The sequence below is a fragment of the Caballeronia sp. RCC_10 genome, from assembly GCF_041360715.1.
GTDB lineage: Bacteria > Pseudomonadota > Gammaproteobacteria > Burkholderiales > Burkholderiaceae > Caballeronia > Caballeronia grimmiae.
The window spans coordinates 204,941-261,872 of the sequence record NZ_JBFUPT010000005.1; the positions used below are offsets into that span (position 1 = coordinate 204,941).

At 64.6% G+C, this 56,932-nt stretch carries 53 protein-coding genes (2 of these 53 cut by a window edge); 29 read left to right on the plus strand and 24 right to left on the minus strand.

Annotated elements, in window-relative coordinates; translation table 11 throughout:
• The 9 genes from alaS to AB6804_RS12560 form a co-directional block, all read left to right on the plus strand.
• Positions 1–708: the 3' portion of an alanine--tRNA ligase gene (gene alaS, locus AB6804_RS12520; RefSeq protein ID WP_244794398.1), read on the plus strand. 1,917 nt of this gene lie to the left of the window's left edge; the window shows 708 of its 2,625 coding nt (coding positions 1,918–2,625); the start codon falls outside the window, past its left edge; it ends in the stop codon at positions 706–708.
• A 132-nt stretch (positions 709–840) separates the two neighbouring features.
• Positions 841–1,077 carry a hypothetical protein gene (locus tag AB6804_RS12525; protein ID WP_035959839.1) on the plus strand — a complete coding sequence of 79 codons (237 nt, stop codon included), beginning with the start codon at positions 841–843 and terminating at the stop codon, positions 1,075–1,077.
• 119 nt (positions 1,078–1,196) lie between these two features.
• Positions 1,197–2,249 carry a low specificity L-threonine aldolase gene (locus AB6804_RS12530; RefSeq protein WP_370886710.1) on the plus strand — a complete coding sequence of 351 codons (1,053 nt, stop codon included), beginning with the start codon at positions 1,197–1,199 and terminating at the stop codon, positions 2,247–2,249.
• Positions 2,250–2,341: 92 nt separating this feature from the next.
• Positions 2,342–3,490 carry an iron-containing alcohol dehydrogenase gene (locus AB6804_RS12535; protein ID WP_370886711.1) on the plus strand — a complete coding sequence of 383 codons (1,149 nt, stop codon included), beginning with the start codon at positions 2,342–2,344 and terminating at the stop codon, positions 3,488–3,490.
• A 3-nt stretch (positions 3,491–3,493) separates the two neighbouring features.
• Entirely contained in the window at positions 3,494–3,931 is a 438-nt protein-coding gene (locus AB6804_RS12540) for a thioesterase family protein (RefSeq protein ID WP_035959516.1), read from the plus strand.
• A 70-nt stretch (positions 3,932–4,001) separates the two neighbouring features.
• Positions 4,002–4,883 (plus strand): branched-chain amino acid ABC transporter permease, encoded by an 882-nt coding sequence (locus AB6804_RS12545; protein WP_370886826.1) that lies wholly within the window; start codon positions 4,002–4,004, stop codon positions 4,881–4,883.
• Complete coding sequence (locus AB6804_RS12550) at positions 4,876–5,955, plus strand: branched-chain amino acid ABC transporter permease (RefSeq protein ID WP_370886712.1); 1,080 nt, start codon at positions 4,876–4,878, stop codon at positions 5,953–5,955. The genes AB6804_RS12545 and AB6804_RS12550 overlap by 8 nt, the downstream gene beginning before the upstream one ends.
• Complete coding sequence (locus AB6804_RS12555; RefSeq protein ID WP_370886713.1) at positions 5,952–6,689, plus strand: ABC transporter ATP-binding protein; 738 nt, start codon at positions 5,952–5,954, stop codon at positions 6,687–6,689. Before AB6804_RS12550 ends, AB6804_RS12555 begins: the two co-directional genes overlap by 4 nt.
• The gene (locus tag AB6804_RS12560; protein WP_370886714.1) at positions 6,686–7,384 is read left to right on the plus strand and encodes an ABC transporter ATP-binding protein; all 699 of its coding nucleotides are present in this window, start codon (positions 6,686–6,688) and stop codon (positions 7,382–7,384) included. Before AB6804_RS12555 ends, AB6804_RS12560 begins: the two co-directional genes overlap by 4 nt.
• A 3-nt stretch (positions 7,385–7,387) precedes the next feature.
• On the opposite strand, the gene iolB is transcribed toward AB6804_RS12560, so the two are convergent.
• The 7 genes from iolB to AB6804_RS12595 form a co-directional block, all read right to left on the minus strand.
• Positions 7,388–8,194, minus strand: a complete 807-nt coding sequence (gene iolB, locus AB6804_RS12565; protein ID WP_370886715.1) for a 5-deoxy-glucuronate isomerase — start codon at positions 8,192–8,194, stop codon at positions 7,388–7,390.
• Positions 8,191–9,105, minus strand: coding sequence for a myo-inosose-2 dehydratase (gene iolE / locus AB6804_RS12570; protein WP_370886716.1), 915 nt, complete (start codon positions 9,103–9,105; stop codon positions 8,191–8,193). The genes iolB and iolE overlap by 4 nt, the downstream gene beginning before the upstream one ends.
• A 15-nt stretch (positions 9,106–9,120) precedes the next feature.
• Entirely contained in the window at positions 9,121–10,977 is a 1,857-nt protein-coding gene (gene iolD, locus AB6804_RS12575; RefSeq protein WP_370886717.1) for a 3D-(3,5/4)-trihydroxycyclohexane-1,2-dione acylhydrolase (decyclizing), read from the minus strand.
• The gene (gene iolC / locus AB6804_RS12580; RefSeq protein ID WP_370886718.1) at positions 10,974–12,965 is read right to left on the minus strand and encodes a 5-dehydro-2-deoxygluconokinase; all 1,992 of its coding nucleotides are present in this window, start codon (positions 12,963–12,965) and stop codon (positions 10,974–10,976) included. Before iolC ends, iolD begins: the two co-directional genes overlap by 4 nt.
• Before the next feature lie 11 nt (positions 12,966–12,976).
• Entirely contained in the window at positions 12,977–13,765 is a 789-nt protein-coding gene (locus tag AB6804_RS12585; RefSeq protein ID WP_370886719.1) for an ATP-binding cassette domain-containing protein, read from the minus strand.
• An 11-nt stretch (positions 13,766–13,776) separates the two neighbouring features.
• Complete coding sequence (locus AB6804_RS12590; RefSeq protein ID WP_370886720.1) at positions 13,777–14,946, minus strand: ABC transporter permease; 1,170 nt, start codon at positions 14,944–14,946, stop codon at positions 13,777–13,779.
• 137 nt (positions 14,947–15,083) lie between these two features.
• On the minus strand, positions 15,084–16,136 hold the full coding sequence (locus AB6804_RS12595) for a sugar ABC transporter substrate-binding protein (RefSeq protein ID WP_035959501.1): 1,053 nt from the start codon (positions 16,134–16,136) through the stop codon (positions 15,084–15,086).
• Between the two features lie 240 nt (positions 16,137–16,376).
• On the opposite strand from AB6804_RS12595, the gene AB6804_RS12600 reads away from it, so the two are divergent.
• The 4 genes from AB6804_RS12600 (at position 16,377) to AB6804_RS12615 (ending at position 19,556) form a co-directional block, all read left to right on the plus strand.
• Positions 16,377–17,255 carry a MurR/RpiR family transcriptional regulator gene (locus tag AB6804_RS12600; protein WP_370886721.1) on the plus strand — a complete coding sequence of 293 codons (879 nt, stop codon included), beginning with the start codon at positions 16,377–16,379 and terminating at the stop codon, positions 17,253–17,255.
• Positions 17,245–18,249 carry an inositol 2-dehydrogenase gene (iolG, locus tag AB6804_RS12605; RefSeq protein WP_370886722.1) on the plus strand — a complete coding sequence of 335 codons (1,005 nt, stop codon included), beginning with the start codon at positions 17,245–17,247 and terminating at the stop codon, positions 18,247–18,249. Before AB6804_RS12600 ends, iolG begins: the two co-directional genes overlap by 11 nt.
• Positions 18,246–19,262, plus strand: a complete 1,017-nt coding sequence (locus AB6804_RS12610; RefSeq protein WP_370886723.1) for a Gfo/Idh/MocA family oxidoreductase — start codon at positions 18,246–18,248, stop codon at positions 19,260–19,262. Before iolG ends, AB6804_RS12610 begins: the two co-directional genes overlap by 4 nt.
• 66 nt (positions 19,263–19,328) lie before the next feature.
• On the plus strand, positions 19,329–19,556 hold the full coding sequence (locus tag AB6804_RS12615; RefSeq protein ID WP_035959497.1) for a sulfurtransferase TusA family protein: 228 nt from the start codon (positions 19,329–19,331) through the stop codon (positions 19,554–19,556).
• Between the two features lie 74 nt (positions 19,557–19,630).
• Here the strand turns inward: AB6804_RS12615 and galU are convergent, their stop codons facing one another.
• The gene (gene galU, locus AB6804_RS12620) at positions 19,631–20,512 is read right to left on the minus strand and encodes a UTP--glucose-1-phosphate uridylyltransferase GalU (protein WP_370886724.1); all 882 of its coding nucleotides are present in this window, start codon (positions 20,510–20,512) and stop codon (positions 19,631–19,633) included.
• Positions 20,513–20,588: 76 nt separating this feature from the next.
• On the minus strand, positions 20,589–23,456 hold the full coding sequence (locus AB6804_RS12625) for a valine--tRNA ligase (RefSeq protein WP_370886725.1): 2,868 nt from the start codon (positions 23,454–23,456) through the stop codon (positions 20,589–20,591).
• 174 nt (positions 23,457–23,630) lie between these two features.
• Between AB6804_RS12625 and AB6804_RS12630 the strand changes: the two genes are divergently transcribed.
• The 5 genes from AB6804_RS12630 to AB6804_RS12650 all read left to right on the plus strand — a co-directional run bounded on the left by AB6804_RS12630 (position 23,631) and on the right by AB6804_RS12650 (position 29,533).
• Positions 23,631–25,985, plus strand: a complete 2,355-nt coding sequence (locus AB6804_RS12630; RefSeq protein ID WP_370886726.1) for a UvrD-helicase domain-containing protein — start codon at positions 23,631–23,633, stop codon at positions 25,983–25,985.
• Positions 25,982–26,734, plus strand: coding sequence for a 5'-methylthioadenosine/adenosylhomocysteine nucleosidase (locus tag AB6804_RS12635; RefSeq protein WP_370886727.1), 753 nt, complete (start codon positions 25,982–25,984; stop codon positions 26,732–26,734). The genes AB6804_RS12630 and AB6804_RS12635 overlap by 4 nt, the downstream gene beginning before the upstream one ends.
• Positions 26,735–26,843: 109 nt before the next feature.
• On the plus strand, positions 26,844–27,086 hold the full coding sequence (locus AB6804_RS12640; protein WP_370886728.1) for a hypothetical protein: 243 nt from the start codon (positions 26,844–26,846) through the stop codon (positions 27,084–27,086).
• On the plus strand, positions 27,083–27,544 hold the full coding sequence (locus AB6804_RS12645) for a hypothetical protein (protein ID WP_370886729.1): 462 nt from the start codon (positions 27,083–27,085) through the stop codon (positions 27,542–27,544). The genes AB6804_RS12640 and AB6804_RS12645 overlap by 4 nt, the downstream gene beginning before the upstream one ends.
• A gap of 93 nt (positions 27,545–27,637) precedes the next feature.
• Positions 27,638–29,533, plus strand: coding sequence for a propionate--CoA ligase (locus AB6804_RS12650; RefSeq protein ID WP_370886730.1), 1,896 nt, complete (start codon positions 27,638–27,640; stop codon positions 29,531–29,533).
• A 206-nt stretch (positions 29,534–29,739) separates the two neighbouring features.
• On the opposite strand, the gene AB6804_RS12655 is transcribed toward AB6804_RS12650, so the two are convergent.
• Positions 29,740–30,972, minus strand: coding sequence for an MFS transporter (locus tag AB6804_RS12655; RefSeq protein ID WP_370886731.1), 1,233 nt, complete (start codon positions 30,970–30,972; stop codon positions 29,740–29,742).
• 337 nt (positions 30,973–31,309) lie between these two features.
• Here AB6804_RS12655 and AB6804_RS12660 point away from each other — a divergent pair, with 337 nt between their 5' ends.
• Entirely contained in the window at positions 31,310–32,932 is a 1,623-nt protein-coding gene (locus tag AB6804_RS12660) for a methyl-accepting chemotaxis protein (RefSeq protein ID WP_370886732.1), read from the plus strand.
• A gap of 1,373 nt (positions 32,933–34,305) precedes the next feature.
• Positions 34,306–34,752 carry a hypothetical protein gene (locus tag AB6804_RS12665; protein WP_370886733.1) on the plus strand — a complete coding sequence of 149 codons (447 nt, stop codon included), beginning with the start codon at positions 34,306–34,308 and terminating at the stop codon, positions 34,750–34,752.
• Between the two features lie 31 nt (positions 34,753–34,783).
• Here AB6804_RS12665 and AB6804_RS12670 read toward each other — a convergent pair whose 3' ends face one another.
• A complete protein-coding gene (locus AB6804_RS12670; RefSeq protein ID WP_370886734.1) occupies positions 34,784–36,256 on the minus strand; it encodes an HDOD domain-containing protein in 1,473 nt (490 codons plus the stop codon).
• A gap of 143 nt (positions 36,257–36,399) precedes the next feature.
• Entirely contained in the window at positions 36,400–38,271 is a 1,872-nt protein-coding gene (locus AB6804_RS12675) for a putative bifunctional diguanylate cyclase/phosphodiesterase (protein WP_370886735.1), read from the minus strand.
• 457 nt (positions 38,272–38,728) lie between these two features.
• Here AB6804_RS12675 and AB6804_RS12680 point away from each other — a divergent pair, with 457 nt between their 5' ends.
• From AB6804_RS12680 to AB6804_RS12690, 3 genes are read left to right on the plus strand one after another with little or no spacing between them, the layout of a single operon-like run.
• The gene (locus tag AB6804_RS12680) at positions 38,729–39,991 is read left to right on the plus strand and encodes an EAL and HDOD domain-containing protein (protein ID WP_370886736.1); all 1,263 of its coding nucleotides are present in this window, start codon (positions 38,729–38,731) and stop codon (positions 39,989–39,991) included.
• Between the two features lie 35 nt (positions 39,992–40,026).
• Positions 40,027–40,584 carry a peroxiredoxin gene (locus AB6804_RS12685; protein WP_370886737.1) on the plus strand — a complete coding sequence of 186 codons (558 nt, stop codon included), beginning with the start codon at positions 40,027–40,029 and terminating at the stop codon, positions 40,582–40,584.
• Positions 40,585–40,621: 37 nt separating this feature from the next.
• Positions 40,622–41,101 carry a hypothetical protein gene (locus AB6804_RS12690; RefSeq protein WP_370886738.1) on the plus strand — a complete coding sequence of 160 codons (480 nt, stop codon included), beginning with the start codon at positions 40,622–40,624 and terminating at the stop codon, positions 41,099–41,101.
• A 13-nt stretch (positions 41,102–41,114) separates the two neighbouring features.
• Here the strand turns inward: AB6804_RS12690 and cydB are convergent, their stop codons facing one another.
• On the minus strand, positions 41,115–42,122 hold the full coding sequence (gene cydB / locus AB6804_RS12695) for a cytochrome d ubiquinol oxidase subunit II (protein WP_244794429.1): 1,008 nt from the start codon (positions 42,120–42,122) through the stop codon (positions 41,115–41,117).
• 41 nt (positions 42,123–42,163) lie between these two features.
• Positions 42,164–43,627 (minus strand): cytochrome ubiquinol oxidase subunit I, encoded by a 1,464-nt coding sequence (locus AB6804_RS12700; protein ID WP_370886739.1) that lies wholly within the window; start codon positions 43,625–43,627, stop codon positions 42,164–42,166.
• A gap of 212 nt (positions 43,628–43,839) precedes the next feature.
• Between AB6804_RS12700 and sugE the strand changes: the two genes are divergently transcribed.
• The 6 genes from sugE (at position 43,840) to AB6804_RS12730 (ending at position 49,961) form a co-directional block, all read left to right on the plus strand.
• Entirely contained in the window at positions 43,840–44,160 is a 321-nt protein-coding gene (gene sugE, locus AB6804_RS12705; RefSeq protein WP_035959833.1) for a quaternary ammonium compound efflux SMR transporter SugE, read from the plus strand.
• Positions 44,161–44,876: 716 nt separating this feature from the next.
• Positions 44,877–45,506, plus strand: coding sequence for a DUF4126 domain-containing protein (locus tag AB6804_RS12710; RefSeq protein ID WP_035959477.1), 630 nt, complete (start codon positions 44,877–44,879; stop codon positions 45,504–45,506).
• A gap of 110 nt (positions 45,507–45,616) precedes the next feature.
• Complete coding sequence (locus tag AB6804_RS12715) at positions 45,617–48,106, plus strand: ABC transporter permease (protein WP_370886827.1); 2,490 nt, start codon at positions 45,617–45,619, stop codon at positions 48,104–48,106.
• 21 nt (positions 48,107–48,127) lie between these two features.
• On the plus strand, positions 48,128–48,562 hold the full coding sequence (locus AB6804_RS12720) for a group II truncated hemoglobin (RefSeq protein ID WP_370886740.1): 435 nt from the start codon (positions 48,128–48,130) through the stop codon (positions 48,560–48,562).
• 86 nt (positions 48,563–48,648) lie between these two features.
• The gene (locus tag AB6804_RS12725; protein WP_370886741.1) at positions 48,649–49,380 is read left to right on the plus strand and encodes an alanyl-tRNA editing protein; all 732 of its coding nucleotides are present in this window, start codon (positions 48,649–48,651) and stop codon (positions 49,378–49,380) included.
• Between the two features lie 2 nt (positions 49,381–49,382).
• Positions 49,383–49,961, plus strand: coding sequence for a DUF924 family protein (locus AB6804_RS12730; protein WP_370886828.1), 579 nt, complete (start codon positions 49,383–49,385; stop codon positions 49,959–49,961).
• Between the two features lie 212 nt (positions 49,962–50,173).
• Here the strand turns inward: AB6804_RS12730 and AB6804_RS12735 are convergent, their stop codons facing one another.
• The 10 genes from AB6804_RS12735 to AB6804_RS12780 form a co-directional block, all read right to left on the minus strand.
• Positions 50,174–50,920: an SDR family oxidoreductase gene (locus tag AB6804_RS12735; RefSeq protein WP_035959469.1), complete on the minus strand. Its 747-nt coding sequence runs from the start codon at positions 50,918–50,920 to the stop codon at positions 50,174–50,176.
• An 11-nt stretch (positions 50,921–50,931) separates the two neighbouring features.
• Positions 50,932–51,516 carry a TIGR00730 family Rossman fold protein gene (locus AB6804_RS12740; protein ID WP_370886742.1) on the minus strand — a complete coding sequence of 195 codons (585 nt, stop codon included), beginning with the start codon at positions 51,514–51,516 and terminating at the stop codon, positions 50,932–50,934.
• Positions 51,516–52,253 carry a TetR/AcrR family transcriptional regulator gene (locus AB6804_RS12745; protein WP_035959467.1) on the minus strand — a complete coding sequence of 246 codons (738 nt, stop codon included), beginning with the start codon at positions 52,251–52,253 and terminating at the stop codon, positions 51,516–51,518. Before AB6804_RS12745 ends, AB6804_RS12740 begins: the two co-directional genes overlap by 1 nt.
• A gap of 170 nt (positions 52,254–52,423) precedes the next feature.
• Positions 52,424–53,014, minus strand: a complete 591-nt coding sequence (locus AB6804_RS12750) for a diacylglycerol kinase (protein WP_370886743.1) — start codon at positions 53,012–53,014, stop codon at positions 52,424–52,426.
• On the minus strand, positions 52,912–53,943 hold the full coding sequence (locus AB6804_RS12755; RefSeq protein ID WP_370886744.1) for a glycosyltransferase family 4 protein: 1,032 nt from the start codon (positions 53,941–53,943) through the stop codon (positions 52,912–52,914). Before AB6804_RS12755 ends, AB6804_RS12750 begins: the two co-directional genes overlap by 103 nt.
• Positions 53,944–53,972: 29 nt before the next feature.
• Positions 53,973–54,884: a UDP-2,3-diacylglucosamine diphosphatase gene (locus tag AB6804_RS12760; RefSeq protein ID WP_370886745.1), complete on the minus strand. Its 912-nt coding sequence runs from the start codon at positions 54,882–54,884 to the stop codon at positions 53,973–53,975.
• A gap of 90 nt (positions 54,885–54,974) precedes the next feature.
• Positions 54,975–55,490 carry an RDD family protein gene (locus AB6804_RS12765; RefSeq protein WP_370886746.1) on the minus strand — a complete coding sequence of 172 codons (516 nt, stop codon included), beginning with the start codon at positions 55,488–55,490 and terminating at the stop codon, positions 54,975–54,977.
• 7 nt (positions 55,491–55,497) lie between these two features.
• Entirely contained in the window at positions 55,498–56,247 is a 750-nt protein-coding gene (locus tag AB6804_RS12770; RefSeq protein ID WP_370886747.1) for a DUF3106 domain-containing protein, read from the minus strand.
• Between the two features lie 42 nt (positions 56,248–56,289).
• Positions 56,290–56,757: a DUF3619 family protein gene (locus AB6804_RS12775; RefSeq protein WP_370886748.1), complete on the minus strand. Its 468-nt coding sequence runs from the start codon at positions 56,755–56,757 to the stop codon at positions 56,290–56,292.
• Positions 56,754–56,932, minus strand: partial view of an RNA polymerase sigma factor gene (locus AB6804_RS12780; RefSeq protein ID WP_035959461.1) — the final stretch only. The gene runs 385 nt beyond the window's last position; 179 of the gene's 564 nt are visible here — the last part of the coding sequence; its start codon lies off the right edge, out of view — the gene reads right to left on this strand; the stop codon is at positions 56,754–56,756. The genes AB6804_RS12775 and AB6804_RS12780 overlap by 4 nt, the downstream gene beginning before the upstream one ends.

A 56,932-nucleotide genomic window follows, 5' to 3' on the forward strand; every position in this document is an offset into this window, starting at 1 on the left:
GGCGCAATGGCGCTCTTCGGCGAGAAATACGGCGACACCGTGCGCGTGCTCGACCTCGGCTTTTCGCGCGAACTGTGCGGCGGCACGCACGTGCAGCGCACCGGCGACATCGGCTTCTTCAAGATCGTGATGGAAGGCGGCGTGGCGGCGGGCATTCGCCGCGTCGAAGCCATCACCGGCGACAACGCCGTGCGCTACGTGCAGGAACTCGACGCGCGCATCAACGCCGCCGCGAACGTGCTGAAGGCGCAGCCCGCCGAACTCACGCAGCGCATCGCGCAGGTTCAGGAGCACGTGAAGTCGCTGGAAAAGGAACTGTCGGCGCTCAAGTCGAAGCTCGCATCGAGCCAGGGCGATGAGCTCGTCTCGCAAGCCGTCGACGTGGCCGGCGTGCAGGTGCTCGCCGCGCAACTGGAAGGCGCCGACGTGAAGACGCTGCGCGAAACCGTCGACAAGCTGAAGGACAAGCTGAAGAGCGCGGCCATCGTGCTTGCTTCGGTCGATGGCGGCAAGGTCAGCCTGATCGCAGGCGTGACGCCGGATGCGTCGAAGAAGGTGAAGGCGGGCGAACTCGTCAACTTCGTCGCGCAGCAAGTGGGCGGCAAGGGCGGCGGACGTCCCGACATGGCGCAAGCGGGCGGCACCGAGCCGTCGAAGCTGCCGGCGGCGCTCGCCGGCGTGACGGGCTGGGTGCAGCAGCAGCTCTGAGCATCGCGGTAAACCAGTAAGCAGGATGAAGCGGCCCGGTCGGCTCACGTCGACCGGGCCGTTTTGCATTACGGTTTGTCAGGCACAGCGCGTGCAAATGGTCGTTCATCCCAACGACGAAGGAGATGAATGATGAATCGCAAGTTCGCATCGATGCTGCTGGCCGCCACGATGATTACCGCGACCGGCGCCGTGCAGGCGAAGGGCTGTCTGGAAGGCGCGGCGGTAGGCGGCGTCGCGGGTCACGTGGCCGGCAAGCACGGCACGGCGGGCGCGGTCGGCGGCTGCGCGATCGGCCATCACGAAGCGAACAAGAAGGAGAAGAAGGCGCAGCAGGCCGCGGCGGCAAGCGCACCGGCAGCAAAGTAAACCACGGCAGGCCGCGCGGACCCATGCAGCGGGACCGCGCGGCCAACCGCTAAAATGGCCGGCAATTCGTGGCGCGAGCCTGTACATGCGCCTGAGTCAACAGCCATCGAAGCGATCCCATGACAGCGCCCACGCATCTCACGCAACACTTCGCCTCCGACAATTACGCCGGCATCTGCCCCGAAGCGCTCGCCGCGCTCGTCGAGGCGAACACGAGCGGACACGAACCCGCTTATGGCGACGATTCGTGGACCGCACGCGTCTGCGACCGCATCCGCGAACTGTTCCAGACCGACTGCGAAGTGTTCTTCGTCTTCAACGGCACGGCCGCCAATTCGCTCGCGCTGGCGTCGCTGTGTCAGTCGTATCACTCGGTCATTTGCCACGAGCTCGCGCATATCGAAACCGACGAATGCGGCGGCCCCGAGTTTTTCTCCGGCGGCTCGAAATTACTCACCGCGAAGGGCGAGAACGGCAAGCTCACGCCGGACGCCATCGAAGAGCTGGTGACGAAGCGCGCCGATATCCACTATCCGAAGCCCAAGGTCGTCGCGCTCACGCAGGCCACCGAAGTCGGCACGGTCTACACCGTCGAGGAAGTGCGCGCGATCGCGGCCATCGCGAAGCGCCGGCATCTGAAAGTCCACATGGACGGCGCGCGTTTCGCGAATGCGGTCGCGACGCTGAACGTGCATCCGTCGGAGATCACGTGGCGCGCGGGCGTCGACGTGCTCTGCTTCGGCGGCACGAAGAACGGCTTGCCGGTGGGCGAGGCGGTCGTGTTCTTCGACAAGGCGCTCGCCGCGGATTTCGCGTATCGCCTGAAGCAGGCGGGGCAGCTCGCTTCGAAGATGCGCTTCATCTCGGCGCCGTGGCTCGGTCTACTCAATAACGACGTCTGGCTGCGCAACGCCCGCCATTCCAACGCGATGGCGCAACTGATGGCCGAGCGTCTCGCCGGTATCCCCGGCGTCAACGTGCTCTTCAAGCCGCAGTCGAACGCGGTGTTCGCTGAACTGCCGCCGCAGGTTTCGGCGGGGCTGCGCGCGAAGGGCTGGCGGTTCTACCAGTTCATCGGCTCGGGCGGCTGCCGCCTGATGTGCGCCTGGGACACGGCGCAAGAGACCGTCGAACGGTTCACCGACGAAGTGCGCGCGCTTGCCGCAAGTTGACCGGCTGCACGCCGATACCCGATTGACACGCGCGCCGCGCGGCTCCTAACATGGCCGCACTATCCACCCTGCGTTAGGAATCGTCGCCCGCCATGGCCTTCATCTTCTATCTGACGCATATCCATCTCGGCTATGACTCGCTCGCGATGCTGCACAGCGAATGCGAGCGCATCGGCATCAAGCGGCCGCTCGTCATCACGGACAAGGGCGTGGCGGCGGCGGGGCTGGCTGCGCGCGTCGTCGAAAGCGCGAAGCTCGGCGCGCTGCCCGTGTTCGACGATACCCCGTCGAATCCGACCGAAGCGATGGTCATGCAAGCCGCCGATCACTACAAACGCGAAGGCTGCGACGGTCTGATCGCAGTGGGCGGCGGATCGTCGATCGATCTGGCGAAGGGCGTCGCCATCGCGGCGACACACGACGAGCCGCTCACCTCGTACGCGACCATCGAAGGCGGCAGCGGCAAGATCACCGAGCGCGCCGCGCCGCTGATCGCGGTGCCGACCACATCGGGCACGGGCAGCGAAGTGGCGCGCGGCGCGATCATCATCCTGAACGACGGGCGCAAGCTCGGCTTTCACTCGTGGCATCTGCTGCCGAAGTCCGCGGTCTGCGATCCCGCGCTGACGCTCGGCCTGCCGCCCGGTCTGACGGCCGCAACCGGCATGGACGCGATCGCGCATTGCATCGAAACTTTTCTGGCGCCCGCGTTCAATCCGCCCGCCGATGGCATCGCGCTCGATGGCCTCGAGCGCGCCTGGGCCAACATCGAGCGCGCGACGCACGACGGTCAGGACCGCGACGCGCGTCTCAACATGATGTCCGCATCCATGCAGGGCGCGATGGCGTTTCAGAAGGGCCTCGGCTGCGTGCATTCGCTGTCGCATCCGCTGGGCGGCCTCCCGGTGAACGGGCGCACGTCGCTGCATCATGGCACGCTGAACGCGGTCGTGCTGCCCGCCGTGCTTCGCTTCAACGAAAGCGCGCCGACGGTGGTGGCCGAGCGGCGCTTCGCCCGCATGCGCCGCGTGATGAATCTCGCCGATGACGCCGATGTCGCGCAAGCCGTGCACGACATGACCGAGCGCCTCGGCCTGCCGACGCGTCTGTCGCAGATGGGCGTCGATGCGTCCATGTTCGACAAGGTCGTGAAGGGCGCGCTGGCGGATCACTGCCACAAGACGAATCCGCGCGAGGCGAGCGCCGAGGACTATCGGCGCATGCTGACGGAGTCGCTCTGAACGATGAACAAGCCGGTACGGACCACGCGCGCGGACTATCCGCACTTCCTGTCGATCAGCACGCGCTGGTCCGATAACGACGTCTACGGGCATGTGAACAACGTCGTCTATTACAGCTACTTCGATACCGTGGTGAACGAGTATTTGCTGCGCGCCGGCGTGCTCGATTTCAGCGAAGGCGAGACGATCGGGCTGGTCGTCGAGACGCGCTGCAACTTCTTCGCATCGGTCGTGTTTCCGCAGCGTATCGATGCAGGCTTGCGCATCGAAAAGCTCGGCAATACGAGCGTGCGCTATGAAGTCGCGATCTTCGCCGAAGACTCGGAAGAGGCGGCGGCGCAAGGGCATTTCGTGCATGTGTACGTGAATCGCGTGACGCGCCGGCCGGTGCCGTTGCCCGCGCCGCTCGTCGCTGCGTTGAAGCCGCTCGTCCACGCTTGAGGGCTTCGTCTTGCTTCAGTGGTTCATCGTCAGCCTGCTCAACGGCGTGAGCGTCGGGCTGCTGCTTTTCATGCTGTCGGCCGGCCTCACGCTGATCTTTTCGATGCTCGGCGTGCTCAACTTCGCGCACGCGAGCGTCTACATGCTCGGCGCCTACGTGGCGCAGGCGCTCGCGGTTCATCTCGGCTACTGGGGCGCGCTCGCGATCGCGCCGGTCGTCGTGGGCGTGCTCGGGGCGGTCTTCGAGCGATACCTTCTCAGGCGCGTGCATCCGCGCGGCGCGCTCGCTGAACTGCTGCTGACTTTCGGCGCGGCGATGGTCATCGGCGAAGGCGTGAAGCTGATCTGGGGACTCGGCCCCGTGCCCGCGGCCGTTCCGCCTCTGCTCGATGGCTCGCTCTTCACGCTCTACGGCGCAGCGTTTCCGCGTTATCGCGTGTTCATGATGACGCTCTCGATTGCGATGCTCGCCGCGCTCGCCATTGCGCTGCGCATCTCGAAGACGGGCCTCATCGTGCGCGCGGCATTGACGCATCCCGCCACCGTCGAAACGCTCGGCCACGACGTGCCGCGCATCTTCACGACGGTCTTCGCCGGCGGCTGCGCGCTGGCGGCGCTCGCGGGCGTGATCGGCGCGCCGCTCGCCGTCGTCGAACCCGCGATGGCCGATGCAATGGGGCCGATCGTGTTCGTCGTCGTCGTGATAGGCGGGATCGGATCGCTGGCGGGGGCGTTGATCGCATCGCTCGTGATCGGCTGCGTGCAGACGTTTTCGGTGGGATCGACGGCATCGGCGGGCAGCATCGCGGCCTCGTTCGGACTGAGCTTGCCCGATGCGTGGGCGGCGCTGACCGTGGCGCAACTCGCGCCGGTGCTGCCCTATGCGCTGCTCGTCGCGATGCTGGCCGCGCGGCCGCATGGCCTGCTTGGCGAACGCGCAAGCGATGCTTAAGTTCATTGCGCTCATCGCGGCGCTCGCGCTGCCGCCGTTGTTCATCGATCAATCGTGGCTGCTCGCGTATCTCGCGCAGACGGCGACGCTCATCGTCTTCGCGCTCTCCTACAACCTCTTGCTCGGCGAAACCGGCCTGTTGTCGTTCGGCCATGCGGTTTATGCCGGACTCGGCGCGTTCGCCGCCGCGCACGCGTTCAATGCGTTCGGCGTGCCGTTGCCGCTGTTGCCTCTCGCCGGTGGATGCGCGGCTGCACTCGTCGCCTTGCCGATCGGCGCGATCTCTACGCCACGGGCCGGCACGCCGTTCGCGATGATCACGCTCGGCATCGGCGAACTCGTCGCGGCAAGCGTGTGGCTCGTGCCGGGCTGGTTCGGCGGCGAAGCAGGCGTGACGATCGATCGCGCGAGCGGCCCTTCGTTGTTTGCGTGGACCTTCGGGCCGCTGCGGCAGGCGTACGCGCTGATCGCGTGCTGGTGCGTGGTGTCGTCGATCGCGATGTTCGCGTTCTCGCGCACGCCGATGTGCCGCCTGGCCAACGCCGTGCGCGACAACCCCGCCCGCGCGGCGGCGATCGGCTTCGCGCCGCGCGGCGTTCGCTTCGGAATGCTCGTCGTATCGGCGTTCTTCGCGGGCGTTGCGGGCGTGTTGTCGCTGATCAATGTCGAGCTGGTGTCGGCGGAAAGCGTCGGCCTCGCGCGTTCAACCGGTGTGCTCGTGGCGACGGTGATTGGCGGGACGGGATCGTTCTTCGGGCCGGTGATCGGCGCGGTTCTGCTGACGTTCGTGAGCGTCGCGGTGGCGAGCGTGTCCGCCGCATGGCCGATGTACCTCGGGCTTCTATTCATGTGGGTGGTCGTGGCGTCGCCGGATGGCGTCGCCGGCTGCTTGGCGGGCGATGCGCGCACGGTCGCGCTTCGGCTGATGAGTGCGCTTGCCTTCAGCGTGGCGGCGGTCGTCGTGATAGAGACGCTGTATGCGCGCGAAAACATGCCGCGCATGATGTGGCTCATCGCGCTGCCGCTTGCGATGCTGGCGATGTGGCTCGCGCGACGGAGAACCGCACGATGACCGCCGCGCTCGACATACGCGGCGTCGTCAAACGCTTCAGCGCGACCGACGTTCTGCGCGGCGTCGATCTCCACGTGGCGCAGGGCGAGCGGCACGCGATCATCGGTCCGAACGGCGCGGGCAAATCGACGCTCTTCGACGTGATCTCCGGACGCACGCGGCCCGACGAAGGACGCATCGTCGCGCTAGGCGTCGATATCACCGGGCGGCCACCGCAACGCGTGAGCCGCATGCTCGCCCGCAGCTTCCAGACGACGAGCGTGTTTGGCGGTCTCTCGGTGCTCGACAACCTGCGTTGCGCGGCGCTGGGCGCGGGTTCGTCACGCGTGCTGGATCGCTGGCTGCATTCCCGGGCAATCGATGATCGCGCTCGCGCGATGCTGGATGCGATCGGCTTGTCTTCTCGCGCCGACGATGCCGCCGCGCGCCTCGCCTATGCGGAGCAGCGCGCGCTGGATCTCGGCATCGCGCTCGCCACCGACGCGCCGCTGATCCTGCTCGACGAGCCGACTGCGGGCATGAATCGCGCGGAGGCTGCCCGCGCACTCGCGTTGATCCGCGCGACGACGGAAGGCCGCACGCTGCTCGTCGTCGAACACGATATGGACGCGGTGTTCGCGCTTGCGGATCGCATTTCGGTGCTGGTGCGAGGCCGCGTGATTGCCTCGGATACGCCCGCCGCGATACGCCTGAACGCCGACGTGCAGGAAGCCTATCTCGGGGCGGCGCCATGAGCGAACTGCTGCGCATCGACGGCTTGCGCGCGTGGTACGGCGCGGCGCAAGTGCTGCATGGCGTGCAACTCGCGATACGCGAGGGCGAAGCGGTCGCGCTCGCCGGACGCAACGGATCCGGGCGTTCGACGCTCGCGAAGGCCATCATGGGCCTCGTGCGATGCGAGGGCGACATGCGGTTTCGCGGCGTGCCGCTCGTCGGCTTGCGTGCGTTTCGCATCGCGCGGCTGGGTATCGGTTATGTGCCGGAAACGCGTGATGTCTTTCCGACGCTGAGCGTGCGCGAGAACCTCTCGCTCGGAGAAAGGAAGGGCGCCCGCTTCACGCTCGACGATGCGTACGGGCTCTTTCCGTCCCTGCTCGAACGCGCGACGGTGAAGGCCGGCGCGCTGTCGGGCGGCGAGCAGCAGATGCTCGCGCTGGCGCGCACGCTGATGGGTGATCCGGCGCTGATCGTCATCGACGAGCCGGGCGAAGGACTCGCGCCGCGTGTGATCGGACAGGTGGCGCAGGCGTTGTTGGCGCTGCGCTCGCGCGGTGTCGCGATGCTCCTGATCGAAGAACGCCTGACGATCGCGCGCATGCTCGATGCGCGCGTCGCCGTGATGGGGCATGGCGCGGTGCAGTTCGATGGGCCGCTTACGGAACTGGCGCGGCGCGACGACGTGGTACGCGAGTGGCTCGCGGTGGGCTGACGCTCACTCCTTGGCATCTCTCTCCACGATCCACTCATGCTTTGGATCGTTCTTGAAATGCCACGTGCGCTTCTCTCCCGCCATCACGTTGAGATAGTAATTGTCGTAGCCATAAGGCACGACGACCGGATGATAGCCGCGCGGCACCATCACCACGTCGCGGTCCTCGACCGACATCGTTTCATCGAGATCGCGTTCATCGGTATAAACGCGCTGGAACGCGAAGCCTTGCGGCGGGTCCAGCCGATGGTAATACGTCTCTTCCAGCGCGCTCTCGGCCGGCACGTTGTCCCGGTCGTGCTTGTGCGGCGGATAACTCGATGCATGCCCGCCCGGCGTTCTCACTTCCACCACGAGCAGCGATTCGGCAGGCTCGGTCTGCGGAAGAATATCGCAGACGTAGCGCGTATTCGCGTGCTTGCCGCGCGTCGAGCGCTGCATCTGCGAAGGCGTGATGAGCCGCGGCGGATACACGCCCTTCGCCGGCGCGCTCGCCACGCCTATCTCCGATTCGCGCTCGGCCCGCACGATCGCGGCGAGCTTCGGCGGCACATAGACCGCATACGGCGCGGCATCTTCGAACACGCTGTCACGCGAGCCGATCGAGGGCCAATGCTCATCGCCGGCTTCGACGCTCACCGTGCCCGTCAACACGACGATGCAGCTTTCGCGGTCCGCGTCGTAGACATGAATGACGTCGCCCGCGTCGAGACGATACGCCGCGAAGCCGACGTGCTTCCAGCCCGCGGAATCCGGTGTGACGCGCGTGATGGTCTGCCCTTCACGCGATGCTTTCACTAGCAGGCTCATGCGGCCTCCTTCGAATTGTGCTGATGCGTTGCGTCGACGAGCCCGCGCAGCGTGCGGTATCCCTTTTCGGCATACGCACGGCTCGGCGCGATTACGGGGTCCTGCTCCGCTTCGACCACGAGCCAGCCGCGATAATCGTGCCTCGCCAGACACGCGACGATGCCCGCGTAGTCCACTGCGCCATCGCCCGGGACCGTGAACGCGCCATTGATGACGGCATCGAGAAAGCTCCAGTTTCGGTTGCGCGCGAGCTTCACGATTTCGGGGCGCACGTCCTTGCAATGCACATGGCACACGCGGGCAATATGCTTTTGCAGCGTCGCGACCGCATCGCCGCCGGCGAACGTAATGTGGCCCGCGTCGAAAAGCAGGCCGACGGCGTCGCTCGTCGAAGCCATCAGGCGGTCCACGTCCGCAGGCGTTTCCACATATGCGCCCATGTGATGATGATAGGCGACGCGCACGCCCTTGGACAGCGTGTATTCCGCGAAGCGGTCGAGCCGCTCGGCGTATTGCGACCATTGCGCATCGGAGAAGAAGCGGGGCCGTTGATAGAGCGGACGAGGCGCGCCTTGAATGGAATCCGCGACTTCCCCGTACACCATGACGGTCGCGCCGTTTTGCGCGAGCAGGTCGAGATGCGGACCCGCTGCTTCTATCTCTTCCTGCGCGCTGCGTTGCGCAAGCCGGCCCGAATACCAGCCTGAAACAAGGGCTAAATCGTATTGCGCGAGCAGCGCCTTCAACGCTTGCGGTTCGCGCGGAAACTTGTTGCCGAGTTCGAAGCCTTCATAGCCAATTTCGCGGCCTTCGGTCAGCGCGACGGATAACGGCGTTTCGCCGCCGAGCGAGGGAAGGTCGTCGTTCATCCACGACAAGGGATTGATTCCAATGCGGACTTGCAGGGGCATGGCGTGCGTCCTCGTCTAGTCGTCGTTGCCGTGGCGCGCACGGATCGCGCGTTCGTACTCGGCCCGCGCGGACATGACTGCATCGCGATCCGACACTTCCGGGACCGCGACTTCCCACCACCAGCCGCCTTCTTCGGTGATGCGGGCGGGATCGGTGTCGATCGAAATCAGATAGCTGCGGTCCGCCGCGCGCGCGCGTTTCATCGCCGCCTGCAGTTCGTCGACGTTGGCGACGTGTTCGGCCAGCGCGCCCATCGAACGGGCGTGCATCGCGAAGTCGATCATCGGGATGCCTAAGGAACCGTGCTTGCAATCGTCGAGCAAATTGTTGAACGGTGCGCCGCCGCACGCCTGCTGCAAGCGATTGATGCAGCCATAGCCGCGATTGTCGAGCAGCACGACGATCAGCTTCGCACCCAGCATCACCGATGTAGCCAGCTCGCTGTTCATCATCAGATAGCTGCCGTCGCCGACGATCACGATGACTTCGCGTTCCGGCCGCGCGAGCTTGACGCCGACGCCGCCGGCGATTTCATAGCCCATGCACGAATAGCCGTATTCGACGTGATAACCGCCCGGCGTGCTCGTGCGCCACAGCTTCTGCAGATCGGCGGGCAGCGTCCCCGCCGCACACACGACGATATCCCTCGCAGCCGACGCATCGTCAGAACGCTGCACGGCGCCGATGACGTCCGCCTCGCGCGGCAATGTCCCATCCGGCAGCGGCACGTTCGTCACATGCGCGACGGTCTCGCGCCAGTCGTTCGCCGCGCGATGCGCGCGCGTCGTCCATTGCGGCGATGCGCGCCAGTCGCCGAGTGCTTGCGACAGGGCATCGAGTGCGAGGCGCGCATCGGCTTCGATCGCGGCGGCGTGCTGCTTGAGCGCATCGAATGGATTCGCGTTGATTGCGACGAGGCGCGCCTGCGTGAATAGCGTGTTCGATCCGGTCGTGAAGTCCTGCAAGCGCGTGCCGACGGCGAGCACGCAATCGCTCGCATGCGCCAGTTCGTTCGCCGCCGATGAACCCGTCACGCCGATGCCGCCCACGTTCAACGCATCGTCCCACGCGAGTGCGCCTTTGCCCGCCTGCGTTTCGGCGACAGGCATGCCGTGCCGGTGCGCGAAGTCACGCAGCGCGTCGCTGGCGAGGCCGTAAAGCACGCCGCCGCCCGATACGATCAACGGCTCGCGGGATTCACGCAGCATGGCGGCGGCGCGTTCGATTTCACGCGGCAGCGCAGCGGGCGCATGAAAGTCGACCGTGCGCGGCTCGAAGAACGAAGCGGGGTAGTCGTAAGCCATCGCCTGCACGTCTTGCGGCAACGCCAGCGTGACCGGACCGCACAACGCGGCATCGGTCAGTACGCGAATCGCGCGGGGCAAGGCGCTCAGCAATTGCGCCGGATGCACGATGCGATCGAAATATCGCGAGACCGCTTTCAACGCGTCGTTTGCAGATGATCCGCCATCCTGACTATCTTCGACTTGCTGCAGGACAGGATCAGGCACACGTGAGACGAAGATATCGCCCGGCAACAGCAGCACCGGCAGGCGGTTCACATGCGCAAGAGCCGCCGCCGTCACGAGATTGGTCGCGCCGGGCCCGATGGACGTCGTCACCGCCATCATGCGGCGGCGCATATGCGCCTTCGCATAAGCAATCGCGCTGTGCGCCATCGCCTGTTCGTTGTGCGCGCGATACGTCGGCAATGCCTCGCGATGCCGATAAAGCGCCTCGCCCATGCCCGCGACATTGCCATGTCCGAAGATCGCGAACACGCCGCCGAATAGCGGCTCGCCGTTCTCCGTGCGCAACGCGGCGAGATAGCGCACGAGGGCTTGCGCAACGGTCAGTCTGACGACGTTCATGCGGCTTGCTCCTGAGTTCGTTCGATGGACGCCTGCGACGATGCCCGCGCGTCGCGCCATGCCGTAATCAGCGATTCGAATGTGCGGCGCACGCGTGCGATGAGTTCGTGATCGTCGATGCCGCCCGCGAGCCACGCCTGGCTTGGTTCATGGAAGATGGTGCGGCCGACCGTGAATCCCTTGCACGTTTTGGACGATGCCGCCGCGATGAAACCTTCGCGCAACTGCTCGACGCCCGCCGACAAGCCGAGCAGCACGACGCCACGGCAATACGGATCGCGTTCGGCGATGAGCGCATCGATAGCCTGCCACTGCGTCGCGCTCATCGGTTCGAGCTTCCACCACTCGGGGCATATCCCGAGGTTATAGAGGCGCTTCAACGCGCGGTAGACCGTATCGTCCTCGACGGGCGGCCCGTGCTTCGGCACGATCACTTCGAGCAGCAGCTCGTGGCCGCTTGCCTGCACCGCGTCGTAGAGCGCGCGCAGTTGCGCTTCCTGGTCGAGCCGCACGTCATGCGGATGATCGGGGTGATAGTGAACGAGGCACTTCGCGACATGCTCGCGCGGCCATTCGATCAGCGTCGTGCCGACCGATCGTCCGTGGTCGAACACGAGCGGCATCGAACCCGGCAATTCGACCGGCCGGCCGATCCACCAGCCGCGTCCCGTCGCCGCGTTGAGCGCGTCCTGCCCGTAGCGGTCGTCGATCAACACGCCGATGCGGCCCGCCAGTCCGAGTTCGCTTTCCGTCTGCGCGACGGCATCGACGAACAAGCCTTTCAGCGTCGCGATGCGCGTTTCATCCACGCCCGCCTGCTGCGCAAGCTCGAAGAACTGGTTGCGATGATCGAACGCAAAGCCGAGCACTTCGTCCCACTGTTTGCGCGCCGGACTCACGCGATGCAGCCGCGCGAGGGTCGCGTCCTTGTCGGGCCGGCGCATGCGCAGCGGATCTTCTTTTGCCGCCGCGAGGAAGTAATCGAGTTCGGCGGGCGTGGGCATCGCGGGCGCGCAGCCGTGCCGGGAGACGACGAGCGCGCCGCATGCGTTTGCCGCGCGCGCGCAGGCTTCGAGCGGCTCGTCCCGCAGCCATCCGGAGAGGAAGCCGGAAGCGAAGGCATCGCCTGCGCCGAGCACGTTCAGCACTTCCACTTCGACGCCGCCGTGAATCGGCGCATCGTCGATGGACGCCGGCGTCGCGCTTTCGATGATCGAGCAGCCGAGCGGCCCGCGTTTGACCACGAGCGTTGCGCTCGTCACCGCGCGGACCATCGCGAGGGCATCGATCAGACGATCCCTGCCTCCTGCAATGCGAAACTCTTCTTCGGTGCCGATCACGAGATCGAAGAGCGGCAGAATGCGCTGCAGATGCGCGGTCACGCCTTCGTTCGCCACGAAGCGTGTTTCGCCATCCGCCTTTCCGGTGAGGCCCCACAGCACGGGCCGATAGTCGATGTCGAGAATCGTGCGAACGTCATTGCGGCGCGCAAGGTCGAGCGCGCGCCGGCTCGTGCGATTGACCTGCTCGGTCGAGAAGTGCGTGCCGGTGATGAGCAAGGCTTTCGATGACGCGATATACGCCTCATCGAAGTCGCTTTCATCGACCGCCATATCCGCGCAGTTCTCGCGATAGAACACGAGCGGGAAGGTGTCGCGGTCCTCGATGCCCAGCAGCACGAGCGCAGTGAGCCTGTCCTGGTCGATGCGAACGTGGCTCACATCGCAGCCTTCGCGTTCGAGCGTCTCCGTGAGAAAGCGCCCCATGTGATCGTTGCCGACGCGCGCGAGCATCGACGATTGCAGCCCGAGCCGCGCGCAACCGAAGGCGATGTTCGCCGACGAGCCGCCCAGATACTTGGCGAACGTGGACACGTCTTCGAGCCGCGCGCCGACCTGCTGCGCGTACAGATCGACGGCAAGGCGGCCGAGACACACGACGTCGCGCGTCCGGTTCGCTGCGAAGCGTGATGGATAGTCTGTCGACATGGCTCGTGTCCTCATATCGTCGCGCCTTCGAGTTCGCTGATCATCGTCTGCATCTCGGCGCCGCCCGCCATCATGTCGAGCACTTCGTTCTTCGTGATGGTGTCCTTCGTGAAGGTGCCCATCGAGCGGCCGCGATTGAGCAGCGTGAACGAATCGCCAATCGGATAAGCGTGATGCACGTTGTGCGTGATGAAGATCACCGAGATGCCTTTCTCGCGCGCCTTGTGAATGAGCTTCAGCACGTTGAAACTCTGCTTCACGCCGAGCGCGGCGGTCGGTTCGTCGAGGATCAGCACGCGTGCGCCGAAGTGGATCGCGCGTGCGATCGCGAGACATTGCTTCTCGCCGCCGGACATCGTGCCGATGGGCTGATGGGGATCGCGCACGTTGATGCCCATCTCCGCGAGCTTGGCGCGCGACGTTTCGGCGGCAAGATCCAGGTCCATCACGCTGAAGAGGCCGAAGCGCTTCTTCTGCGGTTCCCGGCCCATGAAGAAGTTGCGCGCAACGGAAAGCAGCGGCACCAGTGCAAGATCCTGATACACGGTCGCGATGCCGAGATCGAGTGCTTCCTTCGGCGATTCGAAATGCACCGGCTTGCCGTCGACGAGATATTCGCCGGAAGAGGGCGCATGCACGCCCGCCAGCGTTTTGATGAGCGTGGACTTGCCCGCGCCGTTATCGCCGAGCAGGCAGTGCACTTCGCCGCGCCGCAGGCGCAGCGTCACGCCGTTCAGTGCAATGACCTTGCCGAAGAACTTGCTGACGTTCTCCAGCGCGAGAATGTTGTCGTCGTTCATGGCGGTCGCCCTCATTGAGCCTGCGATACGCGACGGCGTACGTAGTGATTGAAGAGCACGGCAAGCAGCAGCATCACGCCGAGGAACACGCGGAACCAGTCGGAACTCACGTTCGTATAGGTGATGCCTATCTGCACGACGCCAAAGATAAGCGCACCGAAACATGCGCCGACGACCGAGCCGTAACCGCCCGTCAGCAGCGTGCCGCCGATCACCGCCGCGATGATGGCTTCGAACTCTTTCTGCAGGCCGCGATCCGCCGCCGCCGATCCGATATCGCACACTTGCAGGACCGCGAACAGGCACGAGCAGAACGCGGTGAGCACGAAGAGCGATATCTTCACGCGCTTGACCGGCACGCCGACGTTCTTCGCTGCATTCGCATCGCCGCCGACCGCGAGAATCCAGTTGCCGTAGCGCGTCTTCGCGAGCACGAATGCGCCGATCGCCGCGAGTGCGAGCCACCACAGGATGACTTTCGGTATGCCGGGCACGAGCGGTTCGCCGCTATCGAGCAGGCTGCCGATGCCCATATGCGCGAGCCACGTGAAGAAGCCATGCAGCGCGACGCCATGAAACAGCGTGTTGGCGAGCCAGTCCTTCTGGGCAAGATCGCCGACGCCCGAGATGATGGTGCGATCCGCGAACATGATCGAAAGCGCGAGCGTGAGACCGCGCAGAATGAACAGAAACGCGAGCGTCACGATGAACGACGGCAGGCGCGTGCGCATCACGAGATAGCCGTTCAATGCGCCGAGCAGCATCGACGCGATGAACGCGAAGAGAATGGACAGCGATATCGGCCAATGAAAGTACACCGAGGGCAGCGCGACCATCATGCCGGCAAAGCCGATCATCGAGCCGATGGACAAGTCGAACTCGCCCGCGATCATCAGCAGGCACGCACCGACCGCGAGCAAGCCGAGATAGGCGGCGACCTGCGACCAGTTCATCACGCCGTCGAGATTGAACATGCCCGACGATCCCGCGCCGAAGCCGAACACGAGGAACACGAGCACCGTTCCTGAAATCGCGGCGAATTCCGGGCGATTCAGCAAATGCCCGAACCACGATTGCTGGCGCACGCGTTCGTCCGACGGCTTGTCCTTGTCCGTTGCGGCATCGGCGTTGTCCTGCTGCGGGTTCGCGTGTGGGGGATAGTGCTTGCCGGCTACGCCCATGATGGCTCCTTGAAACATCAATGCAATGCAGTACCGATGCGTGCGTGCCTGCCGCGTCCTCGCATGGACGCAGCAGGAAATCCTGAGGGAGAAACGCGGGCGGCGGATGCCGCCGCCCGAAGAAGGTCAGCCGTGCATCAGCGATACTGCCCGGCGTACTTCACGACCTTGTCGAGATTTTCTTTGGTGATGAAACCCGGTCCCGAGCGAATGTTCTTCGGCCCATAGGAAGGCTGAAGGCCATACGTTTCGAGGCGAGCCTTGAACTTCGGGTTCGCTTCGAGAAGCTGGCGGATCTTCGCGGGATCGGTGGTGTGCTCCTTCTTCACGATGGCCAGCACCGCCACCGGAATATAGCCCTGCAAATACGGCTGCTGATCGATCGCGAACTTGATCGTGCCGTCCTTGATCGCCTTCGCGATGTCGTCGGAGAAGTCGAAGGTCACGAAATAGAGCTTGTTTTGCAGGCCCATTTGCGCCACGGCCTTGAGCGTCGCGGATGCGGGCGTCGGCCCGAGCGTGAGCACCGCTTGCGTGTCCGGATGGTTGCGCAGATACGCCGATACCTTCGACTGAATCTCCGTCGGGTCCTGGCCTGAGTCGAGCGTGGCGGCCTTGTAGTCCGCACCGATGGCATCGGCGAAACCACGGCATCGATCGAACGAGACGGTGTTCGTCGCCAGATGGTTCACGCACAGGAACGACTTGATGCCGGCAGCCTTCGCCTTCTCGCCCGCGGCCTTGCCCGCCACGTACTCCGGCTGGCCGATATGCATGATCGCGTTGAGCTGCGCGCTTTGCTCTTCGGTGCCGGAGTTGATCGTGACGAGCGGAATCTTCTTCGCCGTGACCTTGTTGATCGCGCTCTTCAGCACGTCGAAGTCCGCGATGGTGGTGATGACGCCGTCGTAATTGCGCGCGGCGGCCTGCTCGATCAGCCGCGCCATATCCGCGATATCCCCGTTCGGCGGATTGCGATAGTCGGTCTGCACGTTGAAGTCTTCGTCGGCCTGCTTGATCGAATTCTTGATGGTGTTCCACCACGAGTCGGAATCCGGCGCGTGGCTGATGAGCACGAACCTGGCGTCCGGCGCGGCCTGCGCGGGGGACGTCGTCAACAACGCGGCGCTGCATAACGCAGCAGCAGCCGCCAGCGCGCGCAGCGCGGCCCGACCGTTGCAAAGGGTCATTGTCTCCACCTATCTCGGTTGTTGTTCGGTGTGATCGTCCATGAGCCGATGCCAGCTTGCAGCCGATGAGTCGATGAAACGGTGCATCGTGCTCACGAGCGAGATTAGGTCAGTTTTTGGCGGCCTGCAATAGGTATTTCATCGGTGCGACAAATAGAAAATGCATTCCAATTTGCTTGCCGCCTTCCTATAATCGCTTCCACCGGGGCTCACTTCGAGCGCCGATGAAGCGAGCCTTTCATGCAGGACGAAACCAGCACCGACGTTCCTGGCGTCGACGAACTGATGCAGCGGATCACCGATGCCTACGATTCGCTGCCGCGCCAGTTGAAGAGCGTGGCGACTTATATCGAGCAGCATCGACCGAGCGTGATGATGGATCGCACGAGCGACATCGCGGCGTCCTGCGGCGTGCATCCGTCGGCGGTCGTGCGCTTTGCGCAGCGCTTCGGTTTCTCGGGCTTCTCGGACCTGCAGGCGGTGTTCCGGCAGGCGTACGCGGGCGGCAATGCGTCGCAGAGCTATCAGCAACGCATTCGCAAGCTGATCGACGAGAAGGCGGGCGAAGCCTCGGGCGTGTCGGTGGCGCGCGAGTTCATCGCGGCGAGCCGTGCGGGACTCGTCGAACTCGAAGCCGGCCTCGACGATGCGCAGTTCGAAGCCGCCGTCGAAATGCTGCAGCAGGCGGAGAACATCTACGTCGTCGGGGTGCGCCGCTCGTTCGCGGTGGCGAGTTATATCGTCTATGCGCTCGGCCATACGAAGAAGCGCGTGCATCTGGTGTCGGGCATCGGCGGGATGATTCACGAACAGATTCGCAGCGTAAAAAAGGGCGATGTCGTGATCGCGATCAGCTTCGCGCCCTACGGCAAGGAGACGCAGTATTGCGTGCGCGCGGCCCAGCATCATGGCGCCAGGACGCTCGTCATCACCGATAGTCAGCTTTCGCCGCTCGCGCGTCATGCGAGCGCCAGTCTGTTCGTGAAGGAGGGCAGCGCGTTTGCGTTTCGCTCGCTCACGAGCACCATCTGCCTGTGCCAGGCGCTCTTCATCGCGCTCGCGTACCGGCTCGAATTGAACGTCGAAGAATCCAGGGAGACAAGCGGCTATGACGATTGACGTGGCGGTGTTTGGGGCGGGGCGCATCGGGAAGATTCATGCGGCGAATCTGGCGCGGCAGCCGGGCGTGCGGCTCAGGTATGTCGTCGATGTGAACCGCGATGCGGCGGCCGCGCTCGCGGCGCAATACGGCGCACAGGTCGCCGATGTGGATGGCGCAATGGGCGATGCGTCCGTCGGCGCGTCCGTCATCTGTTCGAGTACTGATACGCATGCCGAACTAATCCTGGCGTCGGCGGCGCAGAAGAAACATGTGTTCTGCGAGAAGCCCGTCGATCTCACGATCGAGCGTGCGCGTGCATGCGCGGATGCGGTGGAGCGCGCGGGCGTTGTCTGCATGATCGGTTTTCAGCGGCGTTTCGACCCGACCTTCTCGGCGTTGAAGGCGCGCGTCGATGCGGGCGAAATTGGCGATCCGGAAATGCTGATCGTGACGAGCCGCGATCCGGGCGCGCCGCCTGTCGACTACATCAGGCATTCGGGCGGCATCTTCAAGGACATGCTGATTCACGACTTCGACATTTTCCGCTGGATGCTCGACGACGAAGCCGACACGCTGCACGCGACGGGCAGCGTGCTGTCCGATCCTGCCATCGCCGATGCGGGCGATATCGATTCGACCGCCGTTACGGTCCGCACCAGGCGCGGGCGGCTGTGTCAGATCAACACGGCGCGGCGTGCGGCATACGGTTACGACCAGCGCTTTGAGCTGCTCGGCAGCGCGGGCATGCTGCAGGCGGGCAACGTGCGGCCGACCGAAGTCACCGCGTACTCAAAGACGGCCGTATCGTGCGACGTGCCCGAGGCGTTCTTTCTGGAGCGGTACCGCGCGGCGTATGCGCTGGAAATCGCGCATTTCTTCGATGCCGTGGAGCACGGCAAGCCGGTGCGAACGACCGTCGCCGACGGCGTGAAGGCGCTCGAGCTTGCGGAAGCCGCGACGCTTTCGTGGCGCGAGAAGCGCGTGGTCCATCTCGGCGAGCACGCGGCATGAATCCGGTGCGCGTGGGTATCGTCGGGCTCGGGAGACTCGGGCGGCGGCATGCGGAAAATCTCGCGTGGCACGTGCCGGGCGCGCGGCTCGTCGCGGCGTGCAGCCCGCTGCAGGAAGAGCGCGAGTGGGCGAAAGCGCAGCTCCCCGATGCCGCGCTTCATGCCGATTACGACGCGCTGCTCGCCGATGCATCGGTCGATGCGGTGTGGCTCGTCACGCCGACATCGCTGCACGCGACGCAGATCATCGCCGCGCTGGAGGCGGGCAAGCACGTGTTCTGCGAGAAGCCGCTGTCGCTCGATCTTGCGGAGTGCAATCGCGTGATCGACGCGCATGGCCGTCATGCGCATCTGCATGTGATGATCGGTTTTGTGCGGCGCTTCGACGCGAGTTATCGCGATGCGTTCGACAGTATTGCGAAGGGTGCAATCGGGCGGCCTTTCATGGTGCGCTCGCAGACTTGCGACAAGAACGACCCCGATGGCTTCTTCGTGCGTTTTGCGCCAACGTCAGGCGGGCTGTTTCTCGACTGCAGCGTGCACGACATTGATCTTGCGCGCTGGCTGCTCGGCAATCCACGAGCGACGCGCGTAATGGCGAGCGGGACGATCGCGATCCACGATGGCTTGCGGGAATGCGGCGATATCGATAACGGCGTGGGCATCGTCGAATTCGACGATGGCCGGCTCGCCGTGTTCTATGCGTCGCGCACGATGGCGCACGGACACGATACGCAAACCGAAGTGATCGGCACGGCGGGGGCGTTGTCGGTGGGAAAAAATCCGCGCTTGAACCGCGTGGAGCTTGCGGATGAATACGGCGTGCGCAACGCTTGCACGCCGACGTTTTTCGAGCGCTTCGAAGATGCGTTTCTGCGCGAGGCGCAAGCGTTCGTGGCTTGGGTTAGCGGTGGCAAGCCCACGGGGCTGACGCTCGAAGATGCGCGAGAGGCGACGCGGATCGGGATCGCGTTGCGCGAGGCGTGTGCGTCGGGGCGGCCGGTGGATCTTTGACCGCTGCGCTAAAATCGATCTTTTAGCAGCGCTCAATCACCCAGGCACACGGAAGGTTCAATCGCGATGGAAGTTCACAAGGAAGTCGACGCGCGCGGGCTCAACTGCCCGTTGCCGATTCTGCGCGCCAAGAAGGCGCTCGCCGACATGACGAGCGGCCAGATTCTCAAAGTGCTGGCCACCGACCCCGGATCGCAGCGCGATTTCGCGGCCTTCGCCAGACAAACCGGCAACGAGATCGTCGAGGCAACGTCGCAGGACAAGACCTTCGTCTTTCTGATGCGTCGCCGCTAGATTCGAAAGGCTATAAAGCAAAATGCCCGTCACGATCGTGACGGGCATTTTCTTATCCAGCAAACGAAGGCGTTTTAGCCTTCGAGAATCGGCGAACGCGTACGCAGATATTCTTCGAAGTCCTTCGCCACTTCGGGATGGCGCAGCGCGAATTCCACCGTCGCTTTCAGATAGCCCAGCTTGCTGCCGCAGTCGAAGCGCGTGCCGTGATACCTGTACGCCAGCACTTGCTCATCCGACAGCAGCGATTGGATCGCGTCCGTCAGTTGCAATTCGCCGCCTGCGCCCGGCTTCACCGCGCGAATGTGATCGAAAATGCGCGGCTTCAGCACATAACGGCCAACCACGCCGAGATTCGACGGCGCAACAGCAGGCTCCGGCTTCTCGACGATGCCCGACAGCTTCACGATGTTGTCTTCCCACTCCTTGCCGTCGATGATGCCGTACGACTTGGTTTCCTGCGGCGGAATCTCTTCGACGCCGATGACGGAGCTGTGATAGTGGTCGAACACTTCGATCATCTGCGTCAGCACGGGCGGCTTGCCGTACAGCAAGTCGTCCGCGAGGATCACGGCGAACGGGTTGTCGCCGACGAGCTTTTCGGCGCACAGCACCGCGTGACCGAGACCCAGCGCTTCGGCCTGACGCACATAGAAACAATCGACATGACTCGGCTTGATGCTGCGCACGAGTTCGAGCAGCTTTTCCTTGCCGCGTGCCTCGAGCTCGGCTTCGATCTCATACGACTTGTCGAAGTGGTCTTCGATGGCGCGCTTGCTGCGGCCCGTCACGAAGATCATTTCGGTGATGCCGGCGGCCATGGCTTCTTCAACCGCATATTGAATCAGCGGCTTGTCGACGACCGGCAGCATTTCCTTCGGGCTGGCCTTGGTCGCGGGCAGAAACCGCGTACCGAGACCCGCAACCGGGAAAACTGCTTTGGTAACTTTTAGCATGTGATAACCCTGATCCTGTTAATCATCTGGAACATCGAGCCAGTAGCCGAAGGGGAGTCGGTATAAAACTCCCGGTTCAAACGGGCAGTCGCAATAATTGCGCCTGAAGCTTCTCGATAGTGGTCTCGTATTCTGCCAGCCTTTTGCGCTCCTGATCAACGACAGCGGCCGGCGCTTTTGAAACAAAGCTTTCATTACCGAGCTTGGCGTTACATTTTGCGATTTCACCGCTGAGCCGGTCGACTTCCTTCGAAAGGCGCTCGCGTTCGGCGGCGACATCGATCTCGACTTTGAGCACCAGCTTGTTCGCGCCGATGATCGCCACCGGTGCGCCATGCGCCTCTTTGTCGAGCGCGGCTTCGTCGTCGATGATCTTCACTTCCGAAAGACGCGCGAGCGCCGCAACGTAAAGCGCAAACGTGGAAAGACGCGCCGCGTCGCCGTGCGCGAGCAACGGCACTTTCACCGCGGGCGAGAGATTCATTTCGCCACGCAGATTACGACATGCGTCGATCACTGCCTTCAGTTCGGCCGCCCACTGTTCCGACGATTCGTCGATCTTCTTCACTTCGGCGCGCGGATACGGCTGCGTCATGATCGACGCTTCGCCTTCCTTTGCGCCTTCCGGGTACGCATCCGTCAGCGGGGCGACCTTCTGCCACAGCGCTTCGGTGATGAACGGAATCACCGGATGCGCGAGGCGCAGCACCGTCTCCAGCACACGCAACAGCGTGCGCCGCGTGGCGCGCTGCTGCGCGGGCGTGCCGTTCTGGATCTGCACCTTCGCGAGTTCCAGATACCAGTCGCAGTACTCGTCCCACACGAACTTGTAGATCGCGCTCGCGACGTTGTCGAAACGATAATCCGCGAAGCCTTTCTCGACTTCCGCTTCGACACGCTGCAGCAGCGAGACGATCCAGCGATCCGCCTGCGAGAAGTCCGTATAGCCGCCGGGGCCGCAATCGCCCGGCTCGCATGCGCCGGGTTTCGAGAAACCGCAATCCTGGCCTTCGCAGTTCATCAACACGAAACGCGTGGCGTTCCAGAGCTTGTTGCAGAAGTTGCGATAACCCTCGCAGCGCGCGAGATCGAAGTTGACGTTGCGGCCGAGCGTGGCCATCGACGCCATCGTGAAGCGCAGCGCATCGGTGCCGAAGGACGGGATGCCTTCCGGGAACTCCTTGCGCGTCTTCTTCTCGATCTGCGCGGCCTGCTTCGGATTCATGAGGCCGGCCGTGCGCTTGGCGACCAGCGTTTCGAGATCGATGCCATCCACGATGTCGATCGGATCGAGCGTGTTGCCCTTGCTCTTCGACATCTTCTGGCCTTCGGCGTCGCGCACGAGGCCGTGCACATAGACGGTGTCGAAGGGCACCTTGCCGGTGAAATGCGTGGTCATCATCACCATCCGGGCGACCCAGAAGAAGATGATGTCGAAGCCCGTCACGAGCACCGACGAAGGCAGAAACGCCTTCAGTTCCGGCGTCTCGTTCGGCCAGCCGAGCGACGAGAACGGCACGAGCGCGGACGAGAACCACGTGTCGAGCACGTCGTCGTCGCGCCTGAGCGAGCCCGTGTAGCCGTTGGCATCGGCTTCGGCGCGGGCTTCTTCCTCGCTCTTCGCGACGAAGATCTCACCGTTTTCGCCGTACCACGCCGGAATCTGATGGCCCCACCACAATTGACGCGAGATGCACCAGTCCTGGATGTTCTCGAGCCATTGATAGTAGGTCGTCGTCCAGTTCTCCGGCACGAACTTGATCTGCCCGCTGCGCACGACATCGAGCGACGTTTCCGTGATCGACTTGCCCGGATGGAACGTGCCTTCGGGCGCGGGCTTCGTCATCGCGACGAACCATTGGTCCGTCAGCATCGGCTCGATAACGACGCCCGTGCGATCGCCGCGCGGCACCATGAGCTTGTGCGGCTTCACGGAGTCGAGCAGGCCGAGCGCTTCGAGATCGGCGACGACTTGCTTGCGTGCCTCGAAACGATCCATGCCGCGATACTTCTCGGGCGCGTTGTCGTTGATCTTCGCGTCGAGCGTGAGAATTTCGATCTGCGGCAGCTTGTGGCGCTGGCCGACGGCATAGTCGTTGAAATCGTGCGCGGGCGTCACCTTGACGACGCCGGTGCCGAACTCGCGGTCCACGTAGTCATCGGCGATGATCGGAATTTCGCGATCGCACAGCGGCAGCACGGCCGTCTTGCCGATCAGATGCTGATAACGCTCGTCTTCCGGATGCACCATCAGCGCGACGTCGCCGAGCATGGTTTCGGGGCGCGTGGTCGCGACCGTCATGTGACCCGAGCCATCCGGCAGCGGATACTTGATGTGCCACAGGCTGCCGTTTTCTTCCTCGCTGACGACTTCCAGATCCGACACGGCGGTGCCGAGCACCGGGTCCCAGTTCACGAGGCGCTTGCCGCGGTAGATGAGGCCCTGCTTGTACAGCGTGACGAAGACATCGCGCACGGCGGCGGACATCTTGTCGTCCATCGTGAAGTATTCGCGCGACCAGTCGATCGACGCGCCGAGCCTGCGCACCTGATTCGTGATGGTCGAGCCGGATTGTTCCTTCCACGCCCACACGCGCTTCAGGAATTCTTCGCGGCCGAGGTCATGGCGCGAGATGCCCTGCGCATCGAGCTGACGTTCGACGACGATCTGCGTCGCGATGCCCGCGTGGTCCGTGCCCGGCACCCACAGCGTGTTGTCGCCGAGCATGCGGTGATAGCGCGTCAGGCCATCCATGATGGTCTGGTTGAACGCGTGCCCCATGTGCAGCGTGCCGGTGACGTTCGGCGGCGGCAGTTGAATGGAGAAATTTTTCGCGCCTTGCCGGAACGTGGGCGCAGCTAAGCCGCGCTTTTCCCATTCGGGGCCCCACTGGGACTCGATGTTCTGGGGCTCGAAGCTCTTCGCAAGCGTGTTGTCGCTCATCGTGAAATCTGCCGAAAAATGCGTGAAAAAGTGCGTGGAATCCCCAATTATAAGTTCCGCAAGGCTGCGTCGGATGATTCGCGCCCTCGGCCGGATGGCGTAGGCCTGAACGCCGCCATCGGCACGGTCTTATAATGAGCGGCCCGCCTGCTTGACCCGCGTCCCAATTTCCCCATGCCCGACTTACTCGCCAACCTGAACCCCGAACAGCTCGCCGCCGTGACGCTGCCCAACGAGCCCGCGCTGATTCTCGCGGGCGCGGGCAGCGGCAAGACGCGCGTCCTCATCACGCGCATCGCCTGGCTGATCCAGCAGGGCTATGCGTCGCCGCCGACCATCCTCGCGGTCACGTTCACAAACAAGGCGGCGCGCGAAATGATGTCACGTCTGTCCGCGCTTCTGCCGATCGACACGCGCGGCATGTGGATCGGCACATTCCACGGCTTGTGCAACCGCATGTTGCGCGCGCATTACCGCGACGCGGGCCTGCCGCAGTCGTTCCAGATCCTCGATACCGCCGACCAGCTCTCCGCGATCAAGCGGCTCATGAAGGGGCTGAATGTCGACGACGAGAAGTATCCGGCGAAGAACCTGCAGTACTTCATCAACAACGCGAAGGAGCAGGGCCTGCGCGCGAAGGACGTCGACGCCACCGACAGCTTCAATCGCAAGTTCGTGGAGCTGTACGAAGCTTACGACCAGCAGTGCCAGCGCGAAGGCGTCGTCGATTTTCCGGAGCTGCTGCTGCGCTGCTACGAACTGCTCGCGCACAATCCGCCGCTGCGTGCGCACTATCAGGCGCGCTTTCGCAACATCCTCGTCGACGAGTTCCAGGACACCAACAAGCTGCAATACGCGTGGCTAAAGATGCTGGCGGGCGAGCATAACGCCATCTTCGCAGTCGGCGACGACGATCAATCCATCTACGCGTTTCGCGGCGCGAACGTCGGCAACATGCACGACTTCGAGCGCGAGTTTCGCGTGCGCAATCTGATCAAGCTCGAGCAGAACTACCGTTCGCACGGACATATTCTCGATACGGCGAACTTTCTGATCGCGAACAACGCACGCCGGCTCGGCAAGAATCTGCGCACCGATGCCGGCCACGGCGAACCGGTGCGCGTCTACGAGGCCGCGACCGATTCGCAGGAAGCGGGCTGGATCGTCGAGGAAATCAAGGCGCTCATCAATACCGGGATGGCGCGCGGCGAGATTGCGGTGCTGTACCGGAGCAACGCACAGTCGCGCACGATCGAACATACGCTCGTGAACGCGGGGATCGCGTATCGCGTGTACGGCGGCCTGCGTTTCTTCGAGCGTCAGGAAGTGAAGCACGCGCTCGCGTATCTGCGCCTGATCGACAACCCGAACGACGACACCGCGTTCGCACGCGTCGTCAATTTTCCGACGCGCGGCATCGGCGCGCGGTCGATCGAACAGCTCGCGGACGCGGCGCGCCTCTACAACTGTTCGATGGCCGCAGCCGTGCCGTATGTGGCCGGCAAGGCGGGGTCGAGTCTCGGCGCGTTCGCAACGCTGATCGCGAAAATGCGCGCCGAGACGCAGCAGATGAGTCTGCCGGAAACGGTCGAATACGTGGTGCGCGCGAGCGGCCTCGCCGCGTTCTACGAAATGGAACGCGAGGGGCAGGACCGGCTGGAGAACTTGCAGGAACTGGTGAACGCGGCGGCGGCGTTCGTGAGCGAGGAGGGCTACGGCCTCGATACGCCCGCGCGTTCCATCCCGCTGCGTCCGGGCGCGACCGCCGCGCCCGGAATCGCGGCGGTGAGCGAGGATGGCGAGATCGAAGTGCTCGATGCGCCCGGCATCGCCGATCCCGCGCAGAATCCCGACACGATGACGCCGCTCGCGGGCTTCCTGTCGCATGCATCGCTCGAAGCGGGCGACAACCAGGCGCAGGCCGGGCAGGACGCCGTGCAACTGATGACCGTCCACGCCGCGAAGGGGCTGGAATTCACGGCGGTGTTCATCACCGGGCTAGAAGAGGGGCTGTTCCCGCACGAGAACAGCGCCCAGGAATCCGACGGGCTCGAAGAGGAGCGGCGGCTCGCGTATGTGGCGATCACCCGGGCGAAGGAGCGGTTGTATCTGTCGTTCGCGCAGAGCCGGATGCTGCACGGACAGACGCGCTACAACATTCGCTCGCGCTTTTTCGACGAGTTGCCGGAAGGCTCGCTCAAATGGCTCACGCCGAAGGTCGAGCCGGGCGCGCGCTGGGGCGGCCGGTCGGACAACGCCGGCTGGGGCCGCGACTGGTTCGCGCGGCCGGGGCAGGAGCGCGGAGGTTCATCGACGGTGAGCGCGGCGCTGCCATCGTTTGCCAACGAGCAGCGGGCAGCCGACACCGGCTTCAAGGTCGGACAGGCCGTTTTCCACACGAAGTTCGGCGAAGGCACCGTGACCGCGCTCGAAGGCTCCGGCGGCGATGCGCGCGCGCAAGTGCGCTTCAAGCGCCACGGCGAGAAGTGGCTCGCGCTCGCGGTCGCGAAACTCCAAGCGGTCGAATGAAGCGGCTCGGCATCATGGCGGCGCTGCCGCAGGAACTGGGCGACCTCGTCGCCCGGATGCGCGAGGCCGGCGACGTGCAGACCGTCACGCTCGGGCAGCGCGAGTATCACGTCGGCGAGGCGCATGGCGTGCGCGTCGTGGTGACGCTCGCGCGCATCGGCAAGGTGGCGGCGGCGGCGACGGCGAGCGCGCTGATCCACGTCTTCGAGGCCGATGCGATCGTCTTCACCGGCGTCGCGGGCGGCGTGCATCGCGATGTGCGCGTGGGCGATATCGTCATCGCCGATGCGTTGCTGCAGCACGATCTCGACGCATCGCCGTTATTCCCGCGCTACGAAGTGCCGTTGCTGGACCGGGCGCGCTTCGATTCGGACGGCGCGTTGTCGGATGCGCTCGCCGCTGCGGCGCATGCGTTCGTCGAGACGGAAGCCGCTGCGCTCGCCGAACGGTTCGCGGTGGTGGCGCCGCGAGTGCATCGCGGGCTGGTGGTGAGCGGTGACCGCTTCATCGCGAGTCACGACGAGGTCTCCGCATTGCGCGACGCGCTGCCGGACGCGCTCGCCGTCGAAATGGAAGGCGCGGCGCTCGCGCAGGTCTGCTTCGAGCATGGCGTGCCGTGCGCGGTCGTGCGGACCATCTCCGATACCGCCGACGCCGCTGCGCCCGTTTCCTTCGCGGAGTTTCTGGCGGCCATCGCCGCGACGTATTCGTCGGGCGTTCTCGGACGCTTTCTACAAGCGCGCGGCTGACGCTGCCGCGTCTTCTCGCCGCACCTCCTCGGAAATCCGCGATCGCGCTTGTAATTGAGAATGATTCTCAATACAATCGTTCGTGAGATGCATCTGGAGGACGCCCGACATGACGAACGATTCCACAAGCGACGCGTGCGACGCGGTCCAGGGCTGCGCCCTCGCCGTCAACGCCGCGAAGGTGCTCGACACGACGCGCCGCGCCTGGACGGCCGCGCCCGCGGTCGAAGCGGAGCAGCAGGCCGATCGCCGGCCGCCGCACGCGGTGCGGAAAAAGCGCGTCGTGCCGCGGCGTTCCCGCTGGCCGAGCCTGATCGCCGCCCTGAATCACTGGAGCCCGAAGCCGCTGTGAACGCCGACCTTTTCAAGAATCCCCCGCTCGGGCTGGACTCGCAGCTTTTCGACGCCAGCCGTTTCCCGCTCGTTCGAGTGCGCCGCCGCGCGGTCCAGCCGGGCTGCGCGTTCGCATGGGCCGCGCAGATGCGACGGCTGCTTGCACTGGCGACGCCGTTCGTCGTCGTCGCGGAACACGCCGGCGACGAGACGCCCGACGACTTCCGGCTTCGCGCGGCCTGGCTGCGCACGCATCGCGCGGCGCTGGGCGCGCACTGCCGCGGTTTCATCGTGATCGAGCCGCGCATCGAAGCACGGGCCGGCACGCGCGAAACGCTGCGCACGCTCACAGAAGGAAGCGGCGTCCGCACGGTCGTGGTATCGAGCATGCGGGTGGCGAACGAGCTTGCGCCGGTGCTGCTCAAGCACGCGGCCACCAAAGCGGCCACGCGCGTCTCGCAGACCCGCGCGGTCTAGAACCGTCGGACCGATCAGGGCGCGCCCTCTCTAGCCAGCCGTTCGCCGGCTGCTCTATTCTGTGGAGCCAACGCCGCTTTGCAGAGGACGCGCATGCCGACTTACCGAGAAGCGTATCGACGGTCTATCGACGAGCCAGAAGCGTTCTGGGCCGAGCAGGCCCGCCGCATCCACTGGCAGACGCCGTTCGACAGCGTGCTCGACGCGAGCAATCCGCCGTTCGCGCGATGGTTCATCGGCGGCAGGACGAATCTCTGTCACAACGCGGTCGATCGCCATCTAGCGACGCGCGCGCAACAGGACGCGCTCGTTTATGTATCGACGGAAACCGGCATCGAGCGGCGCTACACGTACGCCGAACTTCACGCCGAGGTGAACCGCATGGCGGCCGTGATGCGCTCGCTGTCGGTCAAGAAAGGCGACCGCGTGCTCATCGATTTGCCGATGATCCCCGAAGCGGTCTTCGCGATGCTCGCGTGCGCGCGCATCGGCGCGATCCATTCGGTCGTGTTCGGCGGCTTCGCGGCGCCGAACCTGGCAGCGCGCATCGACGATGCGGAGCCTGCGCTCATTGTCACCGCCGACGCCGGCGCGCGTGCCGGCAAGGTGATCGACTACACGCCGCTCGTCGATGAAGCGCTGTCCCGCGCCGAGTTCAAAGTGACGCAAGTGCTGCTGATCGACCGCCAGCTTGCGCCGGAGCGATTGCAGGCCAGCTATCTCGTCGCCTACGAGCCGCTGCGCGAGCAGTTTTTCGACGCCCACGTGCCTTGCGAATGGCTCGAATCGAACGATCCGTCCTACGTCCTTTATACGTCCGGCACGACGGGCAGGCCGAAGGGCGTCCAGCGCGATGTCGGCGGTTATGCGGTGGCGCTCGCGGCGTCGATGGAGCACATTTTTCAGGGCGCGGCGGGCGACACGATGTTCACCGCATCGGACATCGGCTGGGTCGTGGGGCATAGCTACATCATCTATGCGCCGCTGATCGCGGGACTGACCACGGTGATGTACGAAGGCACGCCGGTTCGTCCAGATGGCGGCGTCTGGTGGCGGCTCGTCGAGCAATACGCCATCAACCTGATGTTCACCGCGCCGACCGCGCTGCGCGTGCTAAAAAAGCAGGACCCGGCGCTGATGGAGAAATACGACCTGTCGAGCCTGCGCACGCTGTTTCTTGCAGGCGAGCCGCTCGACGAGCCGACCGCGCAGTGGATTCAAAGCGCGCTCAAGAAGCCCGTCATCGACAACTACTGGCAGACCGAAACCGGCTGGCCGATGCTTGCGATTCCGCGCGGCATCGAGGCGTTGCCGTCGAAGCTGGGTTCGCCGGGCGTGCCGTCGATGGGCTTTGCGCTGACGCTTCGTGACGAACTGACCGGCGATGTCTGCGCGCCGGGCGAGAAGGGCGTCGTCACGCTCGGCTATCCGCTGCCGCCCGGCTGCATGCAGACCGTATGGGGCGATGACCAGCGTTTCATAGACACGTATTGGCGCAGTGTGCCGAACCAGATGGTTTATTCGACGTTCGACTGGGGCGTGCAGGACGAGGACGGCTACGTGTCGATACTCGGGCGCACCGACGATGTGATCAACGTGGCGGGACATCGGCTCGGCACGCGCGAGATCGAGGAGGCGCTGTCGGCGCATGCGGCGGTGGCGGAAGTGGCGGTCGTCGGCGTGGCGGACCCGGTGAAGGGGCAGGCGGCGACGGCGTTCGTCGTGTTGCGCGATGCCGATCGCATCAATGCGCCCGGGGCGCGCGAGGGCATGGAAGCGGAGCTGTGCCATGCGGTCGATACACAGCTCGGCGCGATCGCGCGGCCGGCGCGCGTGCATTTCGTGTCGATGCTGCCGAAGACGCGTTCCGGCAAGCTGCTGCGGCGCGCGATTGCGGCGCTGGCGGAAGGACGCGATCCGGGCGATTTGCCGACCATCGAGGATGCCGGGGCGTTGGCGCAGGTGAGGTCGGCGCTGGAGGGGAAGTAGTGGACGGGCGGCATTGATTTGCGGCAAGGGAGGGCGGGATTTCGAAGCTGTCGGGATCCGTCACGCGATGCCGCACGTCCGAGTCAATCGACGGCAACGGCTATAAAAGCTCGTCGCAACCTGCGACCAAACAAACGAAACGCCCGGTCATAAAACCTCGACCGGGCGTTTCGTGCGTGCCGGCGCTTCAGCGCCGCATCGGCCCATCAAGCCTTCGCATCCCTCGTCTTCGGCAAGAACACCGCCAACATGCCGATCAGCGGCAGGAACGCGCACAGCTTGTACACGTGATCGATGCTCGTCACGTCCGCGAGATGCCCGAGCACCGCCGCGCCGACGCCGCCCATCCCGAACGCGAAGCCGAAGAACAGTCCCGCGACCATGCCGACCTTGCCCGGAATCAGTTCCTGCGCGTACACCAGGATCGCCGAGAACGCCGACGCCAGCACGAGGCCGATGATCACCGACAACACGCCCGTCCAGAACAGGTTGACGTAAGGCATCAGCAGCGTGAACGGCGCGACGCCGAGAATCGATACCCAGATCACGGCCTTGCGCCCGACCTTGTCGCCGACCGGCCCGCCGATAATCGTGCCCGCCGCGACCGCCGCGAGGAACACGAACAGATGAATCTGCGCGGTCTGCACCGATACGCCGAACTTGCTGATCAGATAGAACGTGAAGTAGCTCGTGATGCTCGCCAGATAGAAGTACTTCGAGAACACGAGCAGCACGAGCACGCTCATCGCCATGAAGACCTTGTCGCGCGGGAGCGCGGCGTGCGTCGCATGCGCGCGGCCCTTTTTCGTCGCCGGATGACGCTTGTACCAGCGGCCGATGTTCGCGAGCACGACCATCGCCAGGAGCGCCGCCGCCGAAAACCACGCGATGCTGCGCTGTCCATGCGGAATCACGATCAGCGCCGCGAGCAGCGGCCCCAGCGACGAGCCCGCGTTGCCGCCCACCTGGAACAGCGACTGCGCGAGACCATGCTTGCCGCCCGACGCCATGCGCGCCACCCGCGACGACTCCGGATGAAACACCGACGATCCGCAGCCCACCAGCGCCGCCGCGATCAGCAGCGTCCCGAAGCTGCCCGCAACCGACATCAGCAACAGCCCGGACAGCGTGAACCCCATGCCGACGGGAAGCGAATACGGCTTCGGATGCTTGTCCGTGTATAGCCCGACGAGCGGCTGCAACAGCGACGCGGTGATCTGGTACGTCAGCGTGATCAGCCCGATCTGCCCGAATGTGAGCGCGAATTCGCTCTTGAACATGGGATAGATGGCGAGGATCAGCGACTGGATCATGTCGTTGAGCAGGTGCGAAAAACTGATCGCGCCCAACACGGAATACACCGTGCGCTGCACGGCCGGCGCGGTGGCGGCAGGCGGTTCCGATGGCGGAAACGCGCCCTTGTCGATGCTCGTTTGCATGTCGATGGCAGTTAAAAAGCGGTTGTCTCGGACTCTTCTTCGTTGCGATTCATGCGCGAACCGCATGTTTGCCAAGTTTAGGATGTCTCGCTCGCGGTGTGCTGCCAAGATTTGTCGCGAACCGGACACGAGGCGTGGAGTAATCATCAGACACATGCACTTTTTGGCCGGTTATAAGTGCGGATGGGAATCGCATCGACTGAAGCCAACGAACGCGCACGGTCGTGCCGATATCGTTAAAGAAAACCAGACTCATGCCGTAGATGAGCAAAGAAGCAGAGCATGAAAGCGCGTCACAAAGCGCATCGCTCGACCATAACGATTACGGGGATCATCGATGAAACTGCATACGCTGCGCGCCAGCAAGGGCGCGGGCTCACCGCGAGCGACCAGGCGCGGACTATCCGTCAAAGCGTCGCTGCGCCTCGCGTTCGGCCTCGTACTGGCGGGCACGCTGGCCATCGGCGCGATCGCGCTCACGCAGATCAGCCGTCTCAACGGCGCAACGGAATCGATCTATACGCAGGGTTATGTCGCGAGCCGGGCGGCCGAGGAAACGCGCGGTTATCTGCTGCGGGCGAGCCGTTCGCAGAAGATGCTGCTGACCGCGTCGACGGCGAAGGAGCGCGATGAACTCGGCGATCAGATCGGGCACGCGCTGACGGACATCGGCAAGGAGCAGTCGCAGTTGTCGCAGTACATGGATGGTGCCGACACCGATGCGCTCGCGCAGCACAAACGCTTTACCGCCGCGCTCGCGACGTGGAGCGGCAACCTGCGCACGTTCGTGAAGCTCGTGAAGGAACAGCCGCTCGATCTGTCGCAGATGAACTGGCAAGTCGGCACGCAGGACGTCTCGCTGCTCGTCGAGACCGGCAAGCTCGAGAAGATGGTCGATGAGCTCGTCGAGCGGCGCGGCGCGGCGGCCAAGCGCACGATCGACGCTGCCTCGTTCATTTTCCAGTCGTCGTTCGTGATGGTGCTGGCGTTGACGGCGGCGCTGTTCGTGCTGGCGATCGTCGTCAGTGAATGGATGGTACGGCGTCTTTCCGGCCAGCTTGGCGGCGAGCCGGCTTATGCGAAGGAGATCGCGAGCCGCATTGCTTCGGGCGATCTCGCGTATCCGATCGCGCTCAAGCGTCGCGACGACGCGAGCATGCTTTACGCGCTGTCCGAAATGCAGTCGGGCCTGTCAGCGACGGTCGGCGATATTGCGGCGAGCGCGGAGGCGATTGCGTCGGCGTCGAGCGAAATTTCGACGGGCAACGTCGATTTGTCGCGCCGCACGGAAGAGCAGGCTGTCGCGCTGGAGAAGACGGCGGCGAGCATGGAGCAGCTTACGTCGACGGTGCGCCAGAACGCGGACAACGCGATGCAGGCGACGACGCTGGCGCACAACGCGTCGGAGATTGCGGAGAAGGGCGGCACGGTGGTGAGCCGCGTCGTCGAGACGATGCAGCGTATCGATGCGAGCGCGAAGAGCATTGGCGACATCATCGGCGTGATCGAGGGGATTGCGTTCCAGACGAACATTCTTGCGTTGAACGCGGCGGTGGAAGCGGCGCGCGCGGGCGAGCAGGGGCGCGGCTTCGCGGTCGTTGCGGGCGAGGTGCGAAGCCTTGCGCAGCGTTCGTCGGCGGCGGCGAAGGAGATCAAGACGCTGATCGATACATCGGTGTCGCGTGTGTCCGATGGATCGACTTATGCGCAGGAAGCCGGTGCGACGATGGAAGAAGTCGTGAGGGCGGTGCGCCGGGTGACGGACATCATGGGCGAGATATCGGCGGCATCGGCGGAGCAGAAGACGGGCATCGAGGCGATCGGGCACGCGGTGTCGCAGATGGACGCGGGGACGCAGCAGAATGCCGCGCTCGTGGAGCAGGCGGCGGCTGCGGCTCAGTCGCTCGATGATCAGGCGCGGGCGCTTAAGGCGCTGGTGGGGAAGTTTCAGCTTTGCTGAGGGTGTTTGGTCTGCGGCTGGCGTTTGTTTGTCGGTGAGCTTGTATTCGTGTCGGTTTATTTGCTCGCCCCTCCCCGGGGCGGGGGTCACTTTCTTGGCTGTCGCCCAGAGTTGGCGCTTTAGCGCCTTACTCTGGTCCCATGCAAAGAAAGTAACCAGAGAAAGCAGCTTTTTTTCGAACCGCACGATGCACTGACTCGTGTGGTCGCTTCGTAGAACAGCGGTGGCACTCAGCTTGAAAGAGCCCTGAATCACCTTCCGCGCCCGCTGACAACTAGCGTCCTCCGAGCCCCTTGGCTCGTTAGCACCGGTCGTCTATCTCGTACCGCGCAAACAAAACAACATCGAGCGACAAAACGCGCAGACTGCAAGCCGCAAGCCGCAAGCCGCAAGCCGCAAGCCGCAAGCCGCAAGCCGCAAGCCGCAAGCCGCGAGCCGCGAGCCGCAAGCCGCGAGCCGCGAGCCGCGAGCCGCGAGCCGCAAACGCAAAACGCAAAAGGCAAAAGGCAAAAGGCAAAAGGCAAAAGGCAAAAGGCAAAAGGCAAAAGGCAAAAGGCAAAAGGCAAAAGGCACGCACAAGCACAAGCCAAGCAGCAGCCGGACTTTAAATGCTAACGGCACAACGTAGACGTCTCAGGGAAGTCGGACAATGGCAAAACGACTGACTGCTACGGCGCGGGGCGACTCAAGGGAGTCGATGCGCGAGCGGTGTAATGTGCGATCTATGCGGTAAGCGAAACTCGATTGCTTGGGCTGCTGATGAGAGATGCGTTTTCGAGGTGGCTAAACTAATGATGGTGTTAACGAGCCAAGGGGCTCGGAGGACGTTAGTAGTCAGCGGGCGCGGAAGGTGATTCAAGGCTCTTTCAAGCTGAGTGCCACCGCTGTTCTACGGAGTGGCCACACAAGCTAGTGCATCGTGCGGTTCGAAAAAAAGCTGCTTTCTTTGGTTACTTTCTTTGCAGCGGCAAAGAAAGTGACCCCCGCCCCGGGGAGGGGCGCGCAAATAGACCGACACGAATACAAGTTCAGCGAAAAACAGACTCAAGTTGCGAAGCTAAGAAATGCTGCATTCTTTGCATGGAACGAGAATAAGGAAGCGCCAACTCAGTTCGACAGGCAGAAACGTAACCCCCGCCCCGTGGACCGGGCAAGCAAACAGACCGACACGAACACAACCTCACCGCGCAAACCCAAAGCGCCCTTGCCAGCAACAGCAAGCCGAGACTAAAATCCCCGACCAAGGGCGCGGCAGCGGCGCCCCCTCTCGCGAAAGTCTTACGCACCTGCCACGCAACTCCGCCTCCGAATCGAACCGCAACGTCGAACCTTTACAGCCGCAGCGAGAACGGCGCATATAAGGGAACAACGTTATGTGGTCCACATCCTGTCCGATCGAATCTCCCGTCAGCAATAGCGACTACCTGCGCGAGCACGCGCGGCGACTGCTCCGGCAAGCCCGCGACGGCGATGCGAGCGCCACCTTGCCCGTCCTGCGTCGCCTGCTGGCAGCAAGCTCGAACGCAACCCGCAGTCAAAGCCTCACAAACCTCCACGCCTCGCGCAAAGATTTACAACTGAAGCACATGCTATCGATGCTCGCCGCCGAACTCGGCTACGCAACCTGGGACGCATGCAAGGCCGACATCGACACACGCGAAGCCAGAAGCATCGACCGGTACCGCTTCGACGCCGGCGCGTTCAACGACTTCGAGAAGAACTGGTTCGCAAGCGAGGCCGACGCGCTCGGCTGGCAGCGCAGCCACGGCGGCTACATCGTGCGATACGGCGAGCAAGCCGTGGCGATCCTGAAAAGCTGAGGGGCACGCGAACTGGAACGACATCGAGCAATCAGATCAGCTCGACTTCCTTCCAGTTCGCATTAGAAAAAAAACGGCTTAGCTCCCGCGTGAGCTCGTTGAGCGCGCTCATTTCCTGCGGCGAAATCTTGTGCACGTGCTGGCCAACCGTCCAGTCGCCATACACGAGTGCGACCGTCGTATCGTTCGCTTTCACCGGCAGCAGCACGAATGCCTGCGCTTCGCCGAGCGTCTCCTTATACCAGCGAGGCAGCCGAGCGTCGATGCGCGCATCGTGGGCATTCTCGATGAAGATGCCCACCGGATTCGTGATCGCAAGGTGGAACACGTCCGGCCGGAACTCGGCGGCAAAGCGCAACGCGGGCAGCATCGCCTCGATACCCGCACCCAGCCCGAGCCGCGCCTGGAATTCATTGGTGGCCTGGCGCACGAACACGACCGTGCGCGACAGCCCAAGCCCCGCGAGCACCGCTTCCGATGCAAGCGCGAGCACCGGCCCGAGCGCGTTCTTCGACGGCAGCGAGCGCATGTCCTCGAGGCTCGCGCCGATGCGCGCCTCCGCCGACACGCCGGCTCGCGCAATAGCGTCCGCATCCGCCTGCAACTCGACGATCTCGCGCATCACGCCGTCGCCGCTCTCTTCGCTGGCGAGCGCGAGGCTCATCGCCGCGAGCGTTTCGGCGTCAGTATTGAGCGCGCCGCAGTAGCGTTCGGCGAGATCGACCAGCATCGATTCGCGTCCATCCGCCGCCACGTTCTGCGCGGTGAGCGCATCGGCGACTTCGGTTGAATAGTTGGTGACGGCCTGCAGCCAGCGCACGTGCTTCGGCACGCTCTCGTCGGGCGGGGCAGTGGGGTCGCTTGCGCGCATGCCCGCGCGGATCGTCTCGGGAAGACGCCAGCGATCCGCTGCCTCGATGCCGATTTCCTCGAACGTGACACCCAACAGCTCGGCGCACGCGTGACTGTCGCTGATCTGCTCGGCAGCGGCCTTGCGCCGCAACTGATCCCATTCGTGCTCGAGATAGAACGCAACGAGCAGCTTGCCGATCTGCCGCATCAGCGTGCAGACGACGGCTTCCTCGGCCGATCGAAGGTCGATGCGTTCCGTGACCTGCCGTGCCACCGTGCCGGACAGCAGCGTGCGGTTCAGCTCCAGCTTCGCGTCGATACGGCGCGGCGCGCTGTGATGAAAGTGATCGACGAGCTTGAGCCCCACGACCAGATGCCCGACGGCGTCCATGCCGAGCACCATCAGCGCGCGGGTGACCGTCGTGATGTTGCCGCCGAAGGCCATGTACATGGCGGAATTGGCGAGGCGCAGCACCTTCTGCGTGAGCCCGAAGTCCGACAGCACGACTTGCACGAGCGCCGTGAAGTCGAGGTCGTCATCGCTCATCGCGGACACAGTCGTGCGCAGCGCCTGAGACAGCATCGGGAAATCCCCGCGCTCGCTCATGCGCCCCCACAGCTTGTCCAGTAGTTCGGCCTTGGTGCGTGCCATGCGTAATAAAACCCATCGTTCTCGCAACGGCTAATCCGAAGCGGCTGAAGCTCATCCATCCATTCGGCGTCTTGTTCCGAAGAGACCGACGGCGTCGATAAATCGAGGCGCGATCGTCGATTAGAACACGAACACGCGTACTCTCATAATGTCTCGTGTAGCAGCAGCGAGTGCGTCTGGAACGAGCGCGCCAGTTCCTCGGACGGCAGCGCATGGCTGATCAGCCAGCCCTGTATGTGATCGCAGCCGAGATCCGCGAGCAGATCGCGCTGCGCCTCCGTTTCGACGCCCTCGGCGACCAGCTCCAGCCCGAGGGACTGCGCAAGGCTCACGACCGCGCTGACGATCGCGCGGTTGTTGCGCGACGTAATCAGGTTGTCGACGAAGCTGCGGTCGATCTTGAGCTTCGACAGCGGAAAGCGCTGCAGATACGCAAGACTCGAATAGCCAGTGCCGAAGTCATCGACGGCGAAGCGGATGCCGAGCGAGCGCAGCGTCTCCAGCAGGCGCGTCGCTTCTTCCGGGTCCTTCATCAGCAGGCTTTCGGTGATCTCGAACACGACCCGTCCCGCATCGATGCCCGTCAGTGCAATGGCTTCCTTCACCGCCGTGACGAAACGCTTGTCGCGGAACTGCTGCGGCGACACGTTCACCGACACGTAATCCAGCCGGATGCCGATCGCGTCCCACTGCACGAGCTGCATGCACGCCGCTTTCAGCACCCAGTTCCCCAGGTAATTGATGAGGCCGATCGACTCCGCGAGCGGAATGAAGAGCGACGGCGGCACGAGCCCGTGCACCGGATGATTCCACCGCATCAGCGCTTCGACGCCGACGACCGCGCCCGTGCGGATCTTCGTGATCGGCTGGAAGAAGAGCGAAAACTCGCCGTTGCGCACGGCTTCGTAAAGATCGGCTTCGAGCTTCAGGCGCTCGGCGTCGGCGGGGTTGTCGTCGAAGGTATGGAACACCAGCGTGTTGCCGCCGGCCGCCTTCGCCTGCGCGAGCGCCAGATCGGCCATGCGCAGGAGGCTCGCCTGCACGCCGGGCTTGCCTTGCTTGCTCGCGGCTTTGTTCGCCGCCGCCAGATCGGGATAGAGCGCGACACCCACGCTCGCCGACAAATGCGTGTGCTGCCCGCGATATCGATACGGCTGCGCAATGGCGGTCAAGAGCCGCCGGCCGAGGCTTTCGGCGGCTTCCGCGGTCGCGCCGGCGGGCAGCAGCACGGCGAACTCGTCGCCGGCCATGCGCGCCACGCGCTCGCCATGGGCGGCGGTGTGCTGGATGCGCCGCGCGGTCTCGCGCAGCATGTCGTCGCCGGCGTCGTAGCCGAGCGCGCGATTGATGCGCTGATAGTCGTCGATATCGAGCAGCACGAGCGCCGCCTGCGAGCGCGTCTGTTCGGCTTCGGCCTGCGCCGCGCGAATCGCGCCTTCGAGCGCCGTCGCGTTTTCGAGGCCCGTCAGCGGATCGTGATGCAGCGCATGCACGAGCGACAGTTCCCGCTCGCGCCAGCGCGATACGTCGAATGCGGCGAGCGCGAAGCCCGGCGTGCCGAGCGCGTCGGTCGACATCAGGCGCAGCTCGACGCAGATCGGATAGGTCAGCGACTTCACCAGATTGAGCGTCGCGGATTCGAGCTTGCCGCTCGCGCGGGCGCGGGTGATCAGCGCGTTCAGTTCATCCGCTTCTTCCGACGGCACGAGATCGTGCAGCGTCAGCATATTCAGATAGTCGCGGTGATAGCCGATGAAATCGATGCTCGCATCCGACACATACTGAAAGCGCAGCGCGTCGTCGAGTTGCGCGAGGAAATCGACGGGGGCGAGCGTCGGCTCCAGTTGCGGCGAACGGGCTGGCCGCACGGCCGCCGCGGGGGCGTCGTCGACGAGGGGCGCGTTGTCGTGAGTCTCGCGGTTCTCTTGCGCGGGGGCGCCCCATGCGCGGCGCACCGCATCGAGCGCGATGCGCCAGGGTGCGCGGCGGGAGACGTTGATCCGGTTCGCTTGCATGGTCTGTTTAGGTTCTCGCGGCGACGCTCGCCGTCAGCGGTCGACGCAACGCACGCATCGGACGCTCGCGGCGGCGCGGTGGCCGCATCGAGCGGCTACCGGGCTGGCCGTGCCGGCACGGCGCGGCACGCTCTATCAGGCGAGTTATCGGCGGCGCGGGCGATTTCTTTAATCTGCACGGGTGAAAGCCGCTTCATGCTCGCGCCCGCGATTTCGTTTACAGTGGCGCGTTTTGGCGATTGACCGCCGCGCGTCCCGCGCCGCGCGGTTCGATCCGATCCGCGAACCTGCTCGACACGTTTTGCCTCATGTTCGACGCCGTTAGACCGCCTCCCGCGCCCGCCCGCATCCACCGGCCCGCGTGCCTCGCCTGCGCCTCGTGGCCCTTCGCGCAAACCTTTGCGCACGCTGCGGGCGCGACCGCACGCCGCGGCGTTGCGTTCAGCCTGTTCCCGTCATGAACGATTTCCCGTCGACGCGTGCTCCGCGCGTCTATGTCGGACGCCAGCCGATTCTCGATGGCGCCGGCGCGCTCGCCGCCTACGAACTGCTCTTTCGCGACAGCCCCGACAATCGCGCGCGCGTGCACGACGACGTCCAGGCGACCGCCCACGTCGTCGCGCGCACGGTGGGGGAGATTGGCGTATCGGCGGTGCTCGGACTGCATCCGGGCTACGTGAACATGAACCGCGAGCTGATCTTCGACGACATCGTGCATCTGATGCATCCCGAGCGCTTCGTGCTGGAACTGCTCGAAAGCATCGTGTTCGACGACGCACTTTTCAAGCGATGCGCGCAGTTGCGCCGCGAAGGCTTCCGCTTCGCGCTCGACGATGTCACGCGCATCGACGACACGCTGCTCGCCGCGCTGCCATCGGTCGATATCGTCAAGGTGGATCTGCTCGCGGCGGAGCGCGCCGAACTGCCTGAGCTCGCGTCGATCGCGAAGAAGCACGGCAAACTGCTCGTCGCGGAGAAGGTGGAAACGCACGAGGGTTTCGTCGAAGCACGCGATCTCGGCTTCGATCTGTTTCAGGGCTATTTCTTCGCCCGGCCGCAAGTGCTGTCGGCGCGTCGCGCGAGCCCTGCGCGCGGCACGCTGTTGCGGCTGCTCGCGGTGCTCGGCGCCGAGCCGGGGCTGCGCGAACTCGAAGCCGAACTGAAGCGCAATCCGGACATCGTGCTGCAACTCATGCGTCTCGCCAATTCGAGCGCCCATGCGCGCGGGCGGCGGGTGTCGTCGCTGCGCGATGCGGTGGCCGCAGCCGGCACGCGCCAGTTGATGCGCTGGACGCAATTGCTGCTCTACGCCGATGGCAGCGGCCTGCCGTGGCGCTCCGATCCGCTGCTGCAACTCGTCGGCGCGCGGGCGCGATTCATGGAACTCGCGGCGCACGCGCTGCGTCCATCGGACGAAGCCTTCTCCGATGCCGCGTTCATGGCCGGCGTGTTCTCGCTCGTGCACGTGGTGCTCGACATGCAGCCGGCGCAAATTGTCGATAAGCTGCACCTGGCGGCCGATATCCGCTCGGCGATACTTGGCGGCGAAGGCGTGCTCGGCGCGCTGCTCGGCATCGCGCAGGCGGCTGAACAGGGCGATACCCGCGCGATCGATACATGCCGGCTCGCCGAGCCCGCGCTCGATGCGCTCACGCCCGCGCTGCTCGCGAGGCTGCAAGTGGAGGCCGCGGCGTGGTTCGCGGGGCAGCCGCTCGACTGAGCGCGCTCCGATCAACCTCACGGTGAGAGATGCACATGAAGAACAGAATCGCGAAGGCCCTCGCGGCGATCGTCTGCGTCGCTGCTGCTTATCCGCTCACGGCAGGCGCGACGCTCGGACCGGGCGATGCCGCGCCTGACTTCGTCGCGAAAGCGTCGCTGGGCGGCAATGTCTACGATTACTCGCTCGCCGACGCGCTGAAGAAAGGCCCCGTCGTGCTGTATTTCTATCCGGCGGCGTTCACGAAGGGCTGCACGATCGAGGCGCATCAGTTCGCCGAAGCGGTCGATCAGTACAAGGCCGAAGGCGCGACGGTGATCGGCGTATCGCATGACGACATCGACACACTCAAGCGCTTCTCGGTGAGCGAATGCCGCAGCAAGTTCCCGGTCGCCGCCGATGCCGATTCGAAGATCATCCATTCCTACGACGCCGCCATGCCGATGAAAAGCTCGATGGCGAATCGCGTGTCGTATGTCATCGCGCCCGACGGCAAGGTGATCTATGAATACACGAGCCTGTCGCCGGATCAGCATGTCACGAAAACGCTGCAGGCGCTGCGCGACTGGAACGCGAAGCACAAGGCGCAGTGACGGCCGCACTTCACGCGATCAGACGGAGATAAGCGACATGCCGATCGTCCTTGCGCTCATCGCGCTTGGCGCGCTCATCTACGGCGCGGTGTGGTCCTTCGACGCGATCGATGCGCGCTTCGGGCTTTCGGTCGCGATCGGCGCGGCTTTGGCGGCGGCGGCGGCAATCGCGGCGGGCGTTGCTTTCTGGCTCGCGCGGCGTCGCGAGATTGCGCCGAACCTGCCGCGCATCAAGGGCGATGACGGCGCCGGCTGGACGCACGAACTCGCGCGCGAGTGGGGCAGCGTGCGGCTCGCGGCGGGCAAGCGGCTGCTCGACGTGCGCGTCGGCGATGCGGGCGGCAGCTATATTTTCGCGGACCTGCGCGGGGCGCGGGCCGATGAAAGCAGCGGATGGCATGTACTGCTCGATGTCGTCGATCCGGCGCACGGCCAGTGGCGTCTGCCGATGCGCAATCGCGCGGAGGCGCGTCAGTGGGCGCGCATCCTGTCGCTCGCGGTGCAGCAGAAGCTCTGAGCCGGGCGTCGCGTCATTCGACGTGATAGCCGATATCGCCGCGCACCTTGCCGCGAAACACCCAATACGACCACGTCACGTAGACCATCAGCACGGGCAGGAGAAACATCGTGCCGATCAGGAAGAACTGATGCGAGATCGGCGACGCCGATGCCTCCCACAGCGTCACCGAGGGCGGCGCGATGTACGGCCACAGACTGATGACGAGCCCGGTGAACGCGAGAAAGAACAGGCCCATCGAGCAGACGAAGGGCAGAGCTTCGCGGCCCTTGCCGAGGCTCGACCAGAGCGTCCACGCGAGGAGCGCGGTGAGTATCGGCACTGGCGCGAACGCGATGCTGCCCGGAAAGCCGAACCATCGCGCGGCGATGCGCGCATCCTCGAGCGGCGTCCACACGCTGATGAGCACGATGAACGCGATCACGCCGATCAGCGCGTAACGCGCCATCCTGCGGCCCCAGTCCTGCAATTCGCCTTCCGTTTTCAGGACGAGCCACGTCGCGCCCTGCAGCGAATAGCCGAAGATTAGCCCGACGCCGACGAGCAGCGGAAACGGCGCGACCCAGTCCCAGCTCGTTCCGGCGAACTGGCGTCCGCTGATCGGAAAGCCCTGAATGAACATGCCGAGCACGATGCCTTGCGCGAAGGTCGCGACGAGCGAGCCGTACGCGAACGCGCGATCCCACAGCCACTTGCGCGCGCCGGTCACTTCGCGGAACTCGAATGCGACGCCGCGAAAGATCAGGCCGAGCAGCATGAAGAGAATCGGGAAGTAGACCGCCGGGACGATGATCGCGAATGCAAGCGGAAACACGGCGAACAGGCCGCCGCCGCCGAGCACGAGCCACGTCTCGTTGAAGTCCCATACGGGCGCGACGGAGTTGATCATCAGGTTGCGTTCTTCGGAATCGCGGCGCAGCAGAAACAGCATGCCGACGCCGAGGTCGAAGCCGTCGAGCAGCACGTACATGAACACGGCCAGCGCGAGAATGGCGGCCCACAGCGGCACGAGATCGAGCATCGCGGTTCTCCGTTCGATGATTCGCAAGGATGATCGACTGGCTAGTTGCGCCGGCGCGGCGGCACGATATCGTCGCTAGTCGCGACGCGTCCCGACTGCCGCGACGTCTCGCCGCCCGACGACACCGCCGACAGTGGCCGCGCCGCCCGCGTCTTCGGCTGAAGGCTCTCGTTCTCGTGATCCTGCGTCGCCTGCGCAGGCCCGATACGCACCAGACGCCGCAGCAGAATGAAGCCCGCGCCGAAGATCACCGCATAGGCGAGCATGTAGAGCAGCCACGACAGCGCGACATCGCCGGTGGTGAGCGAGGGCGTCACCGAATCGCGCGTGCGGAGGATGCCGTACACGGTCCACGGCTGGCGGCCGGCTTCGGTCGTCGTCCATCCGGCGATCACCGCGATGAAGCCGAGCGGCATCGTGAAAGTCGCCGCGCGCAGCCATCGCGGGCTGTTTTCCAGCTTGCCGCGCGCGAACAGCACGATGCCGGTCAGGACGGTCGCGAGCATCAGCAGCGCCACGCCGACCATGAGGTGGAACGCGAAGAACACGACCGCGACCGGCGGACGATCCTCGCGCGGAAAATCCTTCAGTCCGCGCACGACGCCGTTCGGATCGTGCGTGAGGTAGAGGCTGCCGAGCACGGGTATCGAAATTTCGAAGTGATTGCGCTCCTCGTCCTGATCGGGAATCGAGAAGAGATTCGCCGGCACGCGCGATCGGGTTTCCCACAGCGCCTCCATCGCCGCGAGCTTGGCGGGCTGATGCTTGAGCGTGTTGAGGCCGTGCGCGTCGCCGATCACCATCTGGAGCGGCACCATGATGGCGAGAAAGATCAGCGACATTTTCAGCATCACGCGGCTTTCTTCGATCGCGCGCCGCTGCCGCATGTACATCGCGGCGACGCCGAGTATGACGAAGGCGGTCGTCACCAGAAACGCGGTCACGGTATGCGCGAGCCGGAACGGAAACGACGGCGAGAAGATGACGTCGAAGAAGCTCACCACGTCGAAGCGCCCGTCCGGCAGGATGCGATAGCCCTGCGGCGTCTGCATCCAGCTATTGACGGCGAGAATCCAGAACGAGGAGATGAGCGTGCCGATCGCGACGAACATCGCGGACATCACGTGCGCCCACTGCGGCACGAGCTTGCGGCCGAACAGCAGCACGCCGAGAAACGCCGATTCGAGGAAGAACGCGGTCAGCACTTCGTAGCCCATCAGCGAGCCGACGACATTCGCGGTCTTGTCGGCGTAGCGGCTCCAGTTGGTGCCGAACTGAAATGGCATCACGATGCCCGATACCACGCCCATGCCGAACGACACCGCGAAAATCTTCAGCCAGAACGAGGAGAGGCGGCGAAAGACATCGCGCTTCGTGACCCACCAGTTGAATTCGAGCGTCGCGATAAAGCACGAGAGGCCGACCGTGAAAGCGGGCAGCAGGATGTGGAACGCGACCACCCACGCGAACTGGAAACGGGACAGCAGCACCGAGTCGATATGCATGAATGCTCCCTTGGCGGGTTATTCGTTGCTTCGTTGGTCGCTTGGTTCGTTGCTTCTTGATACACCAGTTTCGCCGATCGGGCGTCGCCCTGTGCCGATGCGCCGCTGCGATACAATCGCAGGTTGATTTCGCTTTAGCTATAGCCGTGCCGGACGACCGCACGCGCTTCGACTCATCGGGGACGGCCCCGCTTCTACAGGGAGTCAACCCCGTGTCCTGGATTCTTCTTTTCATCGCCGGTTTGCTCGAAGTTGCGTGGGCCGCCGGGCTCAAATCGTCCGAGGGCTTCACCAGACTCGGGCCGTCCGTCTTCACGCTCATCACCGCCGCCGGCAGCTTCGTGCTGCTCGCGATGGCCATGCGCCAGTTGCCGCTCGGCACCGCCTATGCCGTGTGGACGGGCATCGGCGCGGTCGGCGCGTTCGTGTTCGGCATCGTGTTCATGGGCGAGGCGGTTTCGGCGGGGCGCATTGCCAGTGCGGTGCTGATTATCGCGGGGCTGGTTGGCCTCAAGATGACGTCGGGACATTGAGTCGTTGCATCGTTGCGCTTCTGGCAGCTAGCCGGGCGGTGGTTCCGGGAACGGTAATGGCTCGGATGCCCGGTGCACCGCGCACTTTTTGCATGGATATAATGGTCTCAGATCCGTCTTAATATTGGTTTGAGGGCGGTTGGGCAGGCAGGGCGTCAGTTCGTTGCCGGTTTTGCTTGGGGCCGAAGCAGGCGCTCAAGCGCCAACTTAGGCCGACCGCGCTGCATGGGACGGTAGTGGGCGCTGAAGCGCTAACTGCGTCGACAGCTTTGCATGGGGCCGGAGTAAGCGCTGAAGCACTAACTCCAGCCGACAACTTTGCATGGGACGGCAGTAAGCGCTGAAGCGCTAACTGCGTCGACAGCTTTGCATGGGGCCGGAGTAAGCGCTGAAGCACTAACTCCAGCCGACAGCTTTGCATGGGACGGCAGTAAGCGCTGAAGCGCCAACTGCCGTCGACAGCTTTGCATGGGGCCGGAGTAAGCGCTGAAGCTCTAACTCCGGCCGACAGCTTTGCATGGGACGGCAGTAAGCGCTAAAGCGCTAACTGCCGTCGACAGCTCTGCATGGGACGGCAGTAAGCGCTAAAGCGCTAACTGCCGTCGACAGCTCTGCATGGGGCCGGAGTAAGCGCTAAAACGCTAACTCCGGCCGACAGCTTTGCATGGGACGGCAGTAAGCGCTAAAGCGCTAACTGCCGTCGACAGGAGACAGCAATGCTAGAGTCACTTTCGCTCGCCGCAGGCCTCTCATGGGCGAGCGGGCTGCGCCTGTACCTCACCGTCTTCATCGCCGGCCTGTTCGAGCGCATCGGCCTTATCCACCTGCCGGATTCCCTCGCAGTCCTCGCCTCGCCATGGGTCATCGGCGTCGCAGGCTTCCTCACGGTCGTCGAATTTCTCGCCGATAAAATCCCCGCGCTCGATTCGCTCTGGGACGCCGTCCATACCCTGATCCGCATTCCCGCCGGCGCGGTGCTCGCCGCCGGCTCGCTCGGTCACGCCGATCCCGCCATGCTCACCGTCGCGGCGCTCGCGGGCGGCACGCTCGCCGGGGCGTCGCACTTCGCGAAGGCGGGCACGCGCGCGCTCATCAATCTGTCGCCGGAACCGGTGTCGAACTGGGCGGCGTCCGCCACCGAAGACGTCGGCGCGCTCGGCGGCCTCGCGCTCGCGTTCTTCCTGCCCTTGCTCTTCCTCGTGATGCTGATCGCGTTCCTCATCGTGGCCGGATGGGCGCTGCCGCGTCTCGTGCGCGGCGTGCACGGCGGCGTGCTGCGCATGGCGAAGCACATGATGCCGGGCACGCACCATCCGATCAGCCGACTGCGGAGCAAGCACGATTGAGCACCGCGGCCCGTAACGACAAACCCGCGGCTAAAGCGTCGCCCTCGCTCCACGAAACGCATCCGACAGCCGGACTCGACTTCCTGCAGACCGTGCGCCAGGCGTGGCGCATGACCGCACGCGACTGGCGCGCCGGCGAGCTGACGATGCTGCTGCTCGCGCTGGTGCTGGCCGTCGCGGCGCTGTCGAGCGTCGGCTTTCTCGCGGATCGCATGCGTCAGGGCCTCGCCCGCGATGGCCGCCAGATGATCGCAGCCGATTTCGTCGTGCGCGCCGATCATCCCGTCGATGCGATCTTCGCCGCGCAAGCCCGCTCGCTCGGGCTGGAGACCGCCGGCACGACCATCTTCCCGAGCATGATCAGCGGGACATCGCGCGAACCGTTGTCGCGGCTCGCGGCGATCAAGGGCGTGACGGCCGGCTATCCGCTGCGCGGGGCGCTACGCATCGCGCCGGCGCCCGATACGCCCGACGCGCCCGCGCAAGGCATCCCCGCGCCCGGCACGGTCTGGGTCGATCCGGCGCTGCTCGATGCACTGAAGACCAAAGTCGGCGGGACGGTCAAAGTCGGCACGCGGACCTTCACGGTGGCCGCCGTCATCACGCGGGAGCTGGATCGCGGCTTCTCGTTCGTCAACTTTTCGCCGCGTCTGATGATGCGCGCCGATGAAATCGCCGGGACGGGCCTGCTCGGGTATGGAAGCCGCGTAACCTATCGGTTGCTCGTGGCCGGGCCGGACGCGCAAGTGGAGCGCTTCGCGCAGTTCGCCCGCGAGAAGACCGACGGCGGCAAGCTGCGCGGCGTGTCGCTCGAATCGCTGTCGGATGGTCAGCCGCAAGTGCGGCAGACGATCGACCGCGCGAGCCACTTCCTGACGCTCGTGTCGCTGTTGACGGCGCTGCTCGCGGCGGTCGCCATCGCGATGGCCGCGCACCGCTTCGCGCGACGCCACCTCGACGGCTGCGCCGCGATGCGCTGTCTCGGTGTCAGCCAGCGCACGCTGCGCGCGCTCTTCCTGAACGAATTCCTGGCGATCGGCGTGATCGGCAGCGCGGCGGGCATCGCGCTCGGCTTCATCGGTCATCTCGTGTTGCTGCACTGGCTCGGCTCGCTCGTCGATGTGGAACTGCCGCAGGCGAGCGTCTGGCCGGCGCTCGAAGGCATCGCGATGGGGCTCGTGCTGCTGCTCGGCTTCGCGCTGCCGCCGCTGTTGCCGCTCACGCGCGTGCCGCCGGTCCACGTGATCCGCCGCGAACTCGGCGACGCCGGGCGTGTCGCTTACGCGGCCTACGGTGTCGGCGTGCTGCTGTTCGCGGGACTGCTCGTCATCGCGGCGGGGGAATGGAAGCTTGGCGGCATCGTCGCGGGCGGCTTTGCGGCGGGGCTGTTGCTGTTCGGCGCGATCGCGCGGGCGGCGCTGTGGGCGGCGGCGCGCTTCGTGCGGCGCGAAAAAAGCCGCGCGGGCGTCGGCTGGCGCTATGCACTCGCGTCGCTGGAGCGGCGCAGCGGGGCGAGCGCGTTGCAGATCACCGCGCTCGGCATCGGGTTGATGTGCCTGTTGCTGATCGCGATGACGCGCAACGATCTCATCAAGGGATGGCGCGACGCCACGCCGCCCGACGCGCCCAACGAATTCCTGATCGACATCCAGCCGGAGCAGCGCGACGGCGTGCTCGCCTATCTGCATGGACACGGTCAGCCGCAAGCCGCGCTATCGCCGATGGTGCGCGCGCGTCTCGTGTCGATCAACGGCAAGCCGGTCAATCCGGACAGCTACGAAAGAGCCGATGCAAAGCGGCTCGTCGACCGTGAATTCAACCTCTCTTACACGACCGCCTTGCCGGACGACAACCGCGTGACGCAGGGCGCGTGGTTCGGCACGAGCGCGAAGCCGCAGGTGTCGATCGAAGAGGGCATCGCGAAGACCATCCGCGTCAAAATGGGCGACGTGCTGCGCTTCGATGTCGCCGGTCTGCCGGTGGAAGCGCCCGTGACGAGCCTGCGCAAGGTCGACTGGAATTCGTTCAAGGTCAACTTCTTCGTGCTGATGCCGGCCGAGGCGCTCGCCGATCTGCCCGCGACGTTCATTACGAGCTTCCATCTGCCCGCCGACGACCAGCGCATGATCGACGGCCTGATCGCGGCTTACCCGAACGTAACGGCCATCGATACCGCGCCGATCCTCGCGCAGATTCAGCGCACGCTCGCGCAGGTGATCGGCGCGGTCCAGTTCCTGTTCCTGTTCACGCTCGCGGCGGGCGTGCTCGTGCTGTACGCGGCGCTTGCGGGCACGCGCGACGAGCGGATGCGCGAATCGGCGCTGCTGCGGGCGCTCGGCGCGTCGCATCGGCAGGTGCGGTCGGTGCAGGTCGCCGAATTCGTCGCGGTCGGCGCGCTCGCGGGGCTGATGGCCGCCCTCGGCGCGCAAGGCATCGGTTATGTGCTGGCCTCGCGCGTGTTTGAATTCCATATCGATTTCAATCCGTGGCTCGTGCCGGCGGGCATCGTCGCGGGCATCGCGTGCGCGGGGCTCGGCGGCTGGATGAGCCTGCGCCGCGTGTTGGCGCGTCCGGCGCTGCAATCCTTGCGTGACGCGTAGTTTCTCGTAGAAAGCAAAGCAATGAGCGAAGTGAATCAACCATCCTCCGGCGACGAAACGAGCAATCGCGACCACGCGCCGACCGCGTTCGAGCTGGTCGGCGGCGAGGAGCGCGTGCGTGCGCTCGTCGACCGTTTTTATGACCTGATGGACCTGGAGCCCGAATTCGCGGGCATCCGCGCGCTGCATCCGCCGACGCTCGACAATTCGCGCGACAAGACCTTCTGGTTCCTGTGCGGCTGGATGGGCGGGCCGGATCACTACATCAGCCGCTTCGGCCATCCGCGCTTGCGGGCGCGGCATCTGCCGTTCGCGATTGCATCCGCCGAGCGCGATCAATGGCTGCGCTGCATGGCCTGGGCGATGGAAGACATCGGCCTGCCCGAGCCGCTGCGCGAACGCCTGCTGACTTCCTTCTTGGATACCGCCGACTGGATGCGCAACCGTCCCGGTTGATTCGCCTGCTTTTGTATCGGGCGAGCCGGCGTTCGTTTGCGGCATCATCTCTCGATTACCGGCAAGCCAACCGAGGACATGAAGTCATGAGCACACGCGCACTCTTTCGCGAGGACGCCTATCAAACGCGCTGCGACGCGATCATCACCGCGATCGACGAAGCGGGCATCCATCTCGATCAGACCGTGTTCTATCCGCTCGGCGGCGGTCAGGCCGGCGATGCGGGCACGCTGACGCTCGCGGACGGCACGGTCATCGCCATCGCCGATACGCGCAAGGCGAAGTTCGAAGGCGCGACGCCCGACGACGCCGTGCACGTGCCCGCGCCCGGCCAGGAAGACGCGCTCGCGAAGCTGAAGGTGGGTGACAGGGTGAGCGCGGAGATCGACTGGGAGCGGCGGTATCGGCATATGCGGCTGCATACGGCGAGCCATCTGATTTGCGCCGTGCTGCCGTATCCGGTCGATGGCTGCAGCATCACGATGGACTACGCCCGGCTCGATCTCGCCACCGTCGAACCGATCGAGCGGGAAGACGTGGAGACGAAACTGCGCGAGCTGATCGGCGGATCGCACGACGTGCGCACCGAATGGATCACCGACGACGAAATGGCCGCGCGCCCCGAACTGGTTCGCACGATGAGCGTGAAGCCGCCGATGGGTCTCGGACGCGTGCGGCTCTTGCGCATCGAGAACGTGGATTTGCAGCCGTGCGGCGGCACACATGTGCGCAATACCGGCGAGATCGGCGGGCTGCGCATTGCGAAGCTCGAGAAGAAGAGCGCGCGCACGCGGCGGCTCGTGCTGGAACTGGCTTGAGCATCGATCCTGGCGCGCAGGCGGTTCTCGATGCGTGGTTCGGCGTTGAGGGATCGCCCGAGTTCGGGACCGAGCGCAAACAATGGTGGACGAAAAAGCGCGCGTTCGACGCGATGCTCAGCGAGCGCTTCGGTCCATTGCTCGAGGAAGCGCAGGCGGGCGGCTTGCGCGATTGGGAGCGCACGCCGCTCGGCGCGCTTGCGCTGATCGTGCTGCTGGATCAGTTGTCGCGCAATTGCCATCGCAATACCCCGCGTGCGTTTGCGGGCGATCGGCGGGCGCTCGCGCTGGCAGCGTCAATGGTCGAGAAGGGCGACGATCTGCGTTTGCCGACGGCGTACCATCGCGCGTTCGCGTATATGCCGTTCGAACACGATGAAACGATGCCGAGCCAGCGCGGATCGCTGCGTCTATTTCAGAAGCTGAAAGATGAGACGGGCGTCGCGAGCTTCTACGAATCGGCGGTGGAGCATGCGGACGTCATCGCGCGGTTCGGAAGATTTCCGCACCGCAACCGGATTCTTGGGCGAGAGACTTCGGCGGAGGAAGATGCGTGGCTCGCGAAGCATGGGGGGTTTTGATGCGGAGCAGCGGATGCCGATCTCTCGCGAGTTTTCGATCATCACGGTTAATGCCGCCGTCTTGTCGGCGTTAACCCGCCGACTGTGCGTTATCCGTTGCCGCGAAGCACGGTCGCGTCAGTGTTACGCGTGATGGACTTCCAGCAGATGCTGATGCAACGCGGTATCAGGTCGAATTTCCGCCCGAGCCCACATGACGCGCTGCTCTCCGATCACCGCCCGCCCGTCACGTCGACGATCGCTCCCGTCACATACGACGACGCATCCGACAACAGCCACACGATCGATTCCCCGACTTCGTCCGCCGTGCCCGCCCGCCCGAGCGGCGTCTGCACGCCGAGCACCTGAGCGCGATCCGGCTTTCCGCCGCTCGCGTGAATCTCGGTTTCGATGAGGCCGGGGCGGATCGCGTTCACGCGCACGCCTTGCGGCCCGAGTTCCTTCGATAGCCCGATGGTCAGCACGTCGATCGCGCCTTTCGATCCGGCATAGTCGACATATTCGTTCGGCGCACCCAGCCGCGCCGCCGCCGACGACACGTTCACGATCGCGCCGCCCTTGCCGCCGCGCGAGCGCGAGAGACGCCGCGCCGCTTCGCGCGCGCACAGATACGCGCCGAGCACGTTGGTGTCGAAAATGCGCTTCAGACGGGCGACGTCCATGTCCGCCAGCGCCGACCCCGGCGCGACGATGCCCGCGTTGTTCACCACGCCATCGAGCTGGCCGAACGCCTCTTCCGTGGCATCGAACATCGCGATGATCGCGGCTTCGTCGCATACGTCGCCCTGGATGGCGATGGCCTTGCCGCCCGCGGCCTGCACGGCGGCGACGGTTTCATCGGCGGCACGGGCGTTGGTCGCATAGTTGACGCCGACCGACCAGCCGCGTGCGCCCGCGAGAATCGCAGCCGAACGGCCGATGCCGCGGCTTGCCCCCGTGATCAGGATGACTTTCGACATCGATTCGATCCTCAAACGACGTTGCGGTTTTCCGTCCACTTGTCGTGGGCGGGAGGCGTGTACGCTCCGAGCTTCGCGATCATCCCGCCGGGTTCGGCGGCGATCTGGATGAAGTCCAGATACGGCTTGCGCATGAACCCTTCGTCGACGGTATGGCGAAGCATCGACATCAGTGGCTCGAAATAGCCGTTCACGTTCAACAGGCCGACCGGCTTCTGGTGATAGCCGAGCTGCGCCCACGTGTAGACCTCGAAGAACTCTTCGAAGGTGCCGACGCCGCCGGGCATCGCGACGAACGCATCGGCCAGATCGGCCATTTTCTTCTTGCGCTCGTGCATGTCGGGCACGACGTGCAGTTCGGTGAGATCCGTATGGCCCACTTCCTTCGCGAGCAGCAACTCGGGAATGACGCCGACCGCGCGTCCGCCAGCGGCGAGCACTTCATCGGCAATGAGGCCCATCAAGCCGACACGGCCGCCGCCATACACGAGCGACAAGTTGGCCTCGACGAGCGCCCGGCCAAACGCTTTGGCCGCTTCGGCATAGACGGGGCGGGCTCCGGTCGCGGAGCCGCAGTAGACACAGACTGCCTTCATTATCGGGAATCCTTTGGTGTTTCGGTCTTCGATGCGGCAGCGGCATCGTCGCGCGGCGGCAGAAAGTCCGCATATTCGCGCTTGGCCAGTTTACCGGACACCAGGTCATCGAAAAGCTGACGCGAGCGGCCGCGCAGATACGGCGCCATGATCGAAATGATGTGCAGGCTCGCCTGATGCAGTTCCGCGCGGATCGCTTCCTGATCGTTGTACTTGCGCGGGTTCATCACGTACTGATACGACAGCCAGTACGTCGAGATCACGCCGATGTTCGTCGCGATCACCTTGATCTCGTCGGGCGTCGCGACCATCTCGCCATCGGCGACGAGCGCCTCGCACAACTGGCCGGCAAAGCGCACCTTGTGCGTGATGATCTGCTTGAAATGCGTTTCGAGGGTGCGGTTGCGCGCGAGCAGGTCGTTCAGGTCGCGATACAGGAACCGGTACGCCCACAGAAAATCGGCCATGTACTGCAGATAGGACCACATCTCGTCGATCGTCGGACGATGATCGTCCGGAAAGCGCAGCCGCTTCTGAATCTGCTGCTCGAACTGAGCGAAGATGCTGTTGATGATGTCGTCCTTGTTGCGGAAATGGTAGTACAGATTGCCTGGACTGATTTCCATTTCCTCGGCGATGGTCGTCGTCGTGACGTTCGGCTCGCCGATATCGTTGAACAACTTCAGTGACAGCTCGAGAATCCGTTCGCGGGTGCGGCGGGGAGGTTTCGCTTCCATGTCGTCCGACCTTGGCATCTGGCTCGCGCGGGCGTGCAGAGAGTGCTCCCGTCCGCTTCCGTTGCTATTTTTGAGAATATCGGACGATTATAAACCGCGTCTTTGCCTACCCGGGCTTGACTCTCGGGCAGGTGTTCCCCTTTTCTGAGATGGAGCAAAGTTTGGTGCGATCACTTCGCGGACGGGGCAAGCCACGCGGCGAGCGCAGGCGCGAGCGGCCATAGGATCAGCGTCCACGTGAGCACGCACGCGCCCAGCGCGACCATCACGGCGGCGCTGCCGAAGTCTTTCGCGCGCTTCGAGAGTTCGTGCCGTTCGAGCGAGATGCGGTCGATGGCCGCCTCGACGCTCGAATTGAGCAACTCGACGATGAGCACGAGCAGCACCGACGCAACCAGCGCCGCGCGCTCCACCGGAACGACCGGCACGACGACGCTGCACGGCAGCAGGATCGCGGCAAGCGTCAACTCCTGCCGAAATGCACTTTCCTCGCGAATCGCGACGCGCAATCCGGAGATCGAGTTCTTCATTGCGTGCCATGCGCGGGTGAGGCCGCGATTGCCTTTGTACGGATTGAAGGGCAGGTCGTCGGGGCCGAGCGGTTCGACGCGTTCCGCTTCGTCGTCTTCGGCGCGGTTGTCGGCGAGCGCGCGACGCGTCATGCAGCCGCCCGGTCGGAACTCGGCGCGCGCGGCTCGAATCGCCGCAAATGCGATGCGAACTGCTCCGACGCCACGCGCCACGAGAAGCGTTCGGCCCACGCGCGCGCATCGGCGCGATCGATCGTCAGCGCCTGCAGGCAGGCTTCGCGCAAGTCTTCGTTGAGCGCGCCGGGGCCGTGCTGACCGAGCACGTCGATCGGGCCCGTCACCGGAAACGCCGCGACGGGCGTGCCGCAGGCCAGCGCTTCGAGCAGCACGAGGCCGAAGGTATCGGTGCGGCTCGGGAACACGAACACATCGGCGGCGGCATAGACCTTGGCAAGCTCCGGCTGCGACAGCACGCCGAGATAGTTCACGCCCGCATAGCGCGACTTCAGTTCCGCGAGCGCCGGACCTTCGCCCGCGACCCACTTCGAGCCGGGCAGATCGAGCTTGAGAAACGCCTCCACGTTTTTCTCGACGGCCACGCGCCCCACGTAAAGGAAGATCGGCCGCGCGGTGTTGAGCACTTTCGAGTCCATCGGATGAAAGATGTCGAGATCGACGCCGCGCGTCCACAGCACGACGTTCGTGAATCCGTAGTGCTCGAGATCATCCTTGACGACTGGCGTCGGCGCCATCACCGCTTGCGAGGACCGATGAAACCATCGCAGAAACCGATACGTCGCCGCGAGCGGAATGCCGAAGCGCGCCTTCACGTATTCGGGAAAGCGTGTGTGGTACGCGGTCGTGAACGGCAGCTTGTGACGCAGCGCATACGCACGCGCCGCGAGCCCGAGCGGGCCTTCGGTGGCGATGTGCAGCGCGTCCGGATCGAACGTGTCGATGCGCTCGGCAACGCGGCGGCGCGGCATCAGCGACAGGCGAATCTCGGGATAAGTGGGGCAGGGAATGGTCCTGAATTCGAGCGGCGTGAGCATCTCCACGCGATGCCCCAGCGCCATCAATTCCTTGCGCGTGTTCTTCAGCGTTCGCACGACGCCGTTGACCTGCGGCTCCCATGCATCGGTCACGATCATGATTTTCATAGCAGTCCCGGATTGGATGACGCGTACGTTCAAACCGTCGCGTGCGTGGTGGCGTGGCGTTGACCGGACGCGCGCATGACGGTCCAGTAGACGATCTTCAGCTCGCCGTCATGGGTCTCGACGAGCGCGGAGAGGCTTTCGACCCAGTCGCCGTCGTTGCAATAGAGAATGCCGTCGATGTCGCGGATTTCCGCCTTGTGGATATGGCCGCACACGACGCCGTCGCAGCCGCGCCGGCGGGCTTCGTCGGTCATCACTCGTTCGAACTGCGAAATGAAGCTGACAGCGTTTTTGACCTGATGCTTCAGATACTGCGAGAGCGACCAGTAATCGAAGCCCAGCTTCGTTCGCACGCGATTGAACCAGCGGTTGAGCAGGAGAATCGCGGTGTAGGCGGTATCGCCGAGATAAGCGAGCCACTTCGCGTGCTGGATGACGCCATCGAAAAGATCGCCGTGCACGATCCACAGGCGCTTGCCCGCGAGCGTCGTGTGGAACGCTTCGCCGCGCACGTGAATGTCGCCGAACGCGAGATCGCAGAACTGGCGCGCGGCTTCGTCGTGATTGCCGGGAATGTAGACCACCTGCGTGCCCTTGCGCGCCTTGCGCAGGATTTTCTGCACGACGTCGTTGTGCGCCTGCGGCCAGAACCAGCCTTTGCGAAGCTGCCATCCGTCGATGATGTCGCCGACGAGATACAGATAGTCCGACTCGTGATGCCGCAGAAAGTCGAGCAGATAAGCCGCCTGGCAGCCGCCTGAGCCCAGGTGGATATCGGAGAGCCAGATCGTCCGGTAGCGGTGCGGACCGTCCGGGGAATCGCCTTCAGTGACCGGATCGGTGGTGTCGGGCGGAATGGACGGCAGCGTGAATCCGGTGCTGCGGAACCAGTAAGCCGAGGAGGAATCGATTGCCGGCGTGACTGACGAGTTCGAAGGCATTGGCTCGCGCATCGGGTTTCGGTATGCGCATTGCGCCATGCGGCCGTGACGGAGCCATGACGGTCACGAGAACTTCTTATTACGCGGCAATTATTTCGCCGTGCTTGCTTGTGTGGCGACGATGCGCGTGCCCGCGAGACGATCGTGCAGAAACTGGCGCGCCGGATCGAGCCGCACGGCGGCGGCCCACAGCGTCACCCAGACGCCGAGCACGACGAGCGTTTGCGGCACGGCCAGCGACATCAGCGGATGCAGCGCGAGCGGCGGCAGGAACCAGAGCCACGCGAGGGCGTAACGCGCGAGGGCGCGGCCGGGCTTGACCGGCTGACCGTGGGCATCGACGACTTTCATGCGCCAGGTTTTCATCGGCAAGGTCTGTCCGCCGTGCGTCCAGAACCACACGAAGTAGGCGGCAAGCACGATGCCGATCCACGACGCCAGCAGGTTGTGATGCGTGAGGCCGTTGCGCTGCTGCGTGAGCGTGCTGAACAGATAGCCGGCGATGAACACGACGCCGAACAGGATGACGCCTTCGTAGATCATGGTCGCGAGGCGGCGGCGCAGCGCGGGCGCGCGAAGCGGCGGGACGGTCGTGTCAGCGTTCATCGCGCGCTCACGACCCGTTGTACATCGACGGCGCTTGCTGCGGCGAAACGGGAATCGGCGTGGCGGGCACGATGCTCGCCGCGTTCGGGATGCCCGGCAGCGACGGCACAGCGGGCAGCGACGCCGATGCGCCCGATTCGCTTTGCGCGTGCCCGGCGGTGTGACCCTGCTCGCGTGCGGTGACGAGGCGGTTGATGTCCTTGACCTCGGTCTTGCCCGTCGGCGGCGCGCTGACGACAGTCGGACGGCGATTGTGCTCGCTTGCGGCGAGCTTCTTCTTCTGTTCGTCAGGGAGCTTCTGGTACGCGTCCCACGCGCGCTCGCGCTTGTCGAGCGGCACCGACTTCGAGACCTGATAATTTTCCCGCGCGACCTTGCGTTCGTCGGGCGTCAGGCGAACCCATTCCTGCATGCGCTGCTGCAGGCGCTTCTGCGCTTCCGGCGACATCCGGTGATAACGGGACGCGATCTTCAACCACTTCTGCTTGCGCTCGTCGCTGAAGGAATCCCACTGCGTAGCGAACGGCGCGAGCGCGACATGCTGCGCCTCGGTCAGGCGGTTCCAAGAAAGCGGATTCGCCGACAGTGCGGCGAGGGGCAGGACGTCGCTGTCAGCGGCGGCGCTCGCCCCGATGGGTGCGGCCACGGAAGCGGGGGAGGCGGGGGACGAGTAGAAACGCGGGTAAGTGGCGGCGAACGCGACCATACCCGCAATCGCGCAGCCAAAAACAATCGCGAGACCGCGCTTGTAACTCACCCGAAAATTCCCCCGCTGTATGCGTTGCTCGTTGGCCGATGCTTAGTGATTGCGCGTCAGGTATGCGTTGAACCCGTGGTCGAGATAGGCGTCGAGCGGCAGGCTGTCGCTCATCATGGCCGCGTCGATATCGGCGAGTTCGGCCTTGCGCTCCTGATCTTCCCAATACGCGACGCCCGCCAGCGCGACGGCGAGCGCGAGCACCGGCAACGCCAGCCCGAAGCCGCCGATCCGTGCGAACAGGCCCTTGTGCGAAGGCTCGCCGCCGGACCCGCCGGCGTCGCCCAGGCCGCCCGCCGCGCCGGCGAACGCGGGCGTAAAGGCCGGCGTGAAGGCCGGCGTGAAGGCGGCGACGGGTACTTTCTCCGGCTTCTTGCGCGCGAGCGCCGCCCGGCGCGCAAGCGCAAGGCGGTCGCTCGCAGCGGCCGGAATATTCGACGCATTTTCGTCGAGCGCGCGAATGAGTTTCAGCGCGAACTCGTTTTCGTTTAATTCAGGAGCGGAACTCATAGCGTGATCCCTTTGGCTTTCAGGGCTTGAGCGAGCGCATGCGTGGCGCGTGAACAGTGCGTCTTCACGCTGCCCTCGGAGCAGCCCATCGCGGCGGCCGTCTCGGCGACATCCATATCTTCCCAGTAACGCATGAGAAAAGCTTCTCGTTGACGCGCCGGCAATTTCTGAATTT

Coding starts and splice junctions, on each gene's coding strand:
- AB6804_RS12525 (WP_035959839.1), top strand. CDS start 841: ATGAATCGCAAGTTCGCATCGATGCTGCTGGCCGCCACGATGATTACC.
- AB6804_RS12530 (WP_370886710.1), top strand. CDS start 1,197: ATGACAGCGCCCACGCATCTCACGCAACACTTCGCCTCCGACAATTAC.
- AB6804_RS12535 (WP_370886711.1), top strand. CDS start 2,342: ATGGCCTTCATCTTCTATCTGACGCATATCCATCTCGGCTATGACTCG.
- AB6804_RS12540 (WP_035959516.1), top strand. CDS start 3,494: ATGAACAAGCCGGTACGGACCACGCGCGCGGACTATCCGCACTTCCTG.
- AB6804_RS12545 (WP_370886826.1), top strand. CDS start 4,002: ATGCTGTCGGCCGGCCTCACGCTGATCTTTTCGATGCTCGGCGTGCTC.
- AB6804_RS12550 (WP_370886712.1), top strand. CDS start 4,876: ATGCTTAAGTTCATTGCGCTCATCGCGGCGCTCGCGCTGCCGCCGTTG.
- AB6804_RS12555 (WP_370886713.1), top strand. CDS start 5,952: ATGACCGCCGCGCTCGACATACGCGGCGTCGTCAAACGCTTCAGCGCG.
- AB6804_RS12560 (WP_370886714.1), top strand. CDS start 6,686: ATGAGCGAACTGCTGCGCATCGACGGCTTGCGCGCGTGGTACGGCGCG.
- iolB (WP_370886715.1), bottom strand. CDS start 8,194: ATGAGCCTGCTAGTGAAAGCATCGCGTGAAGGGCAGACCATCACGCGC.
- iolE (WP_370886716.1), bottom strand. CDS start 9,105: ATGCCCCTGCAAGTCCGCATTGGAATCAATCCCTTGTCGTGGATGAAC.
- iolD (WP_370886717.1), bottom strand. CDS start 10,977: ATGAACGTCGTCAGACTGACCGTTGCGCAAGCCCTCGTGCGCTATCTC.
- iolC (WP_370886718.1), bottom strand. CDS start 12,965: ATGTCGACAGACTATCCATCACGCTTCGCAGCGAACCGGACGCGCGAC.
- AB6804_RS12585 (WP_370886719.1), bottom strand. CDS start 13,765: ATGAACGACGACAACATTCTCGCGCTGGAGAACGTCAGCAAGTTCTTC.
- AB6804_RS12590 (WP_370886720.1), bottom strand. CDS start 14,946: ATGGGCGTAGCCGGCAAGCACTATCCCCCACACGCGAACCCGCAGCAG.
- AB6804_RS12595 (WP_035959501.1), bottom strand. CDS start 16,136: ATGACCCTTTGCAACGGTCGGGCCGCGCTGCGCGCGCTGGCGGCTGCT.
- AB6804_RS12600 (WP_370886721.1), top strand. CDS start 16,377: ATGCAGGACGAAACCAGCACCGACGTTCCTGGCGTCGACGAACTGATG.
- iolG (WP_370886722.1), top strand. CDS start 17,245: ATGACGATTGACGTGGCGGTGTTTGGGGCGGGGCGCATCGGGAAGATT.
- AB6804_RS12610 (WP_370886723.1), top strand. CDS start 18,246: ATGAATCCGGTGCGCGTGGGTATCGTCGGGCTCGGGAGACTCGGGCGG.
- AB6804_RS12615 (WP_035959497.1), top strand. CDS start 19,329: ATGGAAGTTCACAAGGAAGTCGACGCGCGCGGGCTCAACTGCCCGTTG.
- galU (WP_370886724.1), bottom strand. CDS start 20,512: ATGCTAAAAGTTACCAAAGCAGTTTTCCCGGTTGCGGGTCTCGGTACG.
- AB6804_RS12625 (WP_370886725.1), bottom strand. CDS start 23,456: ATGAGCGACAACACGCTTGCGAAGAGCTTCGAGCCCCAGAACATCGAG.
- AB6804_RS12630 (WP_370886726.1), top strand. CDS start 23,631: ATGCCCGACTTACTCGCCAACCTGAACCCCGAACAGCTCGCCGCCGTG.
- AB6804_RS12635 (WP_370886727.1), top strand. CDS start 25,982: ATGAAGCGGCTCGGCATCATGGCGGCGCTGCCGCAGGAACTGGGCGAC.
- AB6804_RS12640 (WP_370886728.1), top strand. CDS start 26,844: ATGACGAACGATTCCACAAGCGACGCGTGCGACGCGGTCCAGGGCTGC.
- AB6804_RS12650 (WP_370886730.1), top strand. CDS start 27,638: ATGCCGACTTACCGAGAAGCGTATCGACGGTCTATCGACGAGCCAGAA.
- AB6804_RS12655 (WP_370886731.1), bottom strand. CDS start 30,972: ATGCAAACGAGCATCGACAAGGGCGCGTTTCCGCCATCGGAACCGCCT.
- AB6804_RS12660 (WP_370886732.1), top strand. CDS start 31,310: ATGAAACTGCATACGCTGCGCGCCAGCAAGGGCGCGGGCTCACCGCGA.
- AB6804_RS12665 (WP_370886733.1), top strand. CDS start 34,306: ATGTGGTCCACATCCTGTCCGATCGAATCTCCCGTCAGCAATAGCGAC.
- AB6804_RS12670 (WP_370886734.1), bottom strand. CDS start 36,256: ATGGCACGCACCAAGGCCGAACTACTGGACAAGCTGTGGGGGCGCATG.
- AB6804_RS12675 (WP_370886735.1), bottom strand. CDS start 38,271: ATGCAAGCGAACCGGATCAACGTCTCCCGCCGCGCACCCTGGCGCATC.
- AB6804_RS12680 (WP_370886736.1), top strand. CDS start 38,729: ATGAACGATTTCCCGTCGACGCGTGCTCCGCGCGTCTATGTCGGACGC.
- AB6804_RS12685 (WP_370886737.1), top strand. CDS start 40,027: ATGAAGAACAGAATCGCGAAGGCCCTCGCGGCGATCGTCTGCGTCGCT.
- AB6804_RS12690 (WP_370886738.1), top strand. CDS start 40,622: ATGCCGATCGTCCTTGCGCTCATCGCGCTTGGCGCGCTCATCTACGGC.
- cydB (WP_244794429.1), bottom strand. CDS start 42,122: ATGCTCGATCTCGTGCCGCTGTGGGCCGCCATTCTCGCGCTGGCCGTG.
- AB6804_RS12700 (WP_370886739.1), bottom strand. CDS start 43,627: ATGCATATCGACTCGGTGCTGCTGTCCCGTTTCCAGTTCGCGTGGGTG.
- AB6804_RS12710 (WP_035959477.1), top strand. CDS start 44,877: ATGCTAGAGTCACTTTCGCTCGCCGCAGGCCTCTCATGGGCGAGCGGG.
- AB6804_RS12715 (WP_370886827.1), top strand. CDS start 45,617: ATGACCGCACGCGACTGGCGCGCCGGCGAGCTGACGATGCTGCTGCTC.
- AB6804_RS12720 (WP_370886740.1), top strand. CDS start 48,128: ATGAGCGAAGTGAATCAACCATCCTCCGGCGACGAAACGAGCAATCGC.
- AB6804_RS12725 (WP_370886741.1), top strand. CDS start 48,649: ATGAGCACACGCGCACTCTTTCGCGAGGACGCCTATCAAACGCGCTGC.
- AB6804_RS12735 (WP_035959469.1), bottom strand. CDS start 50,920: ATGTCGAAAGTCATCCTGATCACGGGGGCAAGCCGCGGCATCGGCCGT.
- AB6804_RS12740 (WP_370886742.1), bottom strand. CDS start 51,516: ATGAAGGCAGTCTGTGTCTACTGCGGCTCCGCGACCGGAGCCCGCCCC.
- AB6804_RS12745 (WP_035959467.1), bottom strand. CDS start 52,253: ATGGAAGCGAAACCTCCCCGCCGCACCCGCGAACGGATTCTCGAGCTG.
- AB6804_RS12755 (WP_370886744.1), bottom strand. CDS start 53,943: ATGAAAATCATGATCGTGACCGATGCATGGGAGCCGCAGGTCAACGGC.
- AB6804_RS12760 (WP_370886745.1), bottom strand. CDS start 54,884: ATGCCTTCGAACTCGTCAGTCACGCCGGCAATCGATTCCTCCTCGGCT.
- AB6804_RS12765 (WP_370886746.1), bottom strand. CDS start 55,490: ATGAACGCTGACACGACCGTCCCGCCGCTTCGCGCGCCCGCGCTGCGC.
- AB6804_RS12775 (WP_370886748.1), bottom strand. CDS start 56,757: ATGAGTTCCGCTCCTGAATTAAACGAAAACGAGTTCGCGCTGAAACTC.